The sequence below is a fragment of the Cupriavidus yeoncheonensis genome, from assembly GCF_905397275.1.
Taxonomy (GTDB): domain Bacteria; phylum Pseudomonadota; class Gammaproteobacteria; order Burkholderiales; family Burkholderiaceae; genus Cupriavidus; species Cupriavidus yeoncheonensis.
The window spans coordinates 1-46,462 of the sequence record NZ_CAJPUY010000035.1; the positions used below are offsets into that span (position 1 = coordinate 1).

The following is a 46,462-nucleotide window of genomic DNA, read 5'->3' on the forward strand; positions in this document are numbered from 1 at the left end:
CCCGATGGGGTGAAGACGGTACAGGGCATAGCCAGACTGCCTGCCGCGTAGATGATCAGGATAGAGACGTCGGATGAGCGAACCCGGATTACTTGGTGGCCCCTGCTAAGCCTGCCATCGGTCGGACGCCTACGGCTGCGCTGCGCGCGGCTCGGGGGAAGAACAAGAGGGAATGGGAAGCGCTGGCCCTAGCAATATTGATGCCCCTGGCATCCCGACTAGGACGCGCGCGCAGCGCAGCCGTAGGCGTCCCACCGCTGGCGCTGTTGGAACGCTGTACCCGAGCCCTACATGGGGATCGTACAAAAGCAGGTTATCGGAGGCACAGGTTCTGACTCACTAGGCGTAGCAGGTTCGAACGGCGATCACGCTTCGCGAGACCAAAGCCGCTTGAAAACAAGGAGCGCACCGTTGATAGCCAGCCGCTCAGGCGACGCGTTCTTTGGTTACTTTCTGTCGCTTGGACAGAAAGTAACTCGCCGGCTACGCCGGCGAAACAGGGGCGCATGTCAAGAACGACAAAACCAATCAAAACCCTACCGGCTACGCCGGCGAAACAGCAGCGTCTGCCAAGAACGACGCACCAATCAAAACCCTACCGGCCAGCAGCGCCAGCCAAGAACGACAACCACCCAGGAACCAACCCTTACCCCAACGAAATCACACTACTCAACAACATCCGCACCAGCGTCGCCTGACGGGTCACGCCCGTCTTGGAGAAGATCGCCCGCAGGTGCGCGCGTGCCGTGTTCTTGCTGATGCCGAGTTCGTCGGCGGCTTCATCGAGCGTGAGGCCGTTGGCGAGTTGCAGGGCAAGCTGCGTTTCCGCCGGCGTGAAATCGAACAGCTGGCGCACCACGTCATGCGAGGCCTGCGAGCGCCGCTCCGGGTCGCGGATGAACACCACGCACGCCGGGCGCTTGCGGTTGTCCTCCGACCACTCGCTCAGCGGAATGGTGCGGATCAGCACGCCAAGCCTGGCGCTGCCCGACGGGCGCGTGATCGACATGGCTTCCATCAGTGCCGGCGTGGTGCCGAGGTGGCCCATCGCCGCCTGGCGCAGCAGCCGCTGGAACTTGCGGTTCTCCTGGCCGTACTCCACGTCGAGCCCGCCCTTGGCGATGCGGATGCCATCTTTGGCGCCAAGGATCTCGTCGGCTGCCGCGTTGGTCTTGATGATGGAGCCGGACTCGTCGAGGATCACCATGCCGACCAGCATGCGGTCGATGGCGCTGGCGTAGATGGTGCGCTCCGACTCCACCACGTCGATGCGCGAGTGCAGGTCCACGGCGCGCTTCAGGTGTGGCAGCAGCGCGGTGCACAGGGCCTTGTCCGCGGCGGAGAAGTTCGGGCCGTCATGGTTGCGGCACAGGCGGAAGCGGCATTCCACGCCGTCATCGGTGCGCAGGTCGGCACCCAGGATATAGCGGATACCGACGTCCTTGAGGAACTGCTGGTAGATCTCGCTCTGGCACCAGACGCCGGGCCCGAGGTGCTCGTCGATCGTCACGACGCGGTCGGACGGCAGGCCGATGAAGGGATCGAGCGCGTAGTAGTAGTTGTTGTAGGACGTCTCGCCCGCGAGGGTCGAGCCAGCGTGCTCGGACGCATTGATCATCAGCCCGGGCCGGTCCGTGGCCGGCGAACGCAGGATCAGCGTGGCGTAGTTGGCATTGAGCTGGCGGCGGATGTGCTCCAGCGCCTTGCCCCAGGGCACCTGCTCCATCGGGCCCTGGTAGATGTCGCCGAGCAACGCGCTGAATTCCGACAACGACACCGTCGTCTGTGCGAACAGGTGTGCGGCGGCCTGGTTCTGGCTAACCTCCATCAGCATTTCCTCTGTCTCCATTGTGGCGTGCGCAGCGCGCCGGACATGCCGGACGGCTGGCCTGCTGCGGGCTCTGCGGCCCTTATTTGTGCCCGATTACAGGAACGGCAAAGGGTCGCGGCTTGCCCCTTGCCTTCATGGTCTGCCCTGGCCCGGACCGGCTCCGCATGCGGGCCGGACTAGTCCTGCGTGACAGGGCCAATCGTCACGCCACGGCGGCGCGAACACATACTCCAAACAGACTAAGGACAGACCCAGGCTTACCCAGGATTACCCGGCCAAGGGCAAACCCCTAGCCGCCGCGCCCCACCCAAACAGACGATGCCGGACCGGCGTGCCGACGCTAAAAGACAGCCATGGGCGGCGATCCGCGCCGCCGTCTTTTCACGGAGAACGAACACCATGGCGGCAAACCCGCGGCCGCAGGCCGCAGTGATCACCGGAGCGGGCGGCGGCATCGGCCGCGCGCTGGCACAGGCCCTGGCCGCACAGGGCTATGCGCTGGCGCTGGCGGATATCGACGCCGATGCGCTCGAAGCGACGCGCGCGGCGCTTGCCGGCCAGGGGGCGACCGTGATCGCCATTCCCACCGATGTGTCCGACGCGCGGCAGATCGAGCACTTGTGCGCCGAGAGCTTCCTGCGCCTGGGCCGCATCGACCTGCTCGTCAACAACGCCGGCGTGCTCGCCACCGGCCGCTGCTGGGAGCTGGCGCCCGAGGTGTTCGAGCGCGTGCTGCGCGTCAACCTGTGGAGCGTGCTGCACGCGCTGCGCTGCTTCGTGCCGCGCATGGCGGCGCAAGGCGCGGGGCATATCGTCAATGTGGCCTCGATGGCCGGCCTGGCCGTCGGCCCGTGGCTGGCGCCCTACACGCTGTCCAAGCAAGGCGTGGTGGCACTGAGCGAAGGGCTGGCGCTGGAACTGCAGGCGGCGGGCCTGCCGATCCAGGTGTCGGTGGTCTGCCCGGGGCCGGTGGCCACCGGTATCGCCGGGGATCTGAACGGCGCGGGACCGCAGGAGGTGAACCAGATGAACGGTGCGCTGCGCAGCGGCATTGCCGCCGGCATGGCGCCGGATGAAGTCGCGCGCGTCATCCTCGATGGCGTATCGGCCGGCAGGTTCTGGATCCTCCCGCACGAAGAGGCAGCGCACGCGGCCCAGGCGCGCGCGCAGGGCATTGCCGCGGGCACGCCGCCGGCGTTCGCGCTCTGAACCCGCGCTGTCAATCCGCGCCGTGAACCCGCGCCCGACCCGATATCCACACTGAATTCAAGGAGACACCATGCCGCTCGACCCCCAGGCCCGCGCCATGCTTGACGCCATGGCCGCCATGCCCCGCCCCGATTTCACGACGCTGCGCGCCGCCGACTATCGCGCCGCGCTGGCGGCCATGCCGGGCTTCGCCCCCGGCGACGCCATCGCCGCGCAGCAAGACCTCACCATCGACGGCGCCGACGGGCCGCTGCCGGCGCGCCTGTACCGGCCCGACGACAGCGCGGCGCTGCCGCTGGTGATCTATTTCCACGGCGGCGGCTTTGTCCTGTGCGGACTCGATTCGCACGACAATATCTGCCGCAGCCTGGCGCGCCGCAGCGGTGCGCTGGTGCTGTCGGTGGACTACCGCCTGGCACCCGAGGCGCGCTTCCCGGCCGCCGCCGAAGACGCCGTCGCGGCCGTACGCTGGGCCGCCGCGCATGCGGCGCAACTGGGCGCCGACCCGGCCCGCATTGCCGTGGCCGGCGACAGCGCCGGCGGCAACCTTGCCGCGGTCGCGTGCCAGCAACTGCGTGGCAGCACCATCGCGCTGCGGCACCAGCTCCTGCTTTACCCCTACCTGGACTGCACCGACGCCGCCACCGGCAGCGCCAGCTATCGCGCCTGCGGCGAGGGCTACTTCCTCAGCGCGGCGGAACTGGACTGGTACCGCACCCAGTACCTGGCCCATCGCGCGGACGCCGCCGACGTGCGCGCCAGCCCGCTGCACCAGCGCGACCTGCACGGCCTGCCGCCTGCCACCGTCATCACCGCGGAATTCGACCCGCTGCGCGACCAGGGCGAGGCCTATGGCGAGGCCTTGCAGCGCGCCGGCGGCAACGCCACGGTGCGGCGCTGGCCCGGCCAGTTCCATGGCTTCATGAGCATGCAGGGCGCGATCGACGCCGCCAGCGATGCGCTGGATGCGGCGGCGCAAGCGCTGCGACAGGCCTGGAGCGACAACACCGGCGCCAGCCGGCAGGAGGCAGCATGAGCACGCCCGGCGTACTGCCTCCGATGGCCGACGTGCTCGCGGCACTCGCCGCGGGCCGGCGCGTGGTGGTGATCGAGGACGACACCGATGAAGCCACCGGCTGCGTGCTGGTGGCGGCCGAGCGCGCCAGCGAGGCCGACGTCAACTTCATGGCCGCCGAGGCGCGCGGCCTGGTGTGCATGGGGATCACCGAAGCGCGCCGCCAGCGGCTGCAGTTGCCGCCGATGGCGGCCAACCAGCGCCAGCGCGAACGCTACACCGTGTCGATCGAGGCGGCCACCGGCGTCAGCACCGGCATTTCCGCCGCGGACCGGGCGCTCACGCTGCGCGTGGCGGCAGCGGCGCATGCGCAGCCGCACGACCTCGTCCAGCCGGGGCATATCTTCCCGGTGGTGGCGCAGCCGGACGGCGTGCTGCGCCGCGCGGGCTTCGCCGAGGCCTGCTCCGACCTGCCGAGGCTGGCCGGGCGCGTCGCGGCCGGGGCCTATGCCATGCTGCTCGATGACGACGGCGACCTGCTGCGCGGCCCCGGCCTGCTGGCCTTTGCCCGGCGCCACGGCCTGCCGGTGGTTTCGATCAGCGGACTGATCCACCACCGTCTGCTGACCGAAGGCGCGCTGCGCCGCACGCACTCGCGCGAACTCGACACGCCCTACGGACGCTTTACCGTCCACGCCTACCATGACGCGCCGGTCGACGCGCTGCATCTTGCGCTGGTACTGGGCACGCCGGACCCGTGCGAGCCCGTGCTCACGCGCGTGCAGACCGTGGAAATGCAGCGCGACGTGCTGAGCTTCGGCACGCCGGCCCAGTCCGCCTGGAACCTGGAACGTTCGCTTGCGCGCATCGGCGCCGAGGGCTGCGGCGTGCTGGTGCTGCTTGATGAGCGCGAATCGCCGCAGCAGCGGCTGGAGCGGCTGGCGGCGCCTTCCGCCGCGCCCGCGCCGGCGTTCGCGCAACGGGCGCTCGGGGTCGGGGCGCAGATCCTGCGCGATGTGGGCGCGCACAGGCTGCGCCTGCTCAGCCATCCGGTGCCGTACCGCGCCGTCACCGGATTCGAGCTGGAGGTTACCGAGTTCGTCCCGCCGGGCCCGTAAGGCCAGGCCCGCCGAAGCAATCGGCAAAGCTGCGGGTGAAGCGGTCCACCTCGGCGTCGGCCAGGTGGTTGATGCCACCGGCCAGGCGCCGGCCGCCGCCGGTTTCGAAGCCGCGGCAGAAATCCGCCGCGCCGGTGGCGCTGTGCGCCGGCACCCGCACGCTGACGGCGAAGCCGCCGCCGGATTTCGGCGACAGCAGGCCGATCGCGTCGCCGGGCCGCCCGCGTACCAGCTCATTGGCCAGCACGCCGATCGCGCGCCGCGCCCACGGCGCGTCGGGCAGCACCAGCAGCGCGGCACCGGGCACCTCGTGCGCAGGAGACAGCCGCCGCGCGTGCGCCATGTCTTCCTCGTAGCCGTCGCACAACGCCGCATAGGCCCCGCACTGCGCCGCGAAAGCGAGCGGGTCCGCAAAGGGCAGCAGGTGGCGCGCCAGTTCGGCGGGATCGAAATGCAGGTCCGCCAGGCACTCGCCATAGGCGTTGTAGTTCAGGCAGGTGCCCAGGCGCTCCAGCACGGCGGCCTGGTCCGCATCCAGCCCCGCCTGTGCCGCCAGCGCGCGGGCCACGGCAGGCAGGTTGTCGCCGAACGCGGCGGTGATCGCCCAGCGCCGGTGGCGCCCGCCGAGATGGCGGTCGACCAGGATGGAGGTGCAGACTTCCGGCCCCTCGTCGATATGGGCGCGCAGGCCGGCATGCGCCGGCAGCTCGCCGGCATGGTGGTGGTCGAAGTACTCCACGCTGGCACCCGCCGCGAGCAGCCTAAGCAGGCCGTCGCGGTTCTGGTCGAGCGAGATATCCAGCGCGGTCACGGCATCGCCCGGCGCGGCGTCGATGCGTTCAAGCAGCCGGATATCGCGCTTGACGCCGGTGACCAGGGTCGCGTCGCCGGGGTTCGCCAGGCGCAGCTGCTGCAGCGCGCACAGGCCGTCGGCGTCGCCGTTGAAGGCAATGTAGCGGGTCATGGCAATGGCTCAGGGATCGCGGGTCAGGGGCCGCAGGTCAGGGCATGAAGTCGCCGCCGTTGGCATCCAGCGAGGCTCCGGTGATCGCCCGGGCGTAGCCCGACACCAGGAACAGCGCCGCGCGCGCGCAGTCGTCGTCGGTCGGCATGCGGCCCAGTGCGATCTGTGAAGCCACCGGTGCGATGATAGCGTCCTCGCTGACGCCGTGCTCGGCCGCGGCATGGCGCACGTAGCCCTGCACCGGCGCGCCCCACATCCAGCCCATGAAGACGCTGTTGGCGCGGATGCCGTGCGGGCCCAGTTCGCGCGCCAGGTACTTGACCGCCACCGCCAGCGCGCCCTTGGACGCCGCATAGCCCGACTCGCCGGGCATCGGCTTGCGCGTGGCCTGGGTGTTGATCATCACGATGGCGCCGCCGCCCTGCGGCTTCATCAGCGCCGCCACCTCCTGCGTCAGCGTCATGGTGCCGAACACGTTGGTGTCGAACACCTGGCGCCAGACGTCCAGGTCCGCGGCTTCCACCGGCTCGGGGAAATTGCCGTGCTGGTAGGCGCTGTTGACCAGCGCGTCGATGCGGCCGAAGCGGCGCATGGTCTCGGCGGCCAGGTGGCGGGACTGGGCGCGGTCGGTGATGTCGGTCACCACCTTGAGCACTTCGCAATCGGCGCCCAGTGCATCGATGCGGGCCTGGGCTTCGTCCAGCTTTGCCGCGGTGCGCGCCGCGATGGCCACGGCGCGGGCGCCTTCGCGCGCGGCTTCCACCGCGAGCTTGATACCCAGTCCGGGGCCGATGCCGGACACGATGACGATTTTGTCTTTCAGCAGCATGGTGTTGTCTCCTTCAACGTTTTGGTTCTGTTGGGTTTCGTGGGATTGTGGTGATGGTGGGGTTGTCGTCCTTGGCTGGCGCCGCTGTTTCGCCGGCTTAGCCGGTAGGGTTTTTGATTGGTGTGTCGTTCTTTCTGTTTCGCCGGCGTAGCCGGTAGGGTTTTGATTGGTGTGTCGTTCTTGACAGACGCTGCTGTTTCGCCGGCGTAGCCGGCGAGTTACTTCTTGTCCAAGCGACAAGAAGTAACCAAGAAACGCGTCGCCTGAGCGGCTGGCTATCAACGGTGCGCTCCTTGTTTTCAAGCGGCTTTGGTCTCGCGAAACGTGATCGCCGTTCGAACCTGCTACGCATAGTGAGTCAGAACCTGCGCCTGCGATAACCGGCTTTTGTACGATCCCCAAGTTGGACTCGGGTACAGCGTTCCAACAGCGTCAGTGGTGGGACGCCTTCGGCTGCGCTGCGCGCACGTCCTAGTCGGGATGCGCGCGGCATCAATGTTGCTGGCGCTGGTGGCTCCTGTCCCTCCCATCCCTTCCGGTCCTCTCCCACTACTTCCCCTTGTTGCCCTTATCGCCTTGTTGCCCTTATCGCTCTCATTGTTTTCCGCTGAGCGCGCGCAGCGCAGCCGCAGGCGTCCCACCGAGGGCGCGCTTAGCAGGGGCCACCAAGTAATCCGGGTTCGCTCATCCGACGTATCTATCCTGATCATCTACGCGGCAGGCAGTCTGGTTATGCCCTGTACCGTCTTCACCCCATCGGGCCGTTCGTCATCCACGAAGACGCGCTTTTGCCTCCTTTTGCCGCTCGGGCAAAAGGAGGTCGCCGGCTACGCCGGCGAAACGGCAGCGCATGTCAAGAACAACGACCGGTCAATTCAAGACGCGCCAGCCGGTCAAGAGCACCAACTCCCGCTCAAATCAAAACCCTGCCGGCTACGCCGGCGAAACAGCGGCGCCCGCCAAGAACGACAAAACCAATTCCCTCAGTTGCAGTTCAGGATGTGCCGCGCCCGGTAGCCAGCGAAATCGCGTTCAAGCTGCGCCTGGCTCAGGCCGAACCGCTCGGGCGTATAGGCGTGCGCCGCCCGCTGGTTGCGCGGATTGCTTTCCATCCACGCCCACATGCCGGCGCGCGCGGCCTCCGTCAGCGGCATGCCGGCAAAGCGGTAGACCGCCCGCGCCACGCCGAACGGGTCGCTCACCGTGTCCCCGAAGCGCACGTCGAGGAAGCGGGCGGCCGGCAGGCTGTCGCGCACGGCCATGGCGTGCTCGGTGCCGCGCCGCATCTGCTCGCTCCACTGCCGCCCTACCGTGACCGCATCGGGCGCGTCGGCATACAGCTTCCACAGCGTGTGCGCCATGCTGGCCATCGACGGAATCGTCTGCGCGGGATCGCGGTGGGTCAGGACGACTTGCGCGCCCGGGAACACCTTGAACAGGATGTCGAGCGTATGCAGGTGCTGCGGCGTCTTCAGCACCCAGCGCTGCGCCGGGGCTTCGCCGCGCTGCCGCTTCTGCCACTGGAGGAACTGCAGCATAGTCTTCAGGTAGGCATAGACTTCGGTGCGATCCTGGCGCGCCAGCCAGGCGGTGTAGCTGGGCACGTTGGCGTAGGAATCCATCGCGCACAGGAAGGAATGCTCCATCAGCATGAATTCCTCGTCGGCCGCCATCGCGTCGAGCGGGTGGATGGCGAGGATGTCCGGGATGAAGCGGATCATCTGCGCGACCTCTTCCCGCGCCAGCGCGATGCGCCGGCTGGCGTCGCCCTCGCCCTCGCCGGGCAGCGGCGCCGGGTAGCGGGTCTCCCACCAGGCGGCGGAACAGAAGCGGGCGTCCGTGGCCAGCATGCGCTGCAGCAGCGTGGTGCCGGTGCGCGGCAGGCCGACGATCACGAGCGGGTCTTCCACGCGCTCCTGCAGGATCTCCGGATGGCGCCGGCAGTAGTCCTGGATCACCAGCCGGTTCACCAGCTGCGCCTGCAGCTTGCCCTGCAGCATCTGCTCACCTTGCGGCGACAGCCCGGCCTCGCGCGCCAGCGAGCCGGCCAGCACCTCCAGAGCTTCGCGGTAGTTGCCGGGGCCGAAGTCGGCCAGGCCGCCCGCCTGCGCACTGGCCTGCGCGAGCAGGCGCTCCACGTCAAGCACGGCGGTGTCGTCACAGTCGATCGTGTTCATGCGTTCTCCCCGGTTTTTCCTTTGAGCGATTCAAGCTTGACCACGCGCGTGCGCGGATGCACGGGCTGCGCCGCGCCGACCCAGCGCCAGCACATGGTGCCGTTGCCATGGCCGGCGGTCTCCAGCCAGTTGGGCAGGCCCGGATCGCGCGCGCTGAGGATGACGGTGACGCCGCCATTGGCGTCCAGCCTTGCACCGTGCTTGTTGATGCAGATATCGTGGTAGCGGTAGTCGAGCGATTCCATCCAGTAGTTGTTGATCTGGAAGTTCCAGAACTCGCACGGCGGCACCCGGTCGACCTCGACCACCAGCGCCTCGTCGTCGGCCAGCCGCCAGCACGAGTGGTAGTAGTAGATGTTGGGATCGCCGCCGGCCGCCTGGCACACCGCCTGGTCCGCGGGCGGCAGGGCGTTGACATGGCCGCCGTAGCCCTGCGCCCAGTCTGCGAAGACGCGGGCGGTGCCCTCGACAAAGGCCGCGGCCCGCAGCAGGCCGCCGTGCAGGCGCTGCGCGCTGAGCGCGGGCGGCTTGCCGTTGCCGTCGATGCGCTCGATCTGCAGTTCGGCCGGGGTCTCCGCCTTGCGGTCGAGGAAGGTCTGGCGCACCACCAGCGCATTGGTGGCCGGCTCCATGCGCACCCAGTTGCCCGCCTGCGGCTGCGCACTAAGGATGATCTCGAAGCTGCCGTCCGCCGCCACCGCCAGCTTGCCGCTGTCGATAAAGCCGGTCTGGGCCATGCGCCCGTCGGTTTCGTAGCCGCCCTTCTGCGTGCCGAAGCTCAGGTAGGCGACCGTGCCGCGCCGGCCGCGGATGCGGTAGGCGGCGTTGCCATCCAGGCGCGCGTAGCGGTACAGGTTGTCCGGATTGTCCGCGCCGATCTTGGCGGTTTCATGCGATGGCGAAAAGAAGCCGGGAAACGCCGGATCGGCGTACTCGACGTGCATCTCCAGCGCAATGCGCAGCAAGCGGCTCAGGTAGCGGAAGCCCTCGGCGCGCGTGAGCGCGTCCGTCGGTGCCTCCGTGCGCAGGATCTGCTGCCCGCTGCGCTTGAGCACTTCGCAAAACTCGGCCCAGGTCTGGCCGCTCAGCAATTGTTCTTCGGCGGAGGTCGCCATCTGCGTGCTCCCGTGGTTCGTCTGCGTTGCAACGATACCCAGTGCAGGCCGCTCGCCTCCTCGTCCGGGCGGACTAGGAAATGCGCGCCGCACCCCGCCATTTCCTAGTCCGCCCGGACGAAGTGGCGCAGGGCCCCGGCTCGCTACCTTGTGTCCATGCCAGGCCCCACCGCGAGATCCCTGCACGGGGCCGGCGCAACCAAGAGGAGAACCCGATGTTGACCCACCTGGAGCAACTGGAGGCGGAAAGCATCCACATCATGCGGGAGGTGGTGGCGGAGTGCGAGAACGCCGTCATGCTCTATTCCATCGGCAAGGACAGCGCCGTGATGCTGCACCTTGCGATGAAGGCCTTCCATCCCGCGCGCCCGCCGTTCCCGCTGCTGCACGTCGATACCACGTGGAAGTTCCGCGAGATGATCGCGTTCCGCGACCAGACCGCCGCGCGGCTCGGCCTGGACCTGCGCGTGCATATCAATCCCGAAGGGCTCGAGCGCAACATCAGCCCGCACGAGCACGGTTCGGCCGTCCATACCGACGTGTGGAAGACGCAGGGCCTGAAGCAGGCGCTCGACCACTACGGCTTTGACGCCGCCTTCGGCGGCGCGCGCCGCGACGAGGAGAAGTCGCGCGCCAAGGAACGGGTGTTCTCGGTGCGCACCGCGCAGCACCGCTGGGACCCGAAGATGCAGCGTCCCGAACTCTGGCGCCAGTACAACACCCGCAAGCGCAAGGGCGAAAGCCTGCGCGTGTTCCCGCTGTCGAACTGGACCGAACTCGACATCTGGCAATACATCTACCTCAACGACATCCCGATCGTGCCGCTTTACTTCGCCAGGGAGCGGCCCGTGGTCGAGCGCGACGGCACGCTGATCATGGTCGACGACGAGCGCCTGCCGCTGCGCCCCGGCGAAACGCCGCAGATGCGCAAGGTCCGCTTCCGCACGCTGGGCTGCTACCCGCTGACCGGCGCGATCGAGAGCGAGGCCGACACGCTCGGCGGCATCATCCAGGAAATGCTGCTGGCGACCACGTCCGAGCGCCAGGGACGGCTGATCGACAGCGACTCGGCCGGTTCAATGGAAAAGAAGAAACAGGAGGGATACTTCTGATGGAAACCCTGATCGATACCACGCCAGTGCCGGCAACTGATGCGGCGTCAAATGCGGCATCCAAAGCGGCGCAAGGCGATATCGCCCACTACCTGCGCGCCCAGCAGAGCAAGAGCCTGCTTCGCTTCATCACCTGCGGCAGCGTCGACGACGGCAAGAGCACGCTGATCGGCAGGCTGCTGTATGAATCGAAGATGCTGTTCGAGGACCAGCTGGCCCAGCTCGAGGCGGACTCGAAGAAGATGGGCACGCAGGGCGAGAACCTGGACTTCGCGCTGCTGGTCGACGGCCTGGCCGCCGAGCGCGAACAGGGCATCACCATCGACGTGGCCTACCGCTTCTTTGCCACCGACAAGCGCAAGTTCATCGTGGCCGATACCCCCGGGCACGAACAATACACGCGCAATATGGTCACCGGTGCCTCCACCGCCGACCTGGCCATCCTGCTGGTGGACGCGCGCCGCGGCGTGCAGACGCAGACGCGCCGCCACAGCTATCTGGTCGCGACGCTTGGCATCCGGCGCGTGGTGCTGGCGGTCAACAAGCTCGACATGGTGGACTATTCGCGCGAAGTCCATACGCGCATCGAGAAGGAATACCGCGAGTTCGCCAGGCAGATCGGCCTGACCGATATCGTCTGCATCCCGATGTCGGCGCTGCGCGGCGACAACATCACCGGGCCGAGCGCGAATACGCCGTGGTACCAGGGCCCGACGCTGATGGACCACCTGGAGAGCGTGCCGATCGACCACGTGCCCGCGCAGGACGAATCGTTCCGGCTGCCGGTGCAATGGGTCAACCGCCCGAACCTGGATTTCCGCGGCTTTGCCGGCACGGTCAGCGCCGGCGAGATCCGGCGCGGCGACCGCGTGCGCGCGCTGCCTTCCGGCCGCGAAAGCCGCGTGACCGCGATCGTCGGCGCCGACGGCGAGCGCGAGCACGCCATGCGCGGCCAGGCGGTGACGCTGACACTGGCCGATGAGATCGACGTCAGCCGCGGCGACGTGCTGGCGTGCGCAGAAGACCCGCCCGCGGTGGCCGACCAGTTCGAGGCCACGCTGGTGTGGATGAACGAGGACGCCATGCTGCCCGGGCGCCCCTACCTGCTCAAGCTCGGCACGCGTACCGTGGGCGTGACCGTGGCGCAACCCAAGTACAAGGTCAACGTCAACACGCTCGAACACCTGGCCGCGCGCACGCTGGAACTGAACGAGATCGGCGTGTGCAACCTGCACCTGGACCAGCCCGTGGCTTTCGACCCCTACGCACGCAACCGCGAGCTGGGCGGCTTCATCATCATCGACCGCCTCACCAACAACACGGTCGGCGCCGGCATGCTGCATTTTGCGCTGCGCCGGGCCCAGAACGTGCACTGGCAGGCCATCGACGTGGATCGCCACGCCCATGCCGCGCTCAAGCACCAGTCGCCGCGCATCGTCTGGTTCACGGGCCTGTCCGGCGCGGGCAAATCCACCATCGCCAACCTGGTGGAGAAGCGCCTGCATGCGCTGGGGCACCACACCTACCTGCTCGACGGCGACAACGTGCGCCATGGGCTGAACAAGGACCTGGGCTTCTCCGAGGCGGACCGCGTCGAGAACATCCGGCGCGTGGCGGAAGTGGCAAGGCTGATGCTCGACGCGGGACTGGTCGTGCTGGTGTCCTTCATCTCGCCCTTCCGCTCCGAGCGCGAGATGGCGCGCACGCTGGCCGGCGACGGCGAGTTTGTCGAAATCTTCATCGACACGCCGCTGGCGGTGGCCGAGCAACGCGACCCCAAGGGCCTGTACCGCAAGGCGCGGCGCGGCGAGCTGAAGAACTTCACCGGCATCGATTCGCCGTACGAGGCACCCGAGCGGCCCGAACTCCGCATCGACACCACGGCCGCTACGGCGGAGCAGGCAGCGGAGCGGATCGTGGCGTGGCTGCGCGAGCGGCCCTAGGCCGAATGGACGATGAGGCGGTGGCCTCGTTCAGTACGATGGAAATGGCGGGTGGTCCGCCATTTCCCTTGCCCTGCAACGAGCTACCGTCATCATGCTGCCAGACTCCCTGCCGGCCGCCGAACTCAGCGCCCTGCTCGCCCAGCTCTACCAGGGCCCGACCGAGGCCGTGCCCTGGGCCGGCTTCCTGGAAAGCGCACGCCAGCGCCTTGACGCCGTCTTCGCCACGCTGGTGCTGCGCCACCCCGCGACAGACCGCCCCGGCCTGATCGTCAACGCCTCCGGCTACGGCCCGCACCTGCCGGGCGAGCCCTCGTACAGCGAGCAGTACTACGCGCTGTGCCCCTTCCTCGACCTGCATCCGGACCGCCTCTTCAGCGCCGACGAACTGTTCGGCGAAGCGGGCTGGCTGGCGCACCCGTTCTATACGCAGTACCTGCAGCCACTCGGCCTGCGCTATATCCTGGCGGCCAACCTGGTCACGCCGGATGGCGTCGAATGCGCGCTGTTCATCAGCCGCGGCGGCGCGGGCCAGGACTTTGGCGAAGCCGACAAGACGCTGCTGCAGGCACTGCTGCCGCACCTGAAGCGCGCGGTCGACCTGCATGCCGCGCTGGACGTGCTGCAATCCGAGCGCGCCCTGTACGCGGAAGCCGTGGACCGCCTGCTGGTCGGAACCATCATCCTCGATGAGCATGGCAAGACGATCCGCTGCAACGACGTCGCCGCGCGGCTGCTGCAGGCGCGCGACGGGCTTTACCTGTCCGACAACAGCCTGCAAGCGCATTGCCCGGTGGAGAACCGCAAGTTCCGCAAGATCCTGGAAGGCGCGGCGCAGGCCCACGCGGCAGCCGCCCATCGCAGCGAAGTCACGACCCTGAACCGGCCCGCCGCGGCCACGCCGTTGAGCGTACTGGTGCGGCCGATTCCGCTCAGCTACCGCAGCGAAGACAAGGCGGTGCGGCCTGCGGTGGCGGTATTCATCCGCGATCCGGCGGGGTCGCCGCGCAACACGCATGCCAGCCTGCGCAAGCTGTATCAGCTGACGCCGACCGAGATCGAACTCGCCTTGCTGATGGTCGACGGGCTGACGCTGGATGAAGCCGCCACCCGGCTGGGCGTGAAGAAAAATACGGTGCGCGCGCATCTGAGGGGGATCTTTGCCAAGACCGGGGCGACGCGGCAAGCGGTGCTGGTGAAGATGCTGCTGTCCAGCGTGGTGGGAATGGGGTGAAGGGATAGCCAGCTCTGGCGATCGTGCGGCCGGGTTGCATTCGGGGAGTCTCTGCCCTATGGTCATAGGGCGAATCCGGCCGAATGTGACGTACCGCGGACGCCGGATTGTCATCGCGAGACGAGTCAGACGGTTCACGGAACGGCACAGGCCTCGGTTCGACCCGCGGCAGGCCGGACATGCCATCGGCCAGGCAACACATTGTCTGGAGAGGCAGACACGCATCCATGGTCGGCGACTGGCGCGGGCCGTCGGGTCTGCGTGCTGATCGGGGCGGCGCTCGGCCCCACTGGAAGCGCGGAGGCGTGAAGCATGGGAAACACGCGACAAGGCGGCTGGCTCGGGAATCGTCTGGGTATCGCGATCGTCCTTGCGATCGCGGCCGCCTCGGCGCACGCAGAAGCGCCGGATGCGAACGGCTGGCGATTCGCGATTGGTCCCTACCTCTGGTTACCCAATGTGAGCGGAGCCCTGAGATTCTCCGGATCGTCGTCGACCGGAGGTGGCAGACTCGACGTGGGCACGGGGCCGGACAGCTATCTCCAGAACCTGCAGTTCCTGCTCATGTTGCAGGCCGAGGCCAGCAAGGGGAACTGGACGATCCTGGCCGATGCAGCCTATCTGGATTTCAGTCACCAGCAGACCAACGTCAATGCGGTCGGCGCCGGCAATGGTGCCGCGGTTGGCATCCCGCGCAATGTGGAAACCGGAGCAGGCAGCAGCCTGACCGGCGGCCTGTTCGGACTGGCCGCGGCCTATACGGCGCTGCGCGTGCCCTGGGGCACGGTCGAGCCACTCGGCGGGCTTCGGTACCTGAACCTGAGTGCGAACGCGAACTGGTCACTGTCCGCCACGTTCACGGGACAGGGCGCGACGCTGGCGAGGGAAGGAAGCCTGTCGCAGACGGCGAATATCGTCGACGCCATCATCGGTGTCCGCGGGCGCGTCCGTCTTGGCAACTCCGAGCGATGGTACCTGCCCTACTACTTCGATGTCGGTACCGGTTCCTCCAGGTATACGGTGCAGGCATCCGCGGGGGCGGCGTATGCGGCGAAGTGGGGAGATGTGCAACTGACCTATCGCTACCTGAAGTATCAGCTTGGAGACGACGACCTGGTGCAAAGACTGACACTGAAGGGTCCCATGCTGAGCGTGGCGTTTCGCTTCTGAGCCCCTCGCCTTTCGGGAAGATGCCGCCTCGCGACGGTCCTAGCTTGCAGGAGGCATTGCCGGTGCCGGGAGTCATTGCCAGCTGCCTCCTATTACCCCGTTCGATCATCGATCCAGTTACCGGGAGCTCTCCGTGGCCAATACACCCAAGACAACCATCGGCGCAGGCACGACGGTCGCGCCGGACGACGCGGAGCTGCGAGAGCCGGTGCTGGACGTGGTGGATCGCGTCTCCGAGATGTGCTTTGGCCTCTTTATGGCGCTCACCTTTGTCGGTGCAGTGGCGAGCGGCGCCGGCGGGCCGGATGCCAACCCCCGCACCATGCTCCATGCCGCGTTGGGGTGCAATCTGGCGTGGGGGCTGGTCGACGCGGTTATGTTCCTGGTTCGCACGCTGGCGGCACGCGGCCAGAAGCTCACGCTGGCAATTGCCGTCAGGAATGCGAGCGACCGGTCGGCGGCCATCGGTCTCATGCGCGATGCCCTGCCCCGGAAAATAAGGTCGCTGGTGACGGAGACGGAACTGGAATCCATGCGGGCGCGGCTCGCCGGAGCGCCAACGCTGCCGGCCCGTCCCCGCCTGAACCTGGGCGACCTGCTCGCGTCCGTGCGGATCTTCTGCATTGTCGTCCTGACCACGTTTCCGGTAGCGCTGCCGTTCGTGCTGCTGGCGGACGTCCGCCAGGCACTGTTCGTCTCGCGCGTGCTGACCCTCGCCATGCTGTTCATCGCCGGCTGGGCGCTGGGCCGCTACGCAGGCATCGGCAGCTGGGCCACCGGCTTCGGCATGGCGGCCGGGGGGGTCGCCCTGACTGCCGCGGTCATTGCGCTGGGTGGCTGAAGTGCGATCCGCGACCTTGCTTGCGGCCCTCACGCTTGCGGCGGCCGGCGTCCGCGCGCAGGAGCCGCCCCCGCCTGCACCCGACGCCGCCGCGCAGCCTGCCGGCGCACCGTGGACTTTCTCGGCAACGGGCTACTGGAACATGCCGCGCGAGAGCGGCGACTATCTCAGCGGGATCTTCATCGCGGAGAAATCGCAACTCCACCTTGAGGCGAGAGCCAACTACGAGGCGAAGCACTCGCAGTCGGCATTCCTCGGCTGGTCATTCTCGGGGGGCGAAACCGTCCAGTTCAAGGCGACGCCTATCGTCGGATTCGTGTGGGGCTCGACCCACGGCGTGATCGGCGGACTGGAGGCCAGCGTGGCCTACAAAAAGCTCGATTACTACATCGAAGCCGAATACCTGGATCCAAACGGCGCGGAGCCGGGATATCTCTATGCCTGGAGCGAGCTTGGCTACCGCCCCATCGAATGGCTGAGACTGGGCCTCGTCGCCCAGCGTACGCGGATCTACGGGGGGGACCGCGATCTTCAGCGAGGCGGCTTTTTCCAGGTCACCGTGCGCAAGGTCACCGCAGGCTTCTACTGGTTCAACCCTGGCTCGCACGAGCAGGTCGCGATCCTTTCGCTGGGTGTCAGCTTCTAGGGTCACTTGCCTGCGTTATCCTTCCTCACTATCCCCCCTTCCGCAAGCAGACAGAACCGGCGCATCTGCTGTCCGCTGCGCGGCAGGCATTTCCTGAGCCCGGGCGATAGCATGTCGAGCACGCCGCCCTGAGGAGGAGTGTGAGCATGGCAAATCCTCATACGCTGGCCGGATCCCTTGCATCCGGCACCTGGCGCTTCCGGGCCGGCATCGGCGTTCTGGTCCTGGCGTACGCGGCATGGCTGGCGGTTCCGCTGGCGGCCTCGGCTGGTGCCTCCCCCACGCAGATTGCCACGCTGACCGGCGCCATCGTGGTTGGCAACAAGATCATGCTGCTGGTCAGCGTCGCCGTGATGGGCAAGCCGGGATTCATGCGGGTGAAAGGAGTACTGCTCCGGCACCTGAGGCGCGCCGCTTCCGTCGACACCGTCGGGCCGGTTCGCCATGTGGTCGGTCTCGCGATGTTCTGCCTGCCGCTGCTCTCGGCGATGCTGGAGCCTTACGTGGACGCGATCTGGCCAGACTTCCGACCGAAGCGCTGGGAAGCGCAACTGCTGGGCGACGCGATGCTGATCGCCAGCATCTTCGTGCTCGGCGGCGAATTCTGGAACAAGCTGCGGGCGCTGTTCATCCGCACCGCACGCGTGGTGGACGACGGCGAGCCGGGTGGTGGGGTCCGAGGCGCGCAAGCGCCTGACTGAACGGCACCCGACCGCGTCGGTGACGAACATTGCCTGGCCCGGCAGGCACGGCAGCCGTCTTTCATCTGCGTTATCACAGATATAGAAAACGTTCAGGAGGGGATCGTTTTTGACGAATCTCCGGGCAATACCTAAGATCGTTTGAGCCTGCCGGTGAGGCGGGAGGCAAGATCCGGAAGTCACGCAACGCACGACCGCCCGCAGGTAAGGGTCTAGACCCTAGGGCCAGCGTCGGAGGAGAACATGGCGGACACCCATGTACAGCTTGCTGGCAGTCGCAGGCCGCTGCCGCACAACGCCATCCGGGTTCGCGACGTGGACCCGCACGCGACCGTCGAAGTCACCGTCACGCTCAAAGGGCCGGCACTCCCAGCACCGGGGCAGATGCCCGACAAGGCGTTGTCGCGGGAAGAGATCGCGCAGCGCTTCGGCGTGCCGGCGGAAACGGTCCGCAAGGTAGGGGATGTGCTGCGCGCCTATGGGCTCCAGGTCGTCGAGGTGAAGCAGGGTGGACGCAGCATCCGGGTAAGCGGACCGGCGTCGGCGATGATCGCAGCGTTCAGGCCCGAACTCGGCATCTACCACATTCCCGGACAGGGCCAGGTCCGCGCGCGCCACGGCGTGCTGATGGTGCCGGGCGAGATCGCCGATGTCGTGGAGGGCGTGTTCGGGCTGGACCAGCGCCGCATGGCGCAGCGTCATGCGCAGGCGGCGGCGCTGGCAGCGGCGCAGGCCCTTGCCCCGCTGACCCCGGCAGACCTCGTGAAGCGATACCGCTTCCCTGCTGGCGACGGGGCCGGCAGGACGGTCGCCATCGCCGAGTTCGGCCAGAACATCGGCAACGGGCATGTGCTGCCGCCCGCCTACCTTCCCTCGGACGTCGCCGCGTTCTGCAAGCGGCAGGGATTGCCGCTGCCCGCGGTGAGGATCGAAAGCGTCGGCCTGTCGCCGCTCAGCGAACAGCAGTTCAGGGCCGAGATCCAGGAACTCCCCAAGGACCTGCAGGATCTGCTCTTCATGCAGACCGCCGAGACCATGATGGACATCCAGATCGTCGCCGGGCTCTGCCCGAAGGCGGATATCGGCGTGTATTTCGCGACGTGGGGCGAGAGCGGCTGGATCAACCTGCTCGACGAGGTGACGTCGGGAAGCGGGCCGGTGCCAGTGGCGCTGTCCGTCAGCTACGGGCTCGCCGAAGAGGCGGCGGACTGGAGCCATGGCGCGATGGCATCCATCAACCAGCGGCTCCAGATCGCGGCGATGCAGGGCATGACCGTGTGCGTATCGTCGGGCGACGACGGCAGCGGCTGCAACCAGCCGGGCAAGCGCTGCCACGTCGTGTTCCCGACCTCGAGTCCCTACGTGTTGAGCGTCGGCGGCACCATGCTGGTGGCGCAGGCGGACGGAAAGACCCAGGAAGTGGCATGGTGGGAAGCGCCGGGCGAGCGTACGCAACAGGGCGGCGGGTCGACCGGCGGTGGCGTGAGCGTCCTGAATTCCAGGCCGCCCTGGCAGACCGTCTCGGTTGCGTCGCTCAATCCCGGCGCGACAGACGGACGCGTGGTGCCCGATGTGGCAGCGCTGGCCGGGCCGCCACTCTATGACCTGCTGCTCGACGGCCAGCCATTTCCGGACGGCGGCACCAGCGCCGCCGCGCCGTTGTGGGCCGCGCTGGTGGCGCGCATCGACGCGGCGTTGCCGGCCGCCAAGCGGCAGCGCTTCCTGGCACCGCTGCTCTACAAGGGCGACGTGGGACGCGCGGGCTTCAGCGACATCGTGTCGGGCCAGAACACCTCGCGCCCCAGTCCCGGCAAGGGCTATACGGCCGGCGCGGGCTTCGACGCAGTCAGCGGCTGGGGCGTGCCCGACGGCCAGGGACTGCTCGCAGCCCTGGCCGCCGTCTGAGGCCGGCGCGATTGCTACTTCGAACACGGAGACCAATGCAATGAGTCCGACGACCAGAAAGGAAGTCCCGCCCGATGAACCGCTCGTCGATACCACGCCATACGGGTATGGCCCGGACGATTCGGTCACCGACGTCACGGAGACAGCGGCCACCACGCAGCACACGCTGAAGCTCAATGGCAAGTCGCTCGACTACACGGCGCGCGCCGGGCATCTGGTGACCACCGACCCGTACAGCGCGATGCCGGCCGCCAAGCTGTTCTATGTCGCCTTCACGCTCAATGGCGCGACCGCCGCCGCGCGTCCGGTGACGTTCTTCTACAACGGCGGCCCCGGATCGTCGTCGGTCTTCCTGCTGCTCGGCTCCTTCGGACCGCGCCGGATCAGGACCAGCATGCCCGGCTTCACGCCGCCCGCGCCGTATGGGCTGGAAGACAACGGGGACTGCCTGCTCGACCACACCGACCTCGTCTTCATCAACCCCGTCGGAACGGGGTATTCCGCCGCGATTGCGCCGGGCACCAACAAGGACTTCTGGGGCGTGGACGAGGATGCCGGCTGCATCAGGCAGTTCATCAAGCGCTATCTGACCGTGTTCAACCGCTGGAATTCGCCGAAGTACCTGTTCGGGGAGTCCTACGGAACGCCGCGTACCTGCGTGCTGACCTGGCTGCTGCACGAGGATGGCGTGGACCTGAACGGCATCGTGCTGCAGTCGTCGATCCTCGACTATTCGCAGGCGGGCAATGCCGTCGGGCTGCTTCCCACGCTCGCGGCCGACGCGTGGTTCCACAAGAAGGTCACGCTGTCGCCGGTGCCCGCCAAGCTGCCGGCGTTCATGGATGACGTGGAGGCGTTCGCCGTCGATGCCTACATCGACGCGCTATCCGGCTTCCCGAAGGCCGACCCGAAGTCGCTGAAGTACCTGAGCGCCATTCTCGGCATTCCGCCGGAGGTCCTCCGGTACTGGAAGCTGGACCCGTCGACGGCGAGCGGCTCGGTATTCCTGACCAGCCTGCTGCTGGACGAGGGCCTTGCCGTGGGCGCCTACGACGGACGCGTGACGGCACAGGACACGGGCATCGCCGAATACATCGCCCCGAACTCCGGCGGCAACGATCCCACCATGACCGCCGTCGGCGGCGTCTATACGGCGATGTGGAACGTGTATCTCAACGAGGAGCTGCAGTTCACGTCGACCTCGCCGTTCATGGACCTGAACGACCAGGCCTTCCTCAACTGGAACTTCGGCCATGTCGACCCGACCGGCGCGCAACGCGGCGGCGTCGAAGACCTCTACACGGCCGGCGATCTCGCTGCGGCGATGGCGCTGAATCCATACCTGAGGGTGTTCTCGGCCAATGGCTACTACGACGCCGTGACCCCGTTCTTCCAGACCATCCTCAATTTCCAGAACATGCCCGCCGCGCACGCGGGCGTCGCGACCACGCTGACCGTCAGGAACTATCCGTCCGGCCACATGATTTACCTCGACAATGACTCTCGCACGGCGATGAAGGCCGACCTGTCGGGCTTCTATGCGGGCTCCGATCGGCATATCGAGGCGATCCAGGCCGCGCTGCCGGCGCGGGAGCCGCAGGAGATGTATGCGGCGCGGTATCGGAGGCGGTTGAGCCGGACGCCATATTGAACGCGCGCGGCGGCGGCGAGATCGATGAAACAGGGCGGGCCTCGGCCCGCCCTGCTCTTCCCCGCGCGTCGATGGCGGCTCAGCTGTGCGCGCCGTCGGTGAACGGATCACGCCGATCCGTGACGCTCCTCGCACCCTCCGAGTAGACGTCAAACTTGCCTGCCTTGGCCCCATCGGTGTACGGGTCGCGCGGCCCGTTGACATGCGTCTTGCCGCCGGCGGAATCGACCGGCAGGTTGCTTGCATGGGCCAGGGCCCCGAACGAAGTCAATGCAGCGAGAACAACAGTGGACAGGATTTTCACGACAGTCTCCTAATGAAACAGGGATGGCTTCCATTCGCGTCGCCGTCAGGGCTTCGCACTGTATCTGCATGGCGGGCCCGTTTCCAGGAGGCTGGTGCCCCTTCCCTTCGGGTTCGTCATACACCAGTCCAACTGCACCGGCACGCTGTTTATTCCCTGTTCAGTTGCCCAGTTCCGTCCGGATGGCCTGCGCGAACGCATTCACATGAACCGGCTCCGCGTCGCTGATCGCCCAGAAGTCCATGCCCTTCTGGTGCCAATGGACGATCGAGTAGCCGTCGGATGAATCGGCCACCGGGGTGGAAACGCCGCTCGCCGCCGGAATGACATAGAGATCGATCGGGTGCTGCTGGTAGCGGTAGATCAGCACCGCCACCATGCGATGGTCGACGTAGTCAACGCGGCCGCCAGCCAGCGGGAAGTCCCCTGCGGGCAAGCGGATGACCGGCGGCGCGTAGTCGAGCCGCCCGTTGAACCAGGGCTTCACCGTGTGCTGGTCGGTTGACAGCACGTCCATGGAGTGTTGCGACAGCAGCGCGCGGACGTGGCTCGTCACGAGTTCCTGCCCCATCCTGCCGGTTTGCCGCGCGGGTACCAGCGAGAGCATGGCAACTACCACTGCGGAAGCGGCGACCCCGGCAAGACCGCCGCCTGCCAACGCCAACGCAGGATTCATGGAGCGCAGGCGCCATGTCAGCCACGGCAAACGGCGCGATTTGCGCGGCAGGCCGGCCTCCACGCGTGCGCGCAGGTACGACGGCGCACGGTAGTGAAGCGAGCCATCGCGCAGCAGATCGTTCAGCGAAGTCATCGCCTTGTCATCGTCCATGATTGGCTCCCATCGAACGGCCCGGTACGGGCATTGGGGCAAGCGGGGTGCGGCTGCCCTGGCCTTGCGTCTGCGCGGCCCGGACTGCGGTGCAGAGGAGATGGCGGCCGCGCGCCAGCCGCGACATCACGGTGCCGATCGGAATGCCGGCGACGCTGGCGATGTCGCGGTAGCTCATGTCTTCCAGTTCGCGCAGCACGAGCACCTCGCGATATTCGACCGGGAGTTGCTCGAGCGCACGGTGCACCAGCTTCGCGTCGTCGCGGCGTACCGCCAGCGTTTCGGGATCGCTGCCGATATCGTCCACCCATCCGGGCAGCCGCTCGCCGCCGTGGAGGACTTCGTCGAATGGCGTGCCGTCGGCGGCGTCGGAGCGCCGGCGCCATTCGCTGAACCACGTGTTCCTGACGATGGCAAGCAGCCACGCGCGCGCGTTGCCCCCACGAAAGGTGTTGAAGAAGCGAAAAGCGCGCAAGTAGGCTTCCTGCACGATATCGTCCGCGTCGTTTGCGCTGCCGCTCAGCCAACGTGCCAGGTTGTAGGCAGCGTCGAGATGCGGCAGCGTTACCTCAGCGAAACGGCTGGACTCGTCACTAGCGTTCACGGTGCCCTCCTCTGTCTTGCACCTGTCCTACCGTCGGCCGCGGCGATTTATTCCGGACTACGAGTCGTTGAGGAAGTCCGGAAAGACCTGCGTGAGCACCAGCAGGCCCTCGGGATTGAAGTAGAAGTGCATGGTCGAGTACTGCACGCCGTCCGCCGCGAAGCGATAACTCCAGACCTTGCGCCGCATGAGCGGGAAATAGGTGCTTTCCGCGGGCTTTCCGAAGTGGACCTGCACGTCCTGCATGGTCCACTCGCCGATCCTGGCCATGCCGAACTCTTCAGCGGTCAGCACCTGCCTGACACTAACGACGCGCCCGTCCGGGTCGATCTGGGCGGCCCACCTGGCTTCGCCCGGCGCGGAATAGAGCCAGCGGCGGGAACCATCCGCAAGCCGATAGACCTCGCGCGGCGCGCCCAGCGTGGCTTGCAGCTCCGCCTCGCTGGCGCCCGGCGGCACGGATTGCCACGCGGGACTTGCGCAGGCGACCGCCAGGGCCGAGGCCGCCAGCGCCGGCAGCAGCCTCGCCTGCCGGATACGGAGCGCCAGGCCGCGCCTGTTTGAGAAGGTTGAAATCATGGTTGAACTCCGACAGTCATGAGGAGCGCCAGGGTGACCGTCACGGTGAAACTCGCGCGCTCCCGATCGAGGCCCGGCCAATTGCGTTGATTCGCGAACCGATGCTGCGGAACCGGACCATCCGCCACGGCTGGCCGGGCGGTGTCGACCGCAAGAGGCTGCGCAACGTTCGGGCGCCTGCGTGCTTGCGTGGCTCGCCATTGGGGCCACCAAACCCGCAGGCCCGGTTCACTGCGTGACGGTGGTCTGAGCCGGCCTGGCGGTCGCGGCTGTGGTGCCGGGGGCGATGGCGGCTTCCGCCCGATGTTTCGCATCCAGCTTCTGCAATGCCTGCTGCAGGTTGTCCGGATACCGCGTTTCACCGGGGGCGGCAGGGTTGTAGCCAACGGCCTCGAGTTCCTGGAGTTCTCTCAGGATGCCGGCGCGCGTGACCTGGGGCATGTCGCTCGATGCCGCAGTTTGTGCCTGGGCGAAGCCGGCGGCGAGGTAGACGGGTGACGCAATGGCGAGCACGCGATACAGCCATTTCAACGATCTGGTTTTCATTTCACAACTCCTTGGGAGGCGGGCAAACGCGCCGCTGTCCTGGGCGCGCTTGCATGCATAACCGGCGGTCTGCCCCGCAAATTCCCGACGGCACGCGAACGGCGCAAGACGCTGCCGGACCGGAATAAAGCGGGTGCCGCGGCGGTTTAGCGAATGCCCCCCAACGGAGGCCCGCCGGCTGATCGGCGGTCTATCCCATGAACCCGATCCGAGAGGACACCATGTCATCAGATCTTCCATCCGATCCGTCGCGCCGCGGCGCATTGAAATGCCTCGCGTTCGGCAGCGCCGGCACCCTCTTTGTCCTGGCCGGCGGCATCCTCACGCCAGTGGAGTTGTCCCTGGCCGCCAACGCCAATGCGCAATCAGCGCGTGCGGGCGTTCCCCTCTTCCTTCAGATCAGCGATACGCATATCGGCTTCAACAAGGACGCCAATCCGGATGTGCCGGGGACGCTCAGGCAGACGATCGACCTCGTCAACGCCATGCCGGTCAGGCCGGCCCTGACGATCCACACCGGCGACATCACCCACCTTTCGAGGCCTGCGGAGTTCGACCTCGCGGCCCAATTGCTGTCGGGATTGCAGATCACGGAGTTGCACACCGTGCCCGGCGAACATGATGTGACGGACGGACCCGGCACCGAGTACTTCAATCGCTTCGGCCGGGCCTCGGACAACCGGGGCTATTACAGCTTCGACCACAGCGGCGTGCATTTCATCGGGCTCGTCAATGTCATGCATTTCAAGGCGAACGGTCTCGGCAGCCTGGGCGACGACCAGCTTGCCTGGCTGGAACGCGACCTGAAGGGGCGCTCGGCCAGCACGCCGATCGTCGTCTTTGCCCACATGCCGATGTGGACGATCTATGAACCCTGGGGTTGGGGCACCAGCGACGCACCCCAGGCGCTGAACTACCTGAAGCGTTTCGGATCCGTCACGGTCCTGAACGGACATATCCATCAGATCGTTTCCAGGGTGGAGGGAAACGTCACCTTCCATACGGCGCGTTCGACCGCCTATCCGCAACCAGCGGCCGGAAATGGCCCCGGCCCCATGCCGCTGAAGGTGCCGGACGACCAGCTCCGCGGCATGCTTGGCGTGACCAGCATCAGGATCTCGCAGTCTCCGCTCAGGGCGACACTCGCCGATGCAACGCTCGCCTGAACCCGTCCCCGCACTCACCAAGGACCCCTATCATGCTATCCACGATCATTCAAAGCGCATTCGCCATCTCCATCGGGCGGGCGATGCTAAAGGCGATGCTTATGGCGGCACTGGCCTCAGTGTTCACGGTGGCGCAGGCGCAGGATGCCAATGTCGTCACGATCAGGAATTTCATGTTCTCGCCGATGTCCCTCAACATCAAGGCCGGCTCGGCAGTGACCTGGAAGAACCTGGACAGCGAACCCCACACGGTCGTCAGCGAAACCGGCCTGTTCCGTTCCAGCGCGCTCGATCAGGGCGATACGTATCAGTTCAGGTTCGAGAAGCCTGGCGTCTACACTATATTTTGCGGGATACACCCGCATATGAAGGCGACCGTCACCGTGCAGTAGGCGAGATCCGCCGAGGGCCAGGGCCGCCGCCAGTTTGCAGGCGGCCCTGGATAGCGGACTCTTGCCAGGTGTGCGATCCGGTTCGGGATACGTGGAGGGCCGCGCATGCCTGGTATGCCCTATCTGCGCCGCTTGTGGCCAACCAGCGTGCGATCCGTGCGCCTGGCAACCGGCCTGGTGCTGTTCAGCTACGTCGGCACGCACCTGCTCAACCACGCTCTCGGGAATATTTCGCTCGCATGGCTGGAGCGCGATCTGCTGGTCCAGAAATTCATCTGGCAGGGATGGCTCGGCACGATTCTCCTGTACGGCTCACTGGTCACGCATTTCTTCCTGGGACTGTGGGCCCTGTACGAACGGCGCTCGCTGTACTGGACCCCGGGTGAAATGGCGCAACTGCTGCTCGGCTTGTGCATCCCTCCGCTGCTGGCCAATCATGTTGTGAACACGCGCATCGCCTTTGCCGAGTTCGGCCTGGACAAAGGTTATGCGCAGGTCCTGTACGCGTTCTGGATCGATTCCCCGTTCTTTGCCCGGGTGCAGCTCGCGCTGCTGGTAGTCGCCTGGCTGCACGGGTGCTACGGCGTCTGGTTCTGGCTGCGCTTGAAGCCATGGTTCGGCGCATGGCGGAGCGTGCTGACGAGCGCCGCCGTGCTGCTCCCGGTGCTCGCGTTGCTGGGCTTCCTGCAGGGCGGACGCGAGGTGGTCGCCCTTGCGCGGGACCCGGCCTGGCGCGCCGCCGCGATCCGGCCGGCGACCATCGGCACACGGCCGCAGAATCTCTGGCTCGCCGGGCTGCGCAATGATTTCCTGCTCTTCGATGGCGGTGCGCTGCTGCTGCTACTGGCCGCGCGACTGGCGCGAACGGTCCGCGAGCGCAGGGGTGGGCGGTTCGCCATCCTGTATCCCAACGGGCGAAAGGTACTCGCGCCGCGCGGATTCTCGGTGCTCGAGGCCAGCCGCCTGGCCGGCATTCCCCATGCCAGCACCTGTGGTGGTCGTGCCCGATGTACGCTGTGCCGGGTGCGTGTGCTCAGCGACGCGCCGCTGCCCGCGCCTGCCGCGGCGGAGCGGCGTGTCCTGGAGCGGCTGGGCGCGGACCCGCAGACATTGCGGCTTGCCTGCCAGTTGCGGCCGACCCACGATCTCTCGGTGTGGCCACTCGTGCCACCGACGGCATCGGCAGCCTTCCTGCAGCGTCGCCAGCAGGATGTCATGCCACAGGAGCGATTCGCCGCGTTCATGTTCGTGGACATGCGGGATTCGACCAGGCTTGCCGCGTCACAACTGCCGTTTGACAGCATTTTCGTGGTCAGCCGCTTCGTGGGCGCGGTCTGCGCCGCGGTGGTCCAGGCTGGCGGCCAGCCGAACCAGTTCCCGGGAGACGCGGTGCTCGCAATCTTTGGCTTGAGCAGCGACCCCTCAACCGCCTGCCGGCAGGCGCTTCGCGCCGTACCGCTGGTGGCGGCCAGGATCGACGAACTCAACGCTGTGCTCCAGCAGCAGTTGCAGACAGGAATCCGGTTTGGCATCGGACTGCATTGCGGCCGTGCGGTCATGGGGCAGATCGGGTTCAGCGAACATGTCACCTTCACCGCCATCGGCGATCCGCTGAACGTGGCCTCCAGACTTGAACAGCTGACCAGGGAGATGGCGTGCGAGGCGATCGTTTCGGATCAGGTATTCCACCATGCCGGCGTTTCGCCCTCTGACCTGCCCGGTGTTGTTGCCCGCCTGCGGGGCCGCGATGAGCCGGTGCCGGTCCGCGTCCTGTCCAGGGCGGCCCAGATGCCAACGCCCGCGGCCTGACCCTTGCCACGCACTGCGAAGTCGCCGCCGGGCATGCCGGCTACTCGAACCGCACGGAGCCCGCACCCGTCCGGTCTACCGCTCGCCTGGCGGGATTGCCGGATACGCGGACATGGCCAGCGCCGCTCAACGCCACTTCCGCGGATTCGGAGGCATAGGCCGAGACCAGCCCGGCGCCTGATACGTCAGCGGACAGCGATCTCGCGCGCAGGTTGACCGCCTCCACACTGCCTGCGCCCGACACCGTGGCCCTGACTTCGTTGGCAGTACCGTCGGCCGCGATCGAGCCCGAACCGGACACATCGAGCATGACGGCGTCGACGTGCAGGCCGTTGGCAACGAGCTTGCCCGACCCGGAGATGACCGCACGCGACAACTGCGGCCCTTCGACCAGCAGCCGGATTGGCTTGTCCGTGGAGAACGAGCCATCGGCGGCGATCGTGAGAATGCCGCCCTCAACGGTCGTTCTGATCTTCGACAGGATGTCGGACTGGGCCGACAGGGTAATGCCCGGTTCGGGCGCGAAGCGGTACGTCGCCTCCGCGCTCAGCATCATGTCGATGCCATGAAACGCCGGCAGCGGACGGCGCTGGCTGACAACTGGACCCGTGGCCTTCACCACACCGGCGCCGCCGTAGACCTTGCCGTTGATGATGGCGACCGAGTCGCCTGTCACGACAACGTTCGAGCCATTGACAACCACGGTGCCATCGCCTTGCGCAATGCCGGAGACGGCCGCAAGCATCGACACCCACAACGTGACGAGTGGCTTCACGGTGGTCCTCTCCTTAGTCCGTCTGCAGCGGCGCGGCTTGGCCCTCTTCATCACGGTTCCTCATCGGGGCGGCCCGGGGCTTTCAAGCTAGTCGATAGACGCCGGGTATCCCAAGTACCGGTTGTGGAGGGCGTGCGGTACGGCACTTGCCGCGGCATCGTCGGGTCACAATGCGCGCTCGCCTTCTCCTGCCGGCGCGAGCTGGCACGTGTGGCGGCAACGCCGATGTGATGTCCGATCCGCTGCGCAACGGACGATCGCAGCCCGGTGCGGGGGAGCGCTCCCCTTCGGACGACGGTTGCCGGCCTGCAAATGTAAGCGTCTGTAAATGTCGGCTGTCCGGCGCACATTTCGCAACGGAAGCCTCCGGCCGCTTTGGTAGGATCGCGCTTTTCGTCAGCACCCCAGCCATCGTGAATCGCCGCCCTGTCATTGTGCTTCGTGAGCATTGCGCACGGTGGCTCTCCCGCATCCGGCCCCTGGCAGCAAGCTGCAGGACGATCTGCGGGCGCCTTCTGGTCAGCGCGCGACGCCAGCTTCGCCACCCGACACGACGCGGCGTCGCCGTGGCACTCTCCGCCTTGTCGGCACTCTTCCTGGTATTCGCGTTCGCACTCGTCCGGTCGACGCCGGCCCTCGGCGACATCCGCAAGGCCCGCAACGATCGGCCGGCTGTGATCCTCTCGGCCGACGGCGAAATCCTGGATGAACTCAAGCCGGCCAATCGCGAGTGGGTGCCGCTCGGGCGGATCTCGCCCTACGTCGTGGCCGCCTTGATCGCGACGGAAGACCGCCGCTTCTACGACCATCACGGCATCGACTGGAAGCGGATCGCGGCGGCTGCAGTGCACACGCTTTCCGGCGACCGGCAAGGCGGCTCGACCATCACGCAGCAGCTTGCGCGCAATCTCTATCCCGACGATATCGGCCGCGCGCCGACGCTGACCCGCAAACTCAGGGAAGCCATCACGGCCTTCAAGATCGAAGCCGTGTACAGCAAGGACCAGATCCTCGAGACCTACCTGAATACGGTGCCGTTCCTGTACAACGCCTATGGCGTTGAAATGGCCGCACGCACCTACTTCAGCAAATCGGCCGACCGGCTCGATATCCTTGAAAGCGCGACGCTCGTCGGGATGCTGAAGGCCAACAGCACCTATAACCCTGTCCTCAATCCCGAGCGCGCCCTGCAGCGGCGCAACACGGTACTCGGGCAGATGAACAAGTACGGCAGGCTCGGGCCCGATGCCTACACCCGGCTCAAGCGGCAGCCGCTCCACGTCGATTTCGCGCCGCAGACCGAGCCGCCGGGCGCCGCGCCGCATTTTTCGGCGCAGTTGCGCAAATGGCTGATCGCATGGGCCGATCGCAATGGTTACAACCTCTACGCCGACGGGCTGGTCGTGCGCACGACGATCGATTTCCGCCTGCAAACCATGGCGACACAGGCGCTGGGCTGGCAGACCAATCAGCTGCAATGGATCGCGAACCAGGCATGGAACGAGCGCACGGGGTGCTGGCCGGGCAATGACCTGTTCCAGACGTTCATGCGCCAGACGCCCGACTACAGCGCCGCGCGCAAGGCCGGACAAAGCGACCGGGATGCAATCAGGAATCTCGCTTCCAATTCCAATTACGTCCGCGCACTCTGCCGGAGCAAGGCCCAGGTCCAGGCCGGATTTGTCGCGATCGATCCACGCAGCGGTGATATCAAGGCATGGGTCGGCAGCCCCGATTTCAGTGCCGAGCCGTTCGACCACGTGCAACAGGCGCGCCGCCAGCCGGGCTCGACGTTCAAACCCTTCGTCTATGGTGCAGCGTTCGCGGACGGCGCCCGGCCGGGCGATACGATCATGGACCGCAACGTGGCCATCCCGCTGCCCGGCAGTGCCATCTGGCGGCCGACCGACGCCGAGCCGCCCACCGAGCGGCCGATGACCTTGCGCGACGCGCTGGCGTTCTCGCGCAATCGCATCACGGCGCAACTCATGCAAAGAGAAGGCCCCGCAAAGGTCGCACGGCTGGCGCAGGCGATGGGCGTACGCGAGAGCCCGCTCGAACCGGTGCCTTCGCTGGCCCTCGGCACGAGCCCGGTGACGCTCAGGGAAATGGTCTCGGCGTACGCCACCATCGCCAACCGTGGCGCCTATGTCGAGCCGCGCATGGTGACCCGCATCGAGGATCAGCATGGCAAGGTCCTTACCGAATTCCCGAGCGCGGCGCCCGTACGGGCGCTGCCGGCCGAGGCCGCGCTGACGCTGGTCGACGTGATGCGCGATGTCGTCACGCGCGGGACCGGCTCGGACATCCGGACGCGTTTCGGAATCCGCACTGACGTGGCGGGCAAGACGGGAACGACGCAGGACAACGCCGATAGCTGGTTCATCCTCATGCATCCGCAACTCGTTGCAGGCGCGTGGGTGGGCTTCGACGATGGACGTGTGACCCTCGGCAGCTACTGGAGCCAGGGGGCGCGCAGCGCGCTGCCAATGGTGGGCGCCTTCTATGACATGGCGCTGCGCGCGCGGGCGATCGACCCCGGCGCACGCTTCAGCCCCGAAAAGCGGCCGCCTCCGCCAGCCAGGGCGCGGCCACATCGCTTCCTCTTCTGGCGATTCTGATCCTTGATCTGCCGCGCGCGGCATTCCGGACTGCGGCGCCCGGCTTGATGGCCAGGGCGCCGTCCTTCTTCGCCAGAGCGGTCAGCGACCACATCGTGGCAGGAGCTCCGCGAGTCCCCGCGGAATTGCCCTCACGCCTAGCACTGCCCCTTCTTGGCCTTGCCGGGCGGGCAGAACGACTCATTGCCGTACTGGTCGACACGGCAGTTGCCCTTCTTCGCCTGCCCCGGCGGGCAACCCGGTCCACCTTGCGGCTCGTCATGAGGGTACGGTGCAACAACGCAACCGCTCAGCAATGCGGTGCAGGCGGCAACGATCAGCAGCAAAGCCTTCATTCTTCTCTCCTGTTGAAATGGGCGTAAGCATACAGGCGTTCCAGGGCCGCTACTGCGCCGGTCTGTCCGACGGTCATCGCTGCGCCGGCGCCGCTCCGAAGAAGCGCACCGAAACATCGCTGCCCGGCGCCGGAGCAAACCGCGCGTCGCTGAACACGCGCGCCATGCCGTCCGCTTCCGTCAGATGCACGAGCGCCGGGCTCCAGCGCCGGGCACCAGCCTGGGCCTGGACAGCGCCAGCATACTGCCCCGCGGGCGGCAGGCAAATACCCTCGGGCAGACGAATTTCGGCCGCGCCGCTGGCGCGGGCGGGCGTCCCGGCCACCACCCGGGCGCGGATCTCGTGCGGACGCGCCAGCAATGCCGCAGCAGCACGCACGTCGCCACACTGGATCAGGCGGCGGGCCTCCGTGGATGAACAGCGCACGCCCTCCCCGGCTGCATCGGTAGCCCGCAGCCGCACCGGCTCGACGGCATACCCGTTCGCTTGGCCAAGCCGGTGGAGGTAATCGACGTCGCCCTGCCGTCCTCGTCCGCAGCGAAAATTCGCACCAACCACGAGGCGCCGCATGCCCAGACGCGCAAGCAGCAAGCCGCGAACGAAGTCATCCGCGCTGGCTTCGCTCAGGGCCCGGTCGAACGGCAGCACCAGGCAGTGGTCGACGGCGTTGCTTTCAGCCAGCAGCGCGATGCGGTCATCGACGGTGGAGATCATGCGGGGCGCACTCTGCGGCTGCAGGAACGCGCGTGGATGCGGGTCGAACGTCAGCAACACGGTCGGCAGCCCGAGCGAACGCCCGGTGGCGCGCAACCCGGCCAGGACCGCGCGGTGCCCGCGATGCACCCCGTCGAAGGTGCCGATCGAAACGACGGATGCCGCCAGCCGCAGCGGCGCGGCTCCCCTTGTCACCTGCATGATGGTCTCCTCCTCTTGTCATGCACCACATGCTAGGAGGCGATGGCGCAGGACGCCAATCCCCCGCCTTCATGACGACTATAACCAGCGCTCATCCCTCCGTGTCAGCCCCCGCAACCGCGCCCGCCATGGCTTCGTGGCGCGCGAACAGCCTGTGCACCAGCGCGCGGATCCACTGGTTGCCCGGCTCCCGGTGCACGCGGTCGTGCCAGTGCTGGGCGATGTCCATGCCGGGCAGCGCCAGTGGGGGCGTCACCACCGCCAGACCCAGGTCCTGGCATAGCGCGCGGGCCAGCGTCAGCGGCAGGATCGCCACGGCGTCCGAATGCCGGGCGATCAGGGCCGCGGTCGCGAAGCTCGGCACGCGGCAGACGATGTTGGTCTGCGGCACGGCCGCTTCGATGGCGCGCTCGGCGCTGAGGTGCTCGTGACCGGTACCGACCGCGGAAACCAGCACATGCTTCTCGGCGACGAACGCATCCGCCTCGCCAAGCTGCGCCAGCCGCGGATGGTCCCTGCGCACGACCGCGCCGTAGGTTTCGTGCCACAGCAACTGGCGGCGGATGCTCTGCGTCAGCGTGGGGAACGAGCCGATCGCCAGATCGACGAGACCATTCTCCAGCCAGACATCGAGATGCGTGGCATCGGCGTTGACCGCCTGCACCAGGATGCCCGGCGCTTCCTCCGCCAGCTGGCTCAGCAGCCGCGGCAGCATCTGCGAAGCGCCGGCATCCAGCAGGAAGAAGCTGAAGCTGCGCTGGCTGGTGCGCGGATCAAAGCTGACATGGTCCGAACGCAATGCACGCACGCTCCGGAGAATGGCCCGCACCGGCTCGCCAAGCTCCAGCGCCTTGGGTGTGGGCTCCATGCGCAGGCCCACCCGGACGAACAGCGGATCACCGAAATAGTGGCGCAGCCGCGCCAGCGTCTTGCTCAGCGCCGGCTGCGTCAGATTGAGCACGCGCGCCGCCTTGGTCAGGCTGCGCTCGCTCAGCAGCACATCCAGCACCAGCAGGTGATTCAGGCTGAGTTCGTCTTCATGACGCTGGGGAATAGTGTCCATGATGCGAGGTGATTAGCAAACGGGCCGGCTCGGCTGTAGTCTAGTTTCACACAGCTGACGCAGATCAGAAAGCAGGTTTCCAGAGACGAAACTTCATCCACGCCCGGTCGCGGCGCGAGGATGAAGGCCCCCATCAGGAGGAGATTGCCATGTCGTCAACAGTATCCATCGAAGCCGTCGCGAGCCGCGTTGCCGGAGTCGACATTGAAGCCGCCATCGATGCCGCCAGCTTCCGCGACGCCTTGTCGCGTGCCGTGACCGCGGTGACCGTCATCGCTACCGATGGCGCCGGCGGCCGCGCCGGCGTCACTTGCTCGGCGGTCTGTTCGGTCAGCGACTCGCCGCCCACGGTGCTCTTCTGCATCAACCACCGCAGCGCCGCGAACAGCGTGATCAAGTCCAACGGCGTGGTCAGCATCAACTGGCTGCACGCCAGCCAGACCGCGGTGTCCCAGCTGTTCGCCGGGGCCGGCGCGGTGCCGATGGCGCAGCGCTTCGACGGCGACAGCTGGGGCGTGTTCGCCACCGGCGCGCCATACAGCAAATCCGCCATGGTCGCCCTCGACTGCAAGGTCGTCGACCAGATCGAGATCGGCACCCACAGCGTCTTCGTCGCGCAGGTATTCGGCAGCGCCGGCACCGAAAGCCGCAACGACACGCCGCTGGTCTACTGCCGCCGCAGCTACGCCACCACGCAGCCGGTCGCAGCCTGACCCGCGCCCCCGGGCGCAACCCTCGAATTTCACCCCCGTGTCCGTATGCCCTTCTCCAGGGCAGGGACTGTCACACCCCTAAAACCCACCAAGGAGACCTCGCGATGATTCGCACTGGCAAGCAGTACCTGGAATCGCTCAACGACGGCCGCAACGTATGGGTCGGCAACGAGAAGATCGACAACATCGCGACGCACCCCAAGACGCGGGACTACGCGCAGCGCCACGCCGACTTCTACGACCTGCACCATCGTCCCGATCTGCAGGACGTGATGACCTTCGTCGACACCGACGGCGAACGCCGCACCATGCAGTGGTTCGGCCACTTCGACAAGGAGCAGTTGCGCCGCAAGCGCAAGTACCACGAGACCATCATGCGCGAGATGGCCGGCGCTTCGTTCCCGCGCACGCCGGACGTCAACAACTACGTGCTCCAGACCTACATCGACGATCCGTCGCCCTGGGAAACGCAGACGATCGGCGCCGAGGGAAAGATCAAGGCGAAGAATATCGTCGACTTCGTCAACTTCGCCAAGCGGCACGACCTGAACTGCGCGCCGCAGTTCGTCGACCCCCAGATGGACCGCTCCAGCCCGGATGCCCAGCAGCGCTCGCCCGGTCTGCGCGTCATCGAGAAGAACGACAAGGGCATCGTCGTGTCGGGGGTCAAGGCCATCGGCACCGGCGTCGCCTTTGCGGACTGGATCCACATTGGCGTGTTCTTCCGCCCCGGTATCCCGGGCGACCAGATCATCTTTGCCGCCACCCCGGTCAACACCCCGGGGGTAACCATCGTCTGCCGCGAGAGCGTGGTCAAGGACGATCCCATCGAGCACCCGCTGGCCTCGCAGGGCGACGAACTGGACGGCATGACGGTGTTCGACAACGTCTTCATCCCATGGTCGCACGTGTTCCACCTGGGCAATCCCGAGCACGCCAAGCTCTACCCGCAGCGTGTGTTCGACTGGCTGCACTATCACGCCCTCATCCGCCAGTCGGTGCGCGCCGAACTGATGGCCGGCCTGGCGATCCTGATCACCGAGCATATCGGCACCAACAAGATCCCGGCCGTGCAGACCCGCGTGGCCAAGCTGATCGGCTTCCACCAGGCCATGCTGGCGCACATCGTCGCCAGCGAGGAACTGGGCTTCCATACGCCGGGGGGCGCCTACAAGCCGAACATCCTGATCTACGACTTCGGCCGCGCTCTTTACCTGGAGAACTTCTCGGAGATGATCTACGAGCTGGTCGACCTCTCCGGACGCAGCGCGCTGATCTTCGCCAGCGAGGACCAGTGGAACGACAAGACCCTGAACGGCTGGTTCGAGCGCATGAACAACGGCCCGGTCGGCAAGCCGCACGACCGCGTGAAGATCGGCCGCGTGATCCGCGATCTGTTCCTGACCGACTGGGGCAACCGCCTGTTCGTCTTCGAGAACTTCAACGGCACGCCGCTGCAGGCCATCCGCATGCTGACCATGCAGCGCGCCGAGTTCTCGGGCGCGGGCCCCTACGGCGCGCTGGCCCGCAAGGTCTGCGGCATCGAACTCAGCGATGACCACGAGAGCGAATACAAGGCCACGGCCGGCTACGCCCAGGCACTGGATTCTGCGCGCCACCAGGAAAAGCTCGCCCTGAGCGGCACGATGACCGTGTGACCACCTGATCTTCCGGCCGGGTCCTGTTCGTCCCTATCCGGCCGGAACACCCGAACCATGCAAGGAGTGCAACATGCAAACCAATGAACTGCTCGACAAGATCTTCCGCGGCGCGCGCAGCCAGAATGGCTGGCTGCCCACGCCGGTACCCGACAGCAAGCTGCGGGAACTCTATGAGCTGATGAAATTCGGCCCTACCTCGGTCAACTGCTCGCCGGCCCGGCTGGTGTTCGTGCGCACCGAAGAAGGCCGGGCCAGACTGCGCCCGGCACTGGCGCCCGGCAACGTCGAGAAGACCATGGCCGCGCCGGTCGTCGCCATCGTCGGCTACGACACCCGCTTCTACGAACACCTGCCGGAGCTGTTTCCGCACAACCCCGCGGTCAAGGCATGGTTCGAGGGCGACGAAAAGGTGGACTTCGCGAACACCACGGCGTTTCGCAACGGCACGCTGCAAGGCGGTTATCTCATCGCCGCGGCACGCGCAGTGGGCCTGGATTGCGGCCCCATGTCGGGCTTCAACAACCAGGCCGTCGACCAGGCATTCTTCGCCGGCACCAGCATCCGCTCGAACTTCATCTGCGGCCTTGGCCACGGCGACCCCGAAAAGGTGTTTGCCCGTAGTCCACGCCTGTCGTTCGACCAGGCCTGCCAACTCGCCTAGCGGCCGGGAGTCTCGCCATGCAAGAGTACGACCAGCATAACCTGACCAGGGCCGTGATTGCGCGCCTGGCCGAAACGCCCGAGGCGCGCACCAGGGAGATCATGACCAGCCTGGTGCGGCACCTGCACGACTTCGCACGCGAAGTGAGGCTGACCGAGGCCGAATGGATGCGGGGCATCGAGTTCCTCACCGCCACCGGGCACATGTGCGACGACAAGCGCCAGGAGTTCATCCTGCTCAGCGATGTGCTGGGCCTGTCGATGCTGACCGTGGCGATGAACCACGAAAAGCCGGACGGCTGCACCGAGTCCACCGTGTTCGGGCCCTTCCACGTCGAGGGCGCACCGCACTACGCGCATGGCGCGGATCTGGCGAACGGCGCCAGGGGCGAGCCCTGCGTGGTCCATGGACGGGTCACGGGCGCGGATGGCCGGCCGGTTGCCGATGCCGTGGTGGAAACCTGGCAGGCGGACGCCGACGGGCGCTATGACGTGCAGTACGAAGGGCTCGAAGTGGCCCAGGGCCGCGGCGTGCTGAAGTCGGGCGATGATGGCCGCTTCCACTTCCGCACCATCGTCGCGCAGGCCTACCCGATTCCTGACGACGGCCCCGTTGGCGAGTTGCTTCGCGCCACCGGCCGTCATCCATGGCGGCCTGCGCACCTGCACTTCATGATCAAGGCACCTGGCTACGAGACACTCGTTACGCACGTCTTCCGGCGCGGCGACAAGTATCTCGATTCCGATGCCGTGTTCGGCGTGCGCAAGTCCCTGATCGGCGACTGGGTTCGCCTGGCCGACGGCACCTACCGGCTCGACTTCGACTTCGTGCTGAATCCGGCCCGCTAGCACCGGCACAGGCCGCGCCGCCCGCGAGGACGGCGCGGCTGCAACCACGCACCGCGCCAGCCGGCCCGGTGTATCACGCGGTCTTTCGGAGTGGCGAATGGGTTCGATAGATGGCACCAAGGCGTGGCGGACACGCGCACCGCTGCCGGTCCGGTTCGGGCGGCTGGCGCTCGTCGCCGCATGCGCTGCGGCCAGCGTGCCGGCGCGCGCCACGGAGGGTGGCGGCAACTCCTACCCCATCGGGGTCGACAATCTGTATTCGGGCCTGATGCTGCCCGAGGGCGCCAACTGGCTGCTGTTCTACCAGCATTACGATGCGGGCAGCTCCAGGGACAATGCCGGCCACGACAACCCGAGACTGGCCAGCTTCCACCTGCGGCTCGACGCGCTGGCGCCGCGCCTTTCCTATGTCTGGCCCGGCGTCAGGCTGTTGGGCGCCAACCTGGAAACGCGCGTGGTGGTGCCCATCGTGTCGGCCAATCTCGACATGTCCGTTGCCAGGCCGGCCCCCCTGCCGCCGCTCGACAAAGGCGGCAACAAGACCGGCCTGGCGGACATGACCCTGGCCCCGGTGATGCTCGGCTGGCACAGCGGCTCGTTTCATCAGACAGCAGGCATCGAGTTCCACCTCAAGACCGGCGCCTACGATGTCCATGACCCGGTCAATATCGGTCGCAACTACTACCAGATCGCACCGAGCTACGCGTTCACCTGGTTTCCGACCCACAAGGTCGACATCAGCGCCAGGTTCCGCTACGGCTTCAACACGCGCAACCAGGCCACCCGCTATCAGTCCGGCGATGAAGCCACCATCGAATTCAGTGCCGGCTACCACGTCACGCCAAGGCTGACGCTGGGCCTGAACGGCTATTACTACGTCCAGACCACGGACGACACCCAGGACGGCCTGCGCGTCAACGGCAACGGCAACCGGGGCCGCGTCACGGCGCTGGGGCCGGATATCTGCTTCCAGTTCACCGACAAGATCAGCTTCTCGCTCAAGGGGCAGTTCGAGTTCGGCGCGCGCAATCGCCCCGAAGGCAACCGGATCTGGGCCATGGGCCGCCTGTCGTTCTGACTGGCCCCAACCATCCCGAACAGCAATGGAGACCCCAAGATGAACCCGTTCCAGTACTCCGCCCGTGCCCAGCGCGTCGTCTTCGGCGCCGGCACCATCAGGCAGGTTGGCGAGGAAGTCGATGCGCTGGGCGCATCCAGCGTCCTGGTGCTCAGTACACCCGAGCAGCGCCCGCTGGCCGAACGCGTGGCGGACCTGCTCGGCGCGCGTGCGGTCGGCATCTTCGACCGTGCCGTGATGCACGTGCCGGTCGAGACCGCGCGCGCGGCCTGTTCGACGGCATTCGAACTGGGCGCCGACAGCGTGGTGGCGATCGGCGGCGGCTCGACCACAGGGCTCGCCAAGGCCATCGCCCTCGAGATGAGCCTCCCGGCGCTGGCAATCCCCACCACCTATGCCGGCTCCGAGATGACGGCGATCTACGGGCTCACCGATGCGGGCCTGAAGCGCACAGGCACCGACGTGAAGGTGCTGCCGCGCACCGTCATCTACGACCCGGAACTCACCTACTCTCTTCCGCTTGCGGTCAGCGTCACCAGTGGCATCAACGCGCTGGCCCACGCCGCCGAGGGCTTGTATGCGCATGACCGCAATCCGGTTTCGGACCTGATGGCAAGGGAGGGAATACGTGCCATCGCGGCGGCGCTGCCGGCGCTCGTTGCCGGACGGAAGACGGCCGTGCTGCACGCGGCGCGCGCCGAAGCGCTGTACGGAGCGTGGCTGTGCGGTGCCGTGCTGGGCAGCGTGGGCGTGGCCCTGCATCACAAGCTCTGCCATACGCTCGGCGGCAGCTTCAACCTGCCGCATGCGGAAACGCACACCATCATCCTGCCGCACGCGCTTGCCTACAACGCCAAGGCGGCACCGGCCGCCATGGCCGCCATCGCGCAGGCCATGGGCGCAGAGGGCGCGGCACAAGGTGCGTTCGATCTGGCACGCAGGACCGGCGCCCCGCTCGGCTTGCAGCAGATCGGCATGCGGGAGGATGAACTCGACAAGGCGTGCGAGATCACCATGCAGAACCAGTACCCGAATCCGCGACCGCTCGAAGCCGTGGCGATCCGCGAACTGCTGCAGCATGCCTGGGAGGGCCGCCGGCCAGTCTGAGGCGGGAGGAACGCGTGGGCACCACTGTGCAACCGGCCATAGGGGTGCAGGACTTCGCCTGGGTCACCGTTCCAGGCAGAACTTGAAGGGTACGAAATGTGGAAGGTCCCAAAGGAATACAACCACTTTGCGTTCGGCGCGATACAGGCCGGTGTCACGTGCGCGGTGGCCTCGGCGATTGCAAGCATGCAGTTCCTTGCCGAGGGAAGCTTTGTCTCGCACTGGCTGCGCGCGTACTTGCTTTCGTGGGCGGCGATGCTGCCCGTGGTCGTGGTCGCGGCACCGTTCATTCGCCGGCTCGCAAACCGAATCACACGCTGAACGATGGCCGTGGTTCTCTCGGCGGTGCCAATCAACTGGGTTGCTAACGATGATCAAGCATATTGTGATGTGGACGGTGAAAGGTTCGACTCCGGAAGAGAAGAACGAGGGCGTGCGCCGCATACAGGCGGCGTTCAACGGACTGCTCGGTGTGATCCCGGGTCTGATGGCGCTGGAGGTGGGCGCCGATGTCAGCCGCGTCGGGTACGCGTGCGATGTGGTGCTCTACACGGAGTTCAAATCCAGGGAGGCACTGGACGCATACGCAACCCATCCCGATCACCTGAGGATCAAGCGCGAACTGGCTGATGTCAGGATCGACCGTCACCAGGTGGACTATGTCGGCTTCACCAGCATATCCCGGGCGTACTTGAGTCCCATGCCATAGCCACCGCCAAAACGCTCGACCAGTCCGCGAGCCCGGTCATAGGTTTCCTTGCGCGTCCAGTCCCTCTGGAACTCGAGCAGGACCTGCAACCAGCTCGTCACCTCTGCGCCCTTGGAACGCATGCGGTCCAGCGCGTAGTGGTGGGAATCGACGGTCGCCCCGCCGCAGGCGTCCGCCACGACAAAGGCCTGGTAGCCCTCGGCCAGGCAGCACAGGACCGGGAAGCACACACAGGCCTCCGTCAGCATGCCCGCGAACAGGAGCTTCTTCCTGCCGGTGGCAATCACGGCCTGCCGCGCGGCGTCGTCCTCCCACAGGTTCATGGAGCGCCGGTCGTACACCGGAACGTCGGGCAACAGCTCCCGGATGGCCGGAAACGGCGGACCGCTGTACACCTTCGTGGCCGATGTCGAAAGAATCGTGGGGACGTCAAACGTCCGGGCGGTCTCGACAAGCGCCACCAGATTATTGAGGAGCTGCTGGCGGTCCATGGACTGCACCGCAAATCCCAGGCCCGCCTGCGGATCCACCAGCACCAGTGCACACTCCTGCGGAGAATTGAGTTCGTCCATCTCGCACCTGCCTCGAAAGCTGAAGTTTAGTAACGCACTGCCCCAAGACCTTCAGGCTAGTCGATCGTCGCCGGGCACCCAAGTACGCCTTCTGGCGCGCGCAGGATCGGACACTTGCGGCTTGCATCGCCAGGCAGAATGCTCGCGCCCTGCCTCCTGCCCGGTGCCGGGCTTGTCCGCCGGAAAACCAGGAAAGGCTGCGAATTGCGCACTTCCCGGATATAGTGGGCCTGGGTCTTTATCCGAAAGCCAACGCGGCGCGGAATGCCGGGTTCTCGCGCCGCGCGACCAGGGTGCCATACATGGATTACCTGACACATCCCCTTGCCTTAGGCGTCGCGGTGGTCCTGTGCGATGTACTGGCCTGGCGCCTCATCCGCCCGGAAGGCAGGCGGCTGCGGATCATCGTGCGCGTTGCGGTATTCGCCCTGCTGAGCCTCGTGCTCGTCAGGAACGGCATGAGCCCGCTTGGAGGTGCCCCGTTCCCCGGGCAGCCCATGCACCAGTTCCTGGCCCAGGCGCTGCAGATCGTGTGGTGGCTTCTGGGCGCCCGCATTCTGACGATCACGCTGGATGCGCTGTTCCTGCCCAAGGCCTGGCAAGGCGAACGCCTGTTTCAGGACGTGCTGGGCGCGGTGATCTTCGTCGCGGCGGCGGTAGCCGCCACGGCCTACGTGCTGGACCTGCCCGTCAGCGGCTTGCTTGCCACGTCGGGGGCCCTGGCGATCATTGTCGGCCTGGCGATCCAGAGCACGCTGGGTGATGTATTTTCCGGACTCGTCCTGAACACCACGCAGCCCTACCACCTGGGCGACTGGGTATCGATCGACGGTATCGAAGGCAAGGTCGTGGAGATAAACTGGCGCGCCACGCACCTGTTGAATGGCCAGGGAAATCTCGTGGTCATTCCCAACAATACGATCGCCCGCTCCAAGATCATCAACTCCAGCCGGCCTTCGGAACTGCATGGCGTCAGCGTAACGATCGAGGTCACGCCGGAGGCCCGCCCGAAGGCCGTCATCGAGGCACTGGAACGCGCGATCACGGGCTGCCAGACCGCGCTGCCCAATCCCAAATCATCCGTCGTGGTCAAGCACGCAGGCACCAATTCGATCGAATATGAAATGACCTGCTACGTCGCGACCTTGGCGAACAAGCTTGTCGCGACAAACCAGCTCTTTGACCTGGCCCACCGTCATCTGGCCGCGGCGGATATCGGCCTGCGCTCGCTCGGCGTTCCGGGCAACCTCCCGCCAGCCATCGACCGTCGCGTCAGGTTGCTTTCGACGGTAGGAATCTTCCAGGCCGTTGGCACCGACGAACTGATGCAACTGTCCCGGCGTCTGTCGCGGCACGAGTACGCGCCCGGCCAGGTTGTGGTGTCGAGTTCCGATGTCACCGACTACCTGCTTCTCGTCGATTCCGGCGTACTCTCGGTCTACCGCCTGCGCGACGGGCAAGCGGCGGAGATCAACCGGCTGGGACCGGGAGATGCATTGGGCGAACCGGGCGTACTGGCCGGAATCGCCATGGACGCCACCATCGAGGCGGTCACCGATGCCGTGCTCTACCGGCTCGACAAGGCAGACCTCACCCCGGTCCTGCAGTCGCGTCCCGAAGTCGGAACCCAGATGTGCCAGCTTCTGTCCCAGCGGCGTGAATCCGGCCGGGACCTGGCCATCATCCAGCCACCGCCAGCGAGCAAGGTGGGCATCCTTCAGTGGCTGCAGGACAAGATGCACAGCATCCACCATCTCGCGGGCGATCGCGGAACGTGAGTTGTGTAGTCGAGCGCCGGCTGGACCGGTGCATGGTGGCCGAGACCGCCTCCGAAGCCGACCTCGCGGTACCACGAGGTCGAAGGCTGTTCTGGAGTATCGAGGTCTCAGGGGGGGGCTGACTGTCCCTGGCTCTCTCTAAAAGATGCCGGTCACCTATTCGGCCAATGTTCCGCTCACGCCTTTCTTTGATTTATCCTTGCGCCGCGCGCGGCGTGCACTACGCTTTAGAAGCTTCTTTTAGCGCACTGTCATTCCGCCCCGATCGAAAGCTCGCTTCCTGGTAAGACCCGGCCACCCCGCCCTTAGAGAAGGAAACCATGCGAAAGCTGCTTGCCGTAGTCGCCCTCATGCTTGCCATGGCCCACGCGTCACACGCACAGGTGAAGCCATATCCATCGGGCTTTCGCAATCAGAATATCAAGACCGACGGGGCTACCTTGTTTGTACGTGTAGGTGGCCAAGGGCCGGCGGTGGTATTGCTGCACGGATTCGGCGACACGGGCGACATGTGGGCACCATTGGCCGCCGAGCTGGCGCGCACACATACCGTGGTGGTTCCTGATCTGCGGGGTATGGGGCTGTCGTCACACCCGGACGGCGGCTATGACAAGCGCACGCAGGCTGGCGACATCCGGTCAGTGCTGACTCAACTGAATATCGATCAGGCCGACGTGGTCGGCCATGACATTGGCACCATGGTCGCATTCGCCTATGCGGCGCGCTATCCGGACAAGACAAAGCGCCTGGTCGTGATGGACGCTCCGGTGCCGGGGGTGCCGCCATGGGAACAGATCGTCCGTATGCCCGCGCTCTGGCACTTCTCTTTCGGCGGCCCCGATGCGGAGCGGCTGGTGAAAGGCCGGGAGCGAATCTATCTGGACAGGTTCTGGAATGAATTTGCCGGGGATGCCTCGAAAATCGACGAGGCGACACGGGTTCACTACGCCCGGATCTATGCGAGGCCGGGCGCCATGCATTCCGCGTTTGCGCAATTCCTGTCGATCCCGCAGGACGCCGAGGACAATCAGAAATCGCTGGCGAACAAGCTGAGCATGCCCGTGCTGGCGATTGGCGGCGAGAAATCCTTTGGACAGAACGAGGCAATCGTCATGCGAAATGCCGCCAGCAACGTCAAGGAACTGGTCGTTCCCAATGCCGGGCACTGGCTAATGGAAGAACAGCCACAAGCCACGGTGAACGCCATCGTCGATTTCCTCGCGCAATAGCGCCAGGTCTTGACTACACAGCTCCCGGGGGCGTTACCGTAGAACGTCCAGGCGGCTGGCGAAGTGAAGCTGGCACCGTCTACCGTAATACCCGGCAGGGCCGGAGTCCACGGTGACCGAAGGTGGACGTGTGGTGCACTGCGCGCGCCATGCTGCCGTACATTCGGCTCGTCTGCAGATGCGTGGGGTGTCAAGAAAGCATGACTTAGTCGGCCCGGACCTTCGACGACGCCTGCCGGAACGGCACGGACTTGGATCTCCTTCATAGGAAAGGAGATCACCATGAAAGCACTGCCCCCCTTCCAGCAATCGCGTGCCATGGAAGTCTGAAAGCTGTCTTTGCTTTCCGGTCGGCTCGAACGGCAGGAGTGGGTCGCAGATTCAACCGCAGCTATGCGGTGGGCCAGCCGTGCGAGACAGGCCAATCATAGGCAACGTCGGCGATCTGACCAGCTTAGCCCTGAAAGCTCATATGCAGCTTTATCCACCGGTAAGAGTCGTGGCATGAAATGTCAAGCACAAGGAAGGGAATGCAAAGTTGCACTGCTGCGTCCCGCCTACTCTGGTTGCAGAGATAGCCGAACTTGCCTGCCGACTCCCAGCCATGCTGGCCAAAGTCGGGGTATTCGGTGCGCAAGGCAGCGTCACCAGAAGCGGATCATCCTGAATGCATCGAACCGGGGATCTGACGAGCGAGCCTGGGTTCACCCTTGCAACGTCCCCCACTCGAATTGCACGGGGATGATTGCAAACTCGAGCTATTTATAGTGAAGAAAATCGATCTTAATTTGGAGTGCATGCGATGCTGGAAGTCGCCAGATACCGTCACGAGGAGAACTACCTCAGTTACCAGAAAGCTAACCGTCGCACCGATGAGGTAACGGAGCTGCGACGCTGTGCGATTGGACAGCGCAAGACCCTGCTAAGCATCCTGGAAGGTAGAGCCTTTGAGAGCCTGGGTGGGCGCACTGGGAAAATAGGCGATTTTCTCAAAGAGCGTTATTTGGAATGCGAAGCTTACTGCCAGATCTTGCTACGCGGGCCGGACGAATTGGAACTAATCAATGTCCGCTTCTTCGTGCGGAGTATGGACAAGACGATTGATCTGCTGGTCGATGCCGCATTCGAGCTTGACCGTCGAAGCAGAAACGTGCGTCGCCAGAATTAAAGATCTCGACTGCAGGACAACCTGGGCGACCTCCGGATAATCCTCGAGGCCAACGCTCAAGGCCCCTGCTGCCATCGCAAGGGCCCGAGCCTGAGCCGCCGCCTGCCCACGTGTCGATGAAGTTGCCTGGACAAGTCCGGACGATCTGAGCTGCTGCAGGCGTCCCGCCGACGGGCGGGCCTCATCGGGCGCACCCGACCCCGAGGCAAAAGACAGAAGGGATCATGAGCCACTTCGCGACAGCATTTCTTTGTAGATAACGCAGCTATGGACCGCACCGGTTCATGGGATGAAACCGCACGCGCAACGCTTTCCGCTTCCTCCCGATAGTGGCGCAGCCAACTATAAGGCTGCGCCAGGGAATTGTTGCACCGCAGCTTCCGCCAAGCGGCCTTGTCGGGCCGCTGGCCGTGGCTAGACTAAATAGGCACACGCGCATTTGGCCGCGCGGGTGCCCACTCATGCGGGTCCGTTGGCTGCACGCTTCCCTGGCAGGCTTTGTCCTGGTTGCCCTACTTGGCGCGCTGGCGTCCTGGGCGCCGGTTGCAGTGGCGCAGCAAAAGCCTGCCTCCGCCCAGGCTGCGGCAAGTTCGGCCGCCGCGCGTCCCCGCGCAGCCGACGAGACAACCACGCGGCAGCTCAAGCTCGTCAACAAGGCGGCGAAAGGGGACTTCGACGCGATGCTCGAGCGTCGCACCATCCGTGTGTTGGTACCGTACAGCCGCACCCTCTACTTCGGCGACCAGGGCCATGAGCGCGGACTGACCGCGGAGCTGGTGCGCGATCTTGAGCGGTACCTCAACAAGACCTACGCCACGCGCCTTGAGAACCGGCCGCTGACCATCTACATCATTCCCACCACGCGTGACCGCCTCCTTCCGGACGTGGAAGCCGGCCTGGGTGACATTGCGGCCGGCAACCTGACAGTAACGGAGGAGCGGCTGAAACTGGTCGATTTTGCCGCCCCGCGTCACCAGAAGCCGGTGCGCGAGGTAGTGGTGACCGGACTCAGGGCGCCAGCGCTCAAGCACCTGAATGATCTCGCCGGCAAGACGGTATATGTGCGCAAGTCCAGCAGTTATTACGAAAGCCTGATCGCACTCAACAACCGCCTGCGCCGTACGGGCAAGGCGCCCGTAAGACTGATGCTTCTACCGGACGAGGTGGAGGACGAGGACGCGATGGAAATGGTGAATGCCGGCCTGTTGTCCATCGTGGTGGTAGACGATTGGAAAGCAAAGATGTGGGCACAGATCCTGCCTCATGTCAGGGTGCGTGACGACCTGGTGTTGCGCAACGAGGGCTACACAGGATGGGCCTTCCGGAAGAACAGCCCATTGCTTCGGCGGGCGCTCGATGACTTCGATGTCAATTACATGAAGAAGCTTGGCATTGCCGAATACCGGCTCAAGCAGTACATGCGTCGACCGCCACCTGCTCGAAGAGCATAAGCTGGGTGAGAAGCTGTTTGCCGAAGTTGGCCGGGTGCTGCAAACCAGGGGCGTAAAGCTCAACAGCGGCACGATCGTGGATGCCAC

General features: G+C 66.2%; 43 protein-coding genes and 1 pseudogene. 29 read left to right on the forward strand and 15 right to left on the reverse strand.

Features of this window, described 5'->3' with window-relative positions; all coding sequences use genetic code 11:
* Nucleotides 1-646: 646 nt before the first annotated feature.
* Nucleotides 647-1,834: a helix-turn-helix transcriptional regulator gene (locus KHO22_RS30005; protein ID WP_211950821.1), complete on the reverse strand. Its 1,188-nt coding sequence runs from the start codon at nt 1,832-1,834 to the stop codon at nt 647-649.
* Nucleotides 1,835-2,230: 396 nt separating this feature from the next.
* Between KHO22_RS30005 and KHO22_RS30010 the strand changes: the two genes are divergently transcribed.
* The 3 genes from KHO22_RS30010 to KHO22_RS30020 all read left to right on the forward strand — a co-directional run bounded on the left by KHO22_RS30010 (nt 2,231) and on the right by KHO22_RS30020 (nt 5,173).
* The gene (locus KHO22_RS30010; protein WP_211950822.1) at nt 2,231-3,040 is read left to right on the forward strand and encodes an SDR family NAD(P)-dependent oxidoreductase; all 810 of its coding nucleotides are present in this window, start codon (nt 2,231-2,233) and stop codon (nt 3,038-3,040) included.
* Nucleotides 3,041-3,110: 70 nt separating this feature from the next.
* Nucleotides 3,111-4,076, forward strand: coding sequence for an alpha/beta hydrolase (locus tag KHO22_RS30015; RefSeq protein WP_211950823.1), 966 nt, complete (start codon nt 3,111-3,113; stop codon nt 4,074-4,076).
* Nucleotides 4,073-5,173, forward strand: a complete 1,101-nt coding sequence (locus KHO22_RS30020; RefSeq protein ID WP_211950824.1) for a 3,4-dihydroxy-2-butanone-4-phosphate synthase — start codon at nt 4,073-4,075, stop codon at nt 5,171-5,173. Before KHO22_RS30015 ends, KHO22_RS30020 begins: the two co-directional genes overlap by 4 nt.
* Here KHO22_RS30020 and KHO22_RS30025 read toward each other — a convergent pair.
* The 4 genes from KHO22_RS30025 to KHO22_RS30040 form a co-directional block, all read right to left on the reverse strand.
* Nucleotides 5,145-6,137: an acetyltransferase gene (locus KHO22_RS30025; RefSeq protein WP_211950825.1), complete on the reverse strand. Its 993-nt coding sequence runs from the start codon at nt 6,135-6,137 to the stop codon at nt 5,145-5,147. The two genes, KHO22_RS30020 and KHO22_RS30025, sit on opposite strands and share 29 nt — an antisense overlap.
* Nucleotides 6,138-6,174: 37 nt before the next feature.
* Entirely contained in the window at nt 6,175-6,966 is a 792-nt protein-coding gene (locus tag KHO22_RS30030) for an SDR family oxidoreductase (RefSeq protein ID WP_211950826.1), read from the reverse strand.
* A 983-nt stretch (nt 6,967-7,949) separates the two neighbouring features.
* Nucleotides 7,950-9,143, reverse strand: a complete 1,194-nt coding sequence (locus KHO22_RS30035; protein ID WP_211950827.1) for a sulfotransferase family protein — start codon at nt 9,141-9,143, stop codon at nt 7,950-7,952.
* Nucleotides 9,140-10,258, reverse strand: coding sequence for a DUF1214 domain-containing protein (locus KHO22_RS30040; RefSeq protein WP_211950828.1), 1,119 nt, complete (start codon nt 10,256-10,258; stop codon nt 9,140-9,142). Before KHO22_RS30040 ends, KHO22_RS30035 begins: the two co-directional genes overlap by 4 nt.
* Nucleotides 10,259-10,473: 215 nt before the next feature.
* On the opposite strand from KHO22_RS30040, the gene cysD reads away from it, so the two are divergent.
* The 9 genes from cysD to KHO22_RS30085 all read left to right on the forward strand — a co-directional run bounded on the left by cysD (nt 10,474) and on the right by KHO22_RS30085 (nt 21,461).
* Nucleotides 10,474-11,370 (forward strand): sulfate adenylyltransferase subunit CysD, encoded by an 897-nt coding sequence (gene cysD, locus KHO22_RS30045; protein WP_211950829.1) that lies wholly within the window; start codon nt 10,474-10,476, stop codon nt 11,368-11,370.
* Nucleotides 11,370-13,313 (forward strand): sulfate adenylyltransferase subunit CysN, encoded by a 1,944-nt coding sequence (cysN, locus tag KHO22_RS30050; protein ID WP_211950830.1) that lies wholly within the window; start codon nt 11,370-11,372, stop codon nt 13,311-13,313. Before cysD ends, cysN begins: the two co-directional genes overlap by 1 nt.
* Before the next feature lie 94 nt (nt 13,314-13,407).
* The gene (locus KHO22_RS30055) at nt 13,408-14,547 is read left to right on the forward strand and encodes a helix-turn-helix transcriptional regulator (RefSeq protein WP_211950831.1); all 1,140 of its coding nucleotides are present in this window, start codon (nt 13,408-13,410) and stop codon (nt 14,545-14,547) included.
* A gap of 312 nt (nt 14,548-14,859) precedes the next feature.
* A complete protein-coding gene (locus KHO22_RS30060; RefSeq protein ID WP_230427087.1) occupies nt 14,860-15,717 on the forward strand; it encodes a hypothetical protein in 858 nt (285 codons plus the stop codon).
* A gap of 238 nt (nt 15,718-15,955) precedes the next feature.
* Nucleotides 15,956-16,558: a hypothetical protein gene (locus KHO22_RS30065; RefSeq protein ID WP_420839667.1), complete on the forward strand. Its 603-nt coding sequence runs from the start codon at nt 15,956-15,958 to the stop codon at nt 16,556-16,558.
* Nucleotides 16,559-16,574: 16 nt separating this feature from the next.
* On the forward strand, nt 16,575-17,204 hold the full coding sequence (locus tag KHO22_RS30070) for a hypothetical protein (protein WP_230427088.1): 630 nt from the start codon (nt 16,575-16,577) through the stop codon (nt 17,202-17,204).
* A 146-nt stretch (nt 17,205-17,350) separates the two neighbouring features.
* Nucleotides 17,351-17,905, forward strand: a complete 555-nt coding sequence (locus tag KHO22_RS30075) for a transporter suffix domain-containing protein (protein ID WP_211950833.1) — start codon at nt 17,351-17,353, stop codon at nt 17,903-17,905.
* A gap of 243 nt (nt 17,906-18,148) precedes the next feature.
* Entirely contained in the window at nt 18,149-19,810 is a 1,662-nt protein-coding gene (locus KHO22_RS30080) for a S53 family peptidase (RefSeq protein WP_211950834.1), read from the forward strand.
* Between the two features lie 40 nt (nt 19,811-19,850).
* Entirely contained in the window at nt 19,851-21,461 is a 1,611-nt protein-coding gene (locus KHO22_RS30085; protein WP_211950835.1) for a S10 family peptidase, read from the forward strand.
* A 79-nt stretch (nt 21,462-21,540) separates the two neighbouring features.
* Here KHO22_RS30085 and KHO22_RS30090 read toward each other — a convergent pair whose 3' ends face one another.
* The 5 genes from KHO22_RS30090 to KHO22_RS30110 form a co-directional block, all read right to left on the reverse strand.
* Nucleotides 21,541-21,765 (reverse strand): hypothetical protein, encoded by a 225-nt coding sequence (locus tag KHO22_RS30090; RefSeq protein WP_211950836.1) that lies wholly within the window; start codon nt 21,763-21,765, stop codon nt 21,541-21,543.
* 160 nt (nt 21,766-21,925) lie between these two features.
* A complete protein-coding gene (locus KHO22_RS30095) occupies nt 21,926-22,594 on the reverse strand; it encodes an anti-sigma factor (protein WP_211950837.1) in 669 nt (222 codons plus the stop codon).
* A complete protein-coding gene (locus KHO22_RS30100) occupies nt 22,584-23,198 on the reverse strand; it encodes an RNA polymerase sigma factor (protein ID WP_211950838.1) in 615 nt (204 codons plus the stop codon). The genes KHO22_RS30095 and KHO22_RS30100 overlap by 11 nt, the downstream gene beginning before the upstream one ends.
* A gap of 57 nt (nt 23,199-23,255) precedes the next feature.
* Entirely contained in the window at nt 23,256-23,777 is a 522-nt protein-coding gene (locus KHO22_RS30105; RefSeq protein ID WP_211950839.1) for a dethiobiotin synthetase, read from the reverse strand.
* Between the two features lie 228 nt (nt 23,778-24,005).
* Nucleotides 24,006-24,323, reverse strand: a complete 318-nt coding sequence (locus KHO22_RS30110) for a DUF4148 domain-containing protein (RefSeq protein ID WP_211950840.1) — start codon at nt 24,321-24,323, stop codon at nt 24,006-24,008.
* 221 nt (nt 24,324-24,544) lie between these two features.
* Here KHO22_RS30110 and KHO22_RS30115 point away from each other — a divergent pair, with 221 nt between their 5' ends.
* The 3 genes from KHO22_RS30115 (at nt 24,545) to KHO22_RS30125 (ending at nt 27,690) form a co-directional block, all read left to right on the forward strand.
* Nucleotides 24,545-25,489 (forward strand): metallophosphoesterase family protein, encoded by a 945-nt coding sequence (locus KHO22_RS30115; RefSeq protein WP_211950841.1) that lies wholly within the window; start codon nt 24,545-24,547, stop codon nt 25,487-25,489.
* Nucleotides 25,490-25,590: 101 nt separating this feature from the next.
* Nucleotides 25,591-25,881 (forward strand): cupredoxin domain-containing protein, encoded by a 291-nt coding sequence (locus tag KHO22_RS30120; protein ID WP_420839668.1) that lies wholly within the window; start codon nt 25,591-25,593, stop codon nt 25,879-25,881.
* Between the two features lie 105 nt (nt 25,882-25,986).
* Nucleotides 25,987-27,690 carry an adenylate/guanylate cyclase domain-containing protein gene (locus tag KHO22_RS30125; protein WP_211950843.1) on the forward strand — a complete coding sequence of 568 codons (1,704 nt, stop codon included), beginning with the start codon at nt 25,987-25,989 and terminating at the stop codon, nt 27,688-27,690.
* A 40-nt stretch (nt 27,691-27,730) separates the two neighbouring features.
* Here KHO22_RS30125 and KHO22_RS30130 read toward each other — a convergent pair whose 3' ends face one another.
* The gene (locus KHO22_RS30130) at nt 27,731-28,465 is read right to left on the reverse strand and encodes a head GIN domain-containing protein (protein WP_211950844.1); all 735 of its coding nucleotides are present in this window, start codon (nt 28,463-28,465) and stop codon (nt 27,731-27,733) included.
* A gap of 230 nt (nt 28,466-28,695) precedes the next feature.
* Between KHO22_RS30130 and KHO22_RS30135 the strand changes: the two genes are divergently transcribed.
* Nucleotides 28,696-31,086, forward strand: a complete 2,391-nt coding sequence (locus tag KHO22_RS30135) for a penicillin-binding protein 1A (protein ID WP_230427089.1) — start codon at nt 28,696-28,698, stop codon at nt 31,084-31,086.
* Between the two features lie 137 nt (nt 31,087-31,223).
* Here KHO22_RS30135 and KHO22_RS30140 read toward each other — a convergent pair whose 3' ends face one another.
* The 3 genes from KHO22_RS30140 to KHO22_RS30150 all read right to left on the reverse strand — a co-directional run bounded on the left by KHO22_RS30140 (nt 31,224) and on the right by KHO22_RS30150 (nt 33,400).
* Nucleotides 31,224-31,421 carry a hypothetical protein gene (locus KHO22_RS30140; RefSeq protein WP_211950845.1) on the reverse strand — a complete coding sequence of 66 codons (198 nt, stop codon included), beginning with the start codon at nt 31,419-31,421 and terminating at the stop codon, nt 31,224-31,226.
* Nucleotides 31,422-31,494: 73 nt separating this feature from the next.
* Nucleotides 31,495-32,337 (reverse strand): FAD synthetase family protein, encoded by an 843-nt coding sequence (locus tag KHO22_RS30145; RefSeq protein ID WP_211950846.1) that lies wholly within the window; start codon nt 32,335-32,337, stop codon nt 31,495-31,497.
* Between the two features lie 91 nt (nt 32,338-32,428).
* Nucleotides 32,429-33,400, reverse strand: coding sequence for a LysR family transcriptional regulator (locus KHO22_RS30150; protein WP_211950847.1), 972 nt, complete (start codon nt 33,398-33,400; stop codon nt 32,429-32,431).
* A 149-nt stretch (nt 33,401-33,549) separates the two neighbouring features.
* Between KHO22_RS30150 and KHO22_RS30155 the strand changes: the two genes are divergently transcribed.
* The 8 genes from KHO22_RS30155 to KHO22_RS30190 all read left to right on the forward strand — a co-directional run bounded on the left by KHO22_RS30155 (nt 33,550) and on the right by KHO22_RS30190 (nt 40,177).
* Entirely contained in the window at nt 33,550-34,113 is a 564-nt protein-coding gene (locus KHO22_RS30155; protein WP_211950848.1) for a flavin reductase, read from the forward strand.
* Between the two features lie 104 nt (nt 34,114-34,217).
* Entirely contained in the window at nt 34,218-35,771 is a 1,554-nt protein-coding gene (gene tcpA / locus KHO22_RS30160; RefSeq protein ID WP_211950849.1) for a 4-hydroxyphenylacetate 3-hydroxylase family protein, read from the forward strand.
* Nucleotides 35,772-35,844: 73 nt separating this feature from the next.
* Nucleotides 35,845-36,435 (forward strand): malonic semialdehyde reductase, encoded by a 591-nt coding sequence (locus tag KHO22_RS30165; RefSeq protein ID WP_211950850.1) that lies wholly within the window; start codon nt 35,845-35,847, stop codon nt 36,433-36,435.
* Between the two features lie 17 nt (nt 36,436-36,452).
* Nucleotides 36,453-37,283: an intradiol ring-cleavage dioxygenase gene (locus KHO22_RS30170; protein ID WP_211950851.1), complete on the forward strand. Its 831-nt coding sequence runs from the start codon at nt 36,453-36,455 to the stop codon at nt 37,281-37,283.
* A gap of 97 nt (nt 37,284-37,380) precedes the next feature.
* Nucleotides 37,381-38,361: a SphA family protein gene (locus KHO22_RS30175; RefSeq protein ID WP_211950852.1), complete on the forward strand. Its 981-nt coding sequence runs from the start codon at nt 37,381-37,383 to the stop codon at nt 38,359-38,361.
* 39 nt (nt 38,362-38,400) lie between these two features.
* Entirely contained in the window at nt 38,401-39,468 is a 1,068-nt protein-coding gene (locus KHO22_RS30180) for a maleylacetate reductase (protein WP_211950853.1), read from the forward strand.
* Nucleotides 39,469-39,564: 96 nt separating this feature from the next.
* On the forward strand, nt 39,565-39,789 hold the full coding sequence (locus tag KHO22_RS30185) for a DUF2798 domain-containing protein (RefSeq protein ID WP_211950854.1): 225 nt from the start codon (nt 39,565-39,567) through the stop codon (nt 39,787-39,789).
* 49 nt (nt 39,790-39,838) lie between these two features.
* On the forward strand, nt 39,839-40,177 hold the full coding sequence (locus KHO22_RS30190) for a Dabb family protein (protein ID WP_211950855.1): 339 nt from the start codon (nt 39,839-39,841) through the stop codon (nt 40,175-40,177).
* Here the strand turns inward: KHO22_RS30190 and KHO22_RS30195 are convergent.
* Complete coding sequence (locus tag KHO22_RS30195; protein ID WP_211950856.1) at nt 40,126-40,749, reverse strand: hydrolase; 624 nt, start codon at nt 40,747-40,749, stop codon at nt 40,126-40,128. The two genes, KHO22_RS30190 and KHO22_RS30195, sit on opposite strands and share 52 nt — an antisense overlap.
* 302 nt (nt 40,750-41,051) lie before the next feature.
* On the opposite strand from KHO22_RS30195, the gene KHO22_RS30200 reads away from it, so the two are divergent.
* From KHO22_RS30200 to KHO22_RS30220, 5 genes and pseudogenes are all read left to right on the forward strand, one after another.
* Complete coding sequence (locus KHO22_RS30200) at nt 41,052-42,527, forward strand: mechanosensitive ion channel family protein (protein WP_211950857.1); 1,476 nt, start codon at nt 41,052-41,054, stop codon at nt 42,525-42,527.
* Between the two features lie 320 nt (nt 42,528-42,847).
* On the forward strand, nt 42,848-43,756 hold the full coding sequence (locus KHO22_RS30205; RefSeq protein WP_211950858.1) for an alpha/beta fold hydrolase: 909 nt from the start codon (nt 42,848-42,850) through the stop codon (nt 43,754-43,756).
* An 802-nt stretch (nt 43,757-44,558) separates the two neighbouring features.
* Nucleotides 44,559-44,924, forward strand: coding sequence for a hypothetical protein (locus tag KHO22_RS30210; protein ID WP_211950859.1), 366 nt, complete (start codon nt 44,559-44,561; stop codon nt 44,922-44,924).
* Between the two features lie 680 nt (nt 44,925-45,604).
* Nucleotides 45,605-46,375 (forward strand): transporter substrate-binding domain-containing protein, encoded by a 771-nt coding sequence (locus KHO22_RS30215; protein ID WP_420839669.1) that lies wholly within the window; start codon nt 45,605-45,607, stop codon nt 46,373-46,375.
* Nucleotides 46,353-46,462, forward strand: a pseudogene (locus KHO22_RS30220) (IS5/IS1182 family transposase); the annotation flags it as partial. The gene KHO22_RS30215 and the pseudogene KHO22_RS30220, both read left to right, overlap by 23 nt.

What these genes read in the sequence shown, in the direction of transcription:
- KHO22_RS30210 (WP_211950859.1), top strand. Translation starts at nt 44,559, where the DNA reads ATGCTGGAAGTCGCCAGATACCGTCACGAGGAGAACTACCTCAGTTAC.
- KHO22_RS30025 (WP_211950825.1), bottom strand. Translation starts at nt 6,137, where the DNA reads ATGACCCGCTACATTGCCTTCAACGGCGACGCCGACGGCCTGTGCGCG.
- KHO22_RS30145 (WP_211950846.1), bottom strand. Translation starts at nt 32,337, where the DNA reads ATGCAGGTGACAAGGGGAGCCGCGCCGCTGCGGCTGGCGGCATCCGTC.
- KHO22_RS30040 (WP_211950828.1), bottom strand. Translation starts at nt 10,258, where the DNA reads ATGGCGACCTCCGCCGAAGAACAATTGCTGAGCGGCCAGACCTGGGCC.
- KHO22_RS30095 (WP_211950837.1), bottom strand. Translation starts at nt 22,594, where the DNA reads ATGGACGATGACAAGGCGATGACTTCGCTGAACGATCTGCTGCGCGAT.
- KHO22_RS30115 (WP_211950841.1), top strand. Translation starts at nt 24,545, where the DNA reads ATGTCATCAGATCTTCCATCCGATCCGTCGCGCCGCGGCGCATTGAAA.
- KHO22_RS30105 (WP_211950839.1), bottom strand. Translation starts at nt 23,777, where the DNA reads ATGATTTCAACCTTCTCAAACAGGCGCGGCCTGGCGCTCCGTATCCGG.
- KHO22_RS30205 (WP_211950858.1), top strand. Translation starts at nt 42,848, where the DNA reads ATGCGAAAGCTGCTTGCCGTAGTCGCCCTCATGCTTGCCATGGCCCAC.
- KHO22_RS30020 (WP_211950824.1), top strand. Translation starts at nt 4,073, where the DNA reads ATGAGCACGCCCGGCGTACTGCCTCCGATGGCCGACGTGCTCGCGGCA.
- KHO22_RS30065 (WP_420839667.1), top strand. Translation starts at nt 15,956, where the DNA reads ATGTGCTTTGGCCTCTTTATGGCGCTCACCTTTGTCGGTGCAGTGGCG.
- cysN (WP_211950830.1), top strand. Translation starts at nt 11,370, where the DNA reads ATGGAAACCCTGATCGATACCACGCCAGTGCCGGCAACTGATGCGGCG.
- KHO22_RS30175 (WP_211950852.1), top strand. Translation starts at nt 37,381, where the DNA reads ATGGGTTCGATAGATGGCACCAAGGCGTGGCGGACACGCGCACCGCTG.
- KHO22_RS30200 (WP_211950857.1), top strand. Translation starts at nt 41,052, where the DNA reads ATGGATTACCTGACACATCCCCTTGCCTTAGGCGTCGCGGTGGTCCTG.
- KHO22_RS30195 (WP_211950856.1), bottom strand. Translation starts at nt 40,749, where the DNA reads ATGGACGAACTCAATTCTCCGCAGGAGTGTGCACTGGTGCTGGTGGAT.
- KHO22_RS30060 (WP_230427087.1), top strand. Translation starts at nt 14,860, where the DNA reads ATGGGAAACACGCGACAAGGCGGCTGGCTCGGGAATCGTCTGGGTATC.
- KHO22_RS30110 (WP_211950840.1), bottom strand. Translation starts at nt 24,323, where the DNA reads ATGAAAACCAGATCGTTGAAATGGCTGTATCGCGTGCTCGCCATTGCG.
- KHO22_RS30170 (WP_211950851.1), top strand. Translation starts at nt 36,453, where the DNA reads ATGCAAGAGTACGACCAGCATAACCTGACCAGGGCCGTGATTGCGCGC.
- KHO22_RS30085 (WP_211950835.1), top strand. Translation starts at nt 19,851, where the DNA reads ATGAGTCCGACGACCAGAAAGGAAGTCCCGCCCGATGAACCGCTCGTC.
- KHO22_RS30010 (WP_211950822.1), top strand. Translation starts at nt 2,231, where the DNA reads ATGGCGGCAAACCCGCGGCCGCAGGCCGCAGTGATCACCGGAGCGGGC.
- KHO22_RS30075 (WP_211950833.1), top strand. Translation starts at nt 17,351, where the DNA reads ATGGCAAATCCTCATACGCTGGCCGGATCCCTTGCATCCGGCACCTGG.
- KHO22_RS30015 (WP_211950823.1), top strand. Translation starts at nt 3,111, where the DNA reads ATGCCGCTCGACCCCCAGGCCCGCGCCATGCTTGACGCCATGGCCGCC.
- KHO22_RS30135 (WP_230427089.1), top strand. Translation starts at nt 28,696, where the DNA reads ATGTCCGATCCGCTGCGCAACGGACGATCGCAGCCCGGTGCGGGGGAG.
- KHO22_RS30035 (WP_211950827.1), bottom strand. Translation starts at nt 9,143, where the DNA reads ATGAACACGATCGACTGTGACGACACCGCCGTGCTTGACGTGGAGCGC.
- tcpA (WP_211950849.1), top strand. Translation starts at nt 34,218, where the DNA reads ATGATTCGCACTGGCAAGCAGTACCTGGAATCGCTCAACGACGGCCGC.
- KHO22_RS30150 (WP_211950847.1), bottom strand. Translation starts at nt 33,400, where the DNA reads ATGGACACTATTCCCCAGCGTCATGAAGACGAACTCAGCCTGAATCAC.
- KHO22_RS30005 (WP_211950821.1), bottom strand. Translation starts at nt 1,834, where the DNA reads ATGCTGATGGAGGTTAGCCAGAACCAGGCCGCCGCACACCTGTTCGCA.
- KHO22_RS30140 (WP_211950845.1), bottom strand. Translation starts at nt 31,421, where the DNA reads ATGAAGGCTTTGCTGCTGATCGTTGCCGCCTGCACCGCATTGCTGAGC.
- KHO22_RS30055 (WP_211950831.1), top strand. Translation starts at nt 13,408, where the DNA reads ATGCTGCCAGACTCCCTGCCGGCCGCCGAACTCAGCGCCCTGCTCGCC.
- cysD (WP_211950829.1), top strand. Translation starts at nt 10,474, where the DNA reads ATGTTGACCCACCTGGAGCAACTGGAGGCGGAAAGCATCCACATCATG.
- KHO22_RS30185 (WP_211950854.1), top strand. Translation starts at nt 39,565, where the DNA reads ATGTGGAAGGTCCCAAAGGAATACAACCACTTTGCGTTCGGCGCGATA.
- KHO22_RS30165 (WP_211950850.1), top strand. Translation starts at nt 35,845, where the DNA reads ATGCAAACCAATGAACTGCTCGACAAGATCTTCCGCGGCGCGCGCAGC.
- KHO22_RS30120 (WP_420839668.1), top strand. Translation starts at nt 25,591, where the DNA reads ATGGCGGCACTGGCCTCAGTGTTCACGGTGGCGCAGGCGCAGGATGCC.
- KHO22_RS30190 (WP_211950855.1), top strand. Translation starts at nt 39,839, where the DNA reads ATGATCAAGCATATTGTGATGTGGACGGTGAAAGGTTCGACTCCGGAA.
- KHO22_RS30080 (WP_211950834.1), top strand. Translation starts at nt 18,149, where the DNA reads ATGGCGGACACCCATGTACAGCTTGCTGGCAGTCGCAGGCCGCTGCCG.
- KHO22_RS30125 (WP_211950843.1), top strand. Translation starts at nt 25,987, where the DNA reads ATGCCTGGTATGCCCTATCTGCGCCGCTTGTGGCCAACCAGCGTGCGA.
- KHO22_RS30030 (WP_211950826.1), bottom strand. Translation starts at nt 6,966, where the DNA reads ATGCTGCTGAAAGACAAAATCGTCATCGTGTCCGGCATCGGCCCCGGA.
- KHO22_RS30155 (WP_211950848.1), top strand. Translation starts at nt 33,550, where the DNA reads ATGTCGTCAACAGTATCCATCGAAGCCGTCGCGAGCCGCGTTGCCGGA.
- KHO22_RS30215 (WP_420839669.1), top strand. Translation starts at nt 45,605, where the DNA reads ATGCTCGAGCGTCGCACCATCCGTGTGTTGGTACCGTACAGCCGCACC.
- KHO22_RS30180 (WP_211950853.1), top strand. Translation starts at nt 38,401, where the DNA reads ATGAACCCGTTCCAGTACTCCGCCCGTGCCCAGCGCGTCGTCTTCGGC.